The sequence below is a fragment of the Chachezhania antarctica genome, from assembly GCF_003646465.1.
GTDB classification, from domain to species: Bacteria; Pseudomonadota; Alphaproteobacteria; order Rhodobacterales; family Rhodobacteraceae; genus Chachezhania; species Chachezhania antarctica.
In genome coordinates, this window is sequence record NZ_QZEX01000007.1 from 171300 (window position 1) to 228970 (window position 57671).

At 65.3% G+C, this 57671-nt stretch carries 40 protein-coding genes, 2 tRNA genes and 2 pseudogenes (2 of these 44 cut by a window edge); 20 read left to right on the forward strand and 24 right to left on the reverse strand.

Annotated features, from left to right (window positions below):
- Positions 1-1378: the 3' portion of a calcium-binding protein gene (locus tag D4754_RS15245; protein ID WP_121065090.1), read on the forward strand. It extends 2912 nt beyond the left edge of the window; 1378 of the gene's 4290 nt are visible here — the last part of the coding sequence; its start codon lies off the left edge, out of view; its stop codon occupies positions 1376-1378.
- 434 nt (positions 1379-1812) lie between these two features.
- Here the strand turns inward: D4754_RS15245 and D4754_RS15250 are convergent, their stop codons facing one another.
- The 7 genes and pseudogenes from D4754_RS15250 to D4754_RS15275 all read right to left on the reverse strand — a co-directional run bounded on the left by D4754_RS15250 (position 1813) and on the right by D4754_RS15275 (position 13583).
- Positions 1813-5013 (reverse strand): helicase-related protein, encoded by a 3201-nt coding sequence (locus D4754_RS15250; RefSeq protein WP_121065092.1) that lies wholly within the window; start codon positions 5011-5013, stop codon positions 1813-1815.
- A complete protein-coding gene (locus tag D4754_RS15255) occupies positions 5010-6857 on the reverse strand; it encodes a phospholipase D family protein (protein WP_121065094.1) in 1848 nt (615 codons plus the stop codon). Before D4754_RS15255 ends, D4754_RS15250 begins: the two co-directional genes overlap by 4 nt.
- Positions 6847-8016, reverse strand: coding sequence for a DUF6361 family protein (locus D4754_RS15260; protein ID WP_121065096.1), 1170 nt, complete (start codon positions 8014-8016; stop codon positions 6847-6849). Before D4754_RS15260 ends, D4754_RS15255 begins: the two co-directional genes overlap by 11 nt.
- Positions 8016-12209, reverse strand: coding sequence for a PD-(D/E)XK nuclease family protein (locus tag D4754_RS24400; protein WP_240453898.1), 4194 nt, complete (start codon positions 12207-12209; stop codon positions 8016-8018). The genes D4754_RS15260 and D4754_RS24400 overlap by 1 nt, the downstream gene beginning before the upstream one ends.
- Before the next feature lie 440 nt (positions 12210-12649).
- Positions 12650-12990, reverse strand: a pseudogene (locus tag D4754_RS24405) (integrase core domain-containing protein); the annotation flags it as partial.
- A 49-nt stretch (positions 12991-13039) separates the two neighbouring features.
- Positions 13040-13126, reverse strand: a pseudogene (locus tag D4754_RS24710) (protein NO VEIN domain-containing protein); the annotation flags it as partial.
- A 367-nt stretch (positions 13127-13493) separates the two neighbouring features.
- Positions 13494-13583: transfer RNA gene (locus tag D4754_RS15275), tRNA-Ser, on the reverse strand.
- Between the two features lie 200 nt (positions 13584-13783).
- Between D4754_RS15275 and tviB the strand changes: the two genes are divergently transcribed.
- On the forward strand, positions 13784-15055 hold the full coding sequence (gene tviB, locus D4754_RS15280; protein ID WP_205589646.1) for a Vi polysaccharide biosynthesis UDP-N-acetylglucosamine C-6 dehydrogenase TviB: 1272 nt from the start codon (positions 13784-13786) through the stop codon (positions 15053-15055).
- 185 nt (positions 15056-15240) lie between these two features.
- A tRNA-Asp gene (locus D4754_RS15285) sits at positions 15241-15317 on the forward strand.
- Between the two features lie 272 nt (positions 15318-15589).
- On the opposite strand, the gene D4754_RS15290 is transcribed toward D4754_RS15285, so the two are convergent.
- The gene (locus D4754_RS15290; protein ID WP_121065099.1) at positions 15590-16969 is read right to left on the reverse strand and encodes a M20/M25/M40 family metallo-hydrolase; all 1380 of its coding nucleotides are present in this window, start codon (positions 16967-16969) and stop codon (positions 15590-15592) included.
- Positions 16970-17358: 389 nt separating this feature from the next.
- Here D4754_RS15290 and hemA point away from each other — a divergent pair, with 389 nt between their 5' ends.
- From hemA to ispG, 3 genes are all read left to right on the forward strand, one after another.
- Positions 17359-18582 carry a 5-aminolevulinate synthase gene (gene hemA, locus D4754_RS15295; protein ID WP_121065101.1) on the forward strand — a complete coding sequence of 408 codons (1224 nt, stop codon included), beginning with the start codon at positions 17359-17361 and terminating at the stop codon, positions 18580-18582.
- 204 nt (positions 18583-18786) lie between these two features.
- Positions 18787-20043, forward strand: a complete 1257-nt coding sequence (locus D4754_RS15300; protein ID WP_121065103.1) for a helix-turn-helix domain-containing protein — start codon at positions 18787-18789, stop codon at positions 20041-20043.
- A gap of 92 nt (positions 20044-20135) precedes the next feature.
- The gene (gene ispG / locus D4754_RS15305; RefSeq protein ID WP_121065105.1) at positions 20136-21257 is read left to right on the forward strand and encodes a flavodoxin-dependent (E)-4-hydroxy-3-methylbut-2-enyl-diphosphate synthase; all 1122 of its coding nucleotides are present in this window, start codon (positions 20136-20138) and stop codon (positions 21255-21257) included.
- A 1-nt stretch (position 21258) separates the two neighbouring features.
- On the opposite strand, the gene D4754_RS15310 is transcribed toward ispG, so the two are convergent.
- The 3 genes from D4754_RS15310 to D4754_RS15320 all read right to left on the reverse strand — a co-directional run bounded on the left by D4754_RS15310 (position 21259) and on the right by D4754_RS15320 (position 25198).
- The gene (locus D4754_RS15310) at positions 21259-22956 is read right to left on the reverse strand and encodes an adenylate/guanylate cyclase domain-containing protein (protein ID WP_121065107.1); all 1698 of its coding nucleotides are present in this window, start codon (positions 22954-22956) and stop codon (positions 21259-21261) included.
- Between the two features lie 89 nt (positions 22957-23045).
- Complete coding sequence (locus tag D4754_RS15315; protein ID WP_121065109.1) at positions 23046-23801, reverse strand: DsbA family protein; 756 nt, start codon at positions 23799-23801, stop codon at positions 23046-23048.
- Complete coding sequence (locus tag D4754_RS15320; protein ID WP_240453899.1) at positions 23798-25198, reverse strand: M48 family metalloprotease; 1401 nt, start codon at positions 25196-25198, stop codon at positions 23798-23800. The genes D4754_RS15315 and D4754_RS15320 overlap by 4 nt, the downstream gene beginning before the upstream one ends.
- Here D4754_RS15320 and D4754_RS15325 point away from each other — a divergent pair.
- The 3 genes from D4754_RS15325 to D4754_RS15335 all read left to right on the forward strand — a co-directional run bounded on the left by D4754_RS15325 (position 25197) and on the right by D4754_RS15335 (position 30456).
- Positions 25197-26474 (forward strand): N-acetylmuramoyl-L-alanine amidase, encoded by a 1278-nt coding sequence (locus D4754_RS15325; protein WP_240453900.1) that lies wholly within the window; start codon positions 25197-25199, stop codon positions 26472-26474. The genes D4754_RS15320 and D4754_RS15325 overlap by 2 nt on opposite strands.
- A gap of 238 nt (positions 26475-26712) precedes the next feature.
- Positions 26713-29271 (forward strand): penicillin-binding protein 1A, encoded by a 2559-nt coding sequence (locus D4754_RS15330; protein ID WP_121065115.1) that lies wholly within the window; start codon positions 26713-26715, stop codon positions 29269-29271.
- A 300-nt stretch (positions 29272-29571) separates the two neighbouring features.
- Entirely contained in the window at positions 29572-30456 is an 885-nt protein-coding gene (locus D4754_RS15335) for an NAD-dependent epimerase/dehydratase family protein (RefSeq protein WP_121065117.1), read from the forward strand.
- On the opposite strand, the gene D4754_RS15340 is transcribed toward D4754_RS15335, so the two are convergent.
- The 6 genes from D4754_RS15340 to D4754_RS15365 form a co-directional block, all read right to left on the reverse strand.
- A complete protein-coding gene (locus tag D4754_RS15340; protein ID WP_121065119.1) occupies positions 30453-32126 on the reverse strand; it encodes a tetratricopeptide repeat protein in 1674 nt (557 codons plus the stop codon). The two genes, D4754_RS15335 and D4754_RS15340, sit on opposite strands and share 4 nt — an antisense overlap.
- Before the next feature lie 57 nt (positions 32127-32183).
- Positions 32184-33416: a multidrug effflux MFS transporter gene (locus D4754_RS15345; protein WP_121065121.1), complete on the reverse strand. Its 1233-nt coding sequence runs from the start codon at positions 33414-33416 to the stop codon at positions 32184-32186.
- Between the two features lie 167 nt (positions 33417-33583).
- The gene (locus D4754_RS15350) at positions 33584-34270 is read right to left on the reverse strand and encodes a DsbA family oxidoreductase (protein WP_420837215.1); all 687 of its coding nucleotides are present in this window, start codon (positions 34268-34270) and stop codon (positions 33584-33586) included.
- Between the two features lie 96 nt (positions 34271-34366).
- The gene (locus D4754_RS15355) at positions 34367-35908 is read right to left on the reverse strand and encodes a class I adenylate-forming enzyme family protein (protein ID WP_121065123.1); all 1542 of its coding nucleotides are present in this window, start codon (positions 35906-35908) and stop codon (positions 34367-34369) included.
- Positions 35909-36206: 298 nt separating this feature from the next.
- Positions 36207-37037, reverse strand: a complete 831-nt coding sequence (locus D4754_RS15360; RefSeq protein WP_121065125.1) for an arsenate reductase/protein-tyrosine-phosphatase family protein — start codon at positions 37035-37037, stop codon at positions 36207-36209.
- A gap of 135 nt (positions 37038-37172) precedes the next feature.
- Complete coding sequence (locus tag D4754_RS15365; protein WP_420837213.1) at positions 37173-38978, reverse strand: extracellular solute-binding protein; 1806 nt, start codon at positions 38976-38978, stop codon at positions 37173-37175.
- A gap of 426 nt (positions 38979-39404) precedes the next feature.
- Here D4754_RS15365 and D4754_RS15370 point away from each other — a divergent pair, with 426 nt between their 5' ends.
- Entirely contained in the window at positions 39405-40178 is a 774-nt protein-coding gene (locus D4754_RS15370; RefSeq protein WP_121065127.1) for a 3-hydroxybutyrate dehydrogenase, read from the forward strand.
- Positions 40179-40285: 107 nt separating this feature from the next.
- Positions 40286-41320, forward strand: a complete 1035-nt coding sequence (locus D4754_RS15375; protein WP_121065129.1) for a patatin-like phospholipase family protein — start codon at positions 40286-40288, stop codon at positions 41318-41320.
- A gap of 108 nt (positions 41321-41428) precedes the next feature.
- On the opposite strand, the gene D4754_RS15380 is transcribed toward D4754_RS15375, so the two are convergent.
- The 3 genes from D4754_RS15380 to D4754_RS15390 all read right to left on the reverse strand — a co-directional run bounded on the left by D4754_RS15380 (position 41429) and on the right by D4754_RS15390 (position 44080).
- Positions 41429-42193 (reverse strand): DUF502 domain-containing protein, encoded by a 765-nt coding sequence (locus D4754_RS15380; protein ID WP_121065131.1) that lies wholly within the window; start codon positions 42191-42193, stop codon positions 41429-41431.
- A gap of 85 nt (positions 42194-42278) precedes the next feature.
- Positions 42279-43199: a pseudouridine-5'-phosphate glycosidase gene (locus D4754_RS15385; RefSeq protein WP_121065133.1), complete on the reverse strand. Its 921-nt coding sequence runs from the start codon at positions 43197-43199 to the stop codon at positions 42279-42281.
- On the reverse strand, positions 43196-44080 hold the full coding sequence (locus D4754_RS15390; RefSeq protein WP_121065135.1) for a PfkB family carbohydrate kinase: 885 nt from the start codon (positions 44078-44080) through the stop codon (positions 43196-43198). The genes D4754_RS15385 and D4754_RS15390 overlap by 4 nt, the downstream gene beginning before the upstream one ends.
- A gap of 135 nt (positions 44081-44215) precedes the next feature.
- On the opposite strand from D4754_RS15390, the gene D4754_RS15395 reads away from it, so the two are divergent.
- Positions 44216-45367 (forward strand): HupE/UreJ family protein, encoded by a 1152-nt coding sequence (locus D4754_RS15395; RefSeq protein WP_121065137.1) that lies wholly within the window; start codon positions 44216-44218, stop codon positions 45365-45367.
- A 210-nt stretch (positions 45368-45577) separates the two neighbouring features.
- Here D4754_RS15395 and D4754_RS15400 read toward each other — a convergent pair whose 3' ends face one another.
- A complete protein-coding gene (locus tag D4754_RS15400) occupies positions 45578-46198 on the reverse strand; it encodes a thiamine phosphate synthase (RefSeq protein WP_121065139.1) in 621 nt (206 codons plus the stop codon).
- Positions 46199-46320: 122 nt separating this feature from the next.
- On the opposite strand from D4754_RS15400, the gene D4754_RS15405 reads away from it, so the two are divergent.
- Entirely contained in the window at positions 46321-47067 is a 747-nt protein-coding gene (locus D4754_RS15405; RefSeq protein ID WP_121065141.1) for an RNA methyltransferase, read from the forward strand.
- 278 nt (positions 47068-47345) lie between these two features.
- Here D4754_RS15405 and D4754_RS15410 read toward each other — a convergent pair whose 3' ends face one another.
- The 3 genes from D4754_RS15410 to D4754_RS15420 form a co-directional block, all read right to left on the reverse strand.
- Entirely contained in the window at positions 47346-48320 is a 975-nt protein-coding gene (locus D4754_RS15410; protein ID WP_121065143.1) for an HAD family hydrolase, read from the reverse strand.
- Positions 48321-48423: 103 nt separating this feature from the next.
- A complete protein-coding gene (locus D4754_RS15415) occupies positions 48424-49527 on the reverse strand; it encodes a lipocalin-like domain-containing protein (protein WP_121065145.1) in 1104 nt (367 codons plus the stop codon).
- A 58-nt stretch (positions 49528-49585) separates the two neighbouring features.
- Positions 49586-50443, reverse strand: coding sequence for a PAS domain-containing protein (locus D4754_RS15420; RefSeq protein ID WP_121065147.1), 858 nt, complete (start codon positions 50441-50443; stop codon positions 49586-49588).
- A 417-nt stretch (positions 50444-50860) separates the two neighbouring features.
- Between D4754_RS15420 and D4754_RS15425 the strand changes: the two genes are divergently transcribed.
- From D4754_RS15425 to pstC, 7 genes are all read left to right on the forward strand, one after another.
- A complete protein-coding gene (locus tag D4754_RS15425; RefSeq protein ID WP_121065149.1) occupies positions 50861-51751 on the forward strand; it encodes a YicC/YloC family endoribonuclease in 891 nt (296 codons plus the stop codon).
- Between the two features lie 20 nt (positions 51752-51771).
- Positions 51772-52413, forward strand: a complete 642-nt coding sequence (gene gmk, locus D4754_RS15430) for a guanylate kinase (RefSeq protein WP_121065151.1) — start codon at positions 51772-51774, stop codon at positions 52411-52413.
- On the forward strand, positions 52410-52937 hold the full coding sequence (locus D4754_RS15435; RefSeq protein WP_121065154.1) for a gamma carbonic anhydrase family protein: 528 nt from the start codon (positions 52410-52412) through the stop codon (positions 52935-52937). Before gmk ends, D4754_RS15435 begins: the two co-directional genes overlap by 4 nt.
- Positions 52934-54118: a trans-sulfuration enzyme family protein gene (locus D4754_RS15440; protein WP_121065156.1), complete on the forward strand. Its 1185-nt coding sequence runs from the start codon at positions 52934-52936 to the stop codon at positions 54116-54118. The genes D4754_RS15435 and D4754_RS15440 overlap by 4 nt, the downstream gene beginning before the upstream one ends.
- A 16-nt stretch (positions 54119-54134) precedes the next feature.
- Positions 54135-55181: a sensor histidine kinase gene (locus tag D4754_RS15445; protein ID WP_121065158.1), complete on the forward strand. Its 1047-nt coding sequence runs from the start codon at positions 54135-54137 to the stop codon at positions 55179-55181.
- A 336-nt stretch (positions 55182-55517) separates the two neighbouring features.
- Complete coding sequence (locus D4754_RS15450; protein WP_121065356.1) at positions 55518-56558, forward strand: PstS family phosphate ABC transporter substrate-binding protein; 1041 nt, start codon at positions 55518-55520, stop codon at positions 56556-56558.
- 146 nt (positions 56559-56704) lie between these two features.
- Positions 56705-57671: the 5' portion of a phosphate ABC transporter permease subunit PstC gene (gene pstC, locus D4754_RS15455; protein ID WP_121065160.1), read on the forward strand. Its footprint extends 494 nt past the window's final position; 967 of the gene's 1461 nt are visible here — the first part of the coding sequence; it begins with the start codon at positions 56705-56707; its stop codon lies beyond the right edge, outside the window.

A 57671-nucleotide genomic window follows, 5' to 3' on the forward strand; every position in this document is an offset into this window, starting at 1 on the left:
CGGCGATGCCGAGGGCGGCAATCGCATGGGCTTTGTCCGGGTCGACATCGACGCGACCGACGGCAGCTGGTCGGTGGGCGGCGTCGAGCACGGCAAACGCGGCTTCAATGCGGCCGTCCGCGACAGCATGGACGGGGAATTCCTGGTCCGCGGCCGCGGCACGTTCGAAACCTCCGACTTCTGGACCGTCACCGGCGAGACCGGCTATTACACCCCAGTCCTGCTGACCCGTTACGGCGACGTCATCTTCTCCCCGGCCGAAAACGGCGACGCAGGCGACGGCGACGCCCTGCGCCTGATGGGCCAGAACTTCTTCGCCTTCGAGGACGGCGCCGGCACCCGCGATCACGACGACCTGACGGCGCGGCTGACCCCCCTGTCGCCGATCGTCGACGACACGCTTGAGGGGAAGTCCCTCGTGCCCCTGTTGATGGACGACCGGGCGGTGGTTCGGGCGGGCGACACCTTCGTCTCGCGCCTGCCGGATGACGGTGCCACGGATCACGGACTGACCCTGCTGGCCCAACCCGGCGATCCGGCGCACCTGAAGATCGCGGGCAAGGCCGTTTTCCACGGCACCGACGGCGTGAAGATCGATGGCGGCCCGGCAAGCGTTGTCGTGAAAGACGGTGGCAAGCTGGTTCTGCGCGGCGATGGCGATGCCCTGCACCTGAGCGATGGCGCGGGCCCCGTGACGATCCGGAACGACGGCGTGATCCGGGGCGATATCTCGCTGGGCACGGGCGACGATACCGTCCGGGGCTCGGGCGTCTTCGACGGCGAAGTCTACCTCCGCCGCGGCGGGGATACCTTCATCGGCACCGACAACGACGATGTCGTCCGCGGCAAGATCGGCGCCGACCTGATGCGTGGCCGCAAGGGCGACGACACGCTGCTCGCCGGTCGCGGCCGGGACGAAGCCCATGGCGGCGCCGGAGACGATCTGCTTCACGGACGCCGCAAGAACGACATGCTGTTCGGCGGCAAGGGCGACGACGAAGTCCGCGGCGGCCGCGGCAACGACGACCTGCGCGGCGGACCGGGCAACGATGCGGTTTACGGCGGACCGGGCAACGACATCCTGAACGGCGGTGCAGGGAACGATGTCCTGAAAGGCGGCGCCGGCGCGGACGTGTTCGTGCTGCAATTGAAGAACGGCTCCGACCGGATCAAGGATTTCAAACTGTCGCGCGACAGCATCGATCTGAGCGCCCTTGACCTGGCTTCCGCCGAGGCGGCCGATCTCGTCGCCGCCGCCATGGGCAAGGCGGGGGGCGACGCGATCCTCCTCGACCTTGCCGACCTTGGCGGTCAGGGCTCCGTCCGCTTCAACGAGCTGGACCTGGACCAGGCATCTGAGATCGAGTTCCTGTTCTAGGCAAGCCGATCGGCCCGTCCGGCAGCGGCCGGGGCAAGCCCATGCCTTTACGGTGGCCGCCCCAGGCCATACGGGATCCGCATCGGCGGGTCCTGTCGGGTTTCACAGTTATCCTGACCTGCTACTGGGCTTTCATTCAGCCGCCACCGGGGCCCGGATGTTGTTGATCCGCCCCAACGGTGGACCGCCCGAAGGCAGAGTTTTCGGGGGCAGAGCAGGCAGAGCAGAACCTGCAAGGTAAATGCCTCCAGTGTTTTTGACAGCTCACCTGACGAGCCGCATCCAATGGCCATCGACGCAGAATCCGCCGTACAAGGTTTTGACGTCTTGTCGAATGGCGACCATTTCCGAAGATTGTTTCGAAGACAATTTTCCCGCGCAATCGGTTCGGTTCGGCCTTCTCGGGAAAACCGATGGACGCCCTTTCGCCCGGATCAGACAGGCCTGAGACTGATCTGAAGTGCCGTCAGATCGATGTTTTCTTTCGACGTGTCGATGTTTTCGAGAAACGCCATCAGGTCGTCCTGTCGGGGTTGACCAAACGCCAGACGGTACACGGCCACCGAGCGTTTGAGCCAGCCGAGAAGGGCGGATTCGCGACTGTATGGCAGCGACAGCGCGTAGCGTTCGATGTTGGTTTCGCCGTCCAGAAGCCAGAACGGTTCCATGTCCCCGGGGCGTTCTGCATGCAATAGGGCCATATCGAACATGCTGCGCCACGGATCGGCTGTCGCGTCGGGCGCGCCAAGCGCGTGGACAAACCGTGATGCCAGGTTCAGCCTTACGGCATGGTTCTTGTACCGGTGAACCCGGCCCTCGCGTTGTTCAAGATCGACAGGGTTCGACGGTAGATTCCAGTGAACCAGCCTGTGGCAGTAGGGATGGAAATCGAGCCCCTCCTGCCCGACGGACGTTGACGCAAGCACAAATGGCTTGAAAGGGGAATTGAAGGCCATCCGGACCGTATCGGTCCTTTGTGCGCCGTCTTCCTGTCCTTTCTGTAGCAGGCGGGTTGCAAACCGGCCTCGCATCTTGATTTCCGAGGTGATCTGAAGTCGGTCGCCTTTGGTTCGGTATCGCTTGATGTCGATTTGCGCGGGCTTGAGCGAAAGTGCCTCGTCGATCTTTTCTGCAAGGGCCGCGACCGCAATGCTGGGCGCCTCGTCCATCAAACCTTCGGATTCGAGCAGAACATGAAGATATTCATCGAGAACGGATTGAAGATCGTGATCGACACAATGCGTTAGCACGGATTGCCAATAGACATCATCGGTGTCCCCACGCAGCAGCGCCTGGCTTTCAGGTTGGTTGAACAGGCCGCGGAAGGCCATTCCGATCCGTGTAGCCGCACTCAGCATCTCCGGATCGTCCAGCGCCAGCCCGGGAGCGACGCGGCTCAGGGCGCGCAGGGCACAGGTGGCGGGGCTGCCCAGGGCAAGCTCCGTGACGTGGCTCAGCAGGCTTTCTGCATCGGGTTGTCCGTGCAGCACATCGTTTCTGGCGGCTTCGCTGAGCGCACCGAGGTGGTCATGCCAGCCGTCCTGACCATCCGTGCGGACGATGTCGGCCAGGATCTCGCCCTTTGCAAGCCAGGCGTCGAACGATCCATGCCCGATGTCCAGCGCGGCCGCGCAGGCCCAATCCCAGGTCATTGCACGTTCGGCGTCATCATCAGTCGTCCCCGTCAGACGGTTTCGCAGGCCGCTCAGCATGCCGCCGCGCTGGACAGGTTGCAGGCGTTTGCCCAGATCCCTTGCCAGATCGCGCAGGCGGGCGGACGCCTCGGTGCGCATTTCCCCCGCGTCCGCAATGGAGCCGACCGTTCGGAAGACATCCAGCGGATCGACCGCCGCCGCCAGCGTGGGTGACGGTATCACGAGGGGCAGGGCGCGTAGCCCCGTCAGGCGATTGTTCGATTTGACGCGATAGAACCGCAGGGGCTGCGAGCTTTTCTCGAAAGCCTGCGAGAAGGGATGCTTCTGCCGATTGCCCATACCGACCGCGCGTTCGCAATCATAGGACAGGAGGGCGGCAATGGCGTCGGGGACCATCGCCCACTGCGAGAAGATCAGGACCTTGCTCGCCGTTACACGTGGCCCGAAATAGGGCATGCTGGGCGGCATCCAGAGCCGTCGGGCCATGTCATCCCGGAAGGCGATCTCCTTCAGCGCGCGCATGCGGCCGTTAGTGTCCGGGATGGGCCGGTAGGCTTCGATCGCGTCGGTGTCGATCTGCGCCGAGCCGGCGTTCCTGATGGCGCTCAGCAGAGCCTCGCCGGGCTTGTCCTTGAGATGGTCGAGACGCTGGCCCAGCTTGTAGTCGCGCAGAAAGCTCAGCAGGTAGGGGGCCGACTTCCAGTATTCGACCGTTCCGGGGGCGTCCGCTGCATCCGCGACCCGTGCTATTGCCCGCGCTTCCAGCAGATCTTCCGGCTCGATGGTGACCGGCACATCAACGTCCCGCATCATTGCATCCCGTTCCGTGGTTTCGGCGACGCGTTCCGTGCGCGCGATGACGCTGCGCAATGTTTTCTCGACCCCGGTCTTGATCGCGCATGCCTCGTCGAAACTGCCGGGCAGGCCCTGCATGGCCAGCCGGTAGCGGCGCATTTCCGTTTCCAGTCTCGCGCGGATCTGGGGCCCGTTCTCACCGAACAGAAAGCTCAGGACGTCCAGGAACTCGCGGTAGTGATCGCCGGCATCGGCATCGTCATCGCGCAGGGACAACATGCGATAGGGCGTGGCAGAAAGCAGCAGCACCTTGGACTGGTTGCCGTCTGGATCCACCGCGTCGAACAGTTTCCGTGCAAGTTCGGCGGCTTCGCCTTCACCGTGCAGAAGTTCGGTGAACCTCTGGAATTCATCCAGAACGATCAGGTCCGGCTCCAGCGCCTCCGCGCTTTCGCGGGCCAGGATCGTCCGAAGGTGGCCGACGATGGTTTCGCGTCTGCGGTTGAGATCGGTATCGTTTCCCTTCAAGCCCTTGTAGCACTGCGCACATTCGTCAAGTTCCCGCAACAGGTCGGCGCGGCCAGATATGGCGCGCTGAAAGCGGGCAACGATCTGCGGCTCGAGCGGTTTTCTGTCGATCTCGGCTCTGGTTTCGCGCCACCCTTTCGCACCCGCGTAGCCTTGCAGCATCTTCGCCACGGCTTTGCGGTCCTCCAGCAGGTCCCACAGGAGCCGCAGGATCAGGGCGCGCTCCTGCTTCATGCCGCCTCCCTGCTTGAGATCCAGCGACGTGCCGGGCGTCAGGCTGAAGAAGTTCACGCCCTCCTCCTTGATCCCGCCGGTACGTCCCAATTCTACGGCGAGCATGGTGAGACGTGTGGGCAATACCCGCGAGCGTTCGCCGCCCAGCACATTGAGCCTGGCCACGTTCTGTTTCGCGATGGCGCCGTTGGAACAGATGTAGACGATGTCGATACGCGGGACGGTGTCCTGCAGCGCCTCGATTGTTCGGGCGATCACGCCGCGTGCGACCATCGTCTTGCCCAAGCCGACTTCGTCCGCGACAAGGAAATGCCGGACTGCGTCGGGGTCGGACAGGAGGCGCCGCGAGACATAATCAACCGTCTTGCGCTGGAAGGCCTTGAGCGGACGGAGTGCCTCTTCCGCCGAAAAACGGTCCGTCATCGTGTCTCCTCCGGCATGACGGACTTAAAGGTCTGCCACAGGTCCAGAAATTCATCTGGAATGACTTCGCTTCGCCCGGTTTCGGGATCGCTGAGCCGGGTGACAAGCCTTTCGATGTCGCGCAACTGGCGGCCGTCTCCGGCCAGAGCCCGGACCATGTCTTCGAGTATCGGGGAATCGTGGCCGGTGCCGAATACGCCCGCAAGGGTCCCGCCCTGGCCTGCGGCGAACAGGGTCTTGGCGGCCTCGGAGACATCGCCCAGCAAAAGGCGAACATAGCGCAGGAAGGCGTCGCGGTTTTCGATCAAGGCGCGCAGGATCTCGGCCGTGCGGGCTTCGGGCAGATCGACCAGCTCTGTTCCAAGCGTAAAATCCTGTTCCATGTGGCTGTCTTCATCCGTCAGCCGGATACCGATCCAGCGTGTCACGTCCTTCAGTGCCAACCGTGCCAGCAGGCGTTCGCTTCCATCGATGGCGTCCACGACGATCCCGTTTTCGATACCCGTGACGATGGGCCAAAGACGCACCGACATGCCTTCGGGAATGCGCACCGCCGTCCGGGCCGATAGATGCAGCCTGATGCGCCCCTCGTCCTCTTCCTCGCAACGCAGGACCGGATCACCGGCCGCCAATGTGCGTCGGAGCTCATCCAGACGCTTCTCCGCCGCGATCTCCGGTTCGGACGCGGGGGGATCGAAGGGAACGAATTCGCGAAGGAAGCGGCCCAGCCGGTCCGGTGACATCTGGTCTTCCACCGACCCCAGATCGCGCGTGTAGCCGGACAGGGTCGCGAAGACCTCCACGTTCTGGCCACCGAGCAAGGCAGGGGTGGTCGCGTTGCCCGAGCCCATGGTGATCTCGGTGCTGGAATAACGCTCGGTCATGAAGGCCTTGGCGTGAAGGCCACGGGCCGGAACGGATGCCATGCCGGTGTCTTTGGTGTCTTCGGTTTCTTCGCCGTCCTCGGTCTCGGCCATTTCATCCAGCACGTGCACCTTGCCGAACTGCGCCAGCGTCTCGGGCTTGAGACAGGCCAGCTCCTCTCCCCGGCTCAGAAGGCAGGCCCGGGACGGGTCGACACCGCCGCACAGGGCGATCAGCGCGCCATCGGTCACGAAGGGCGAAATGATACCAACGGTTCCACCGATCCGGGGCCGCCAGACATCATCCGTCAGACCGTTCACCGCGAAGCTGATCTTGCGGATGTGCTCGGGATGGTCCCACTCGGCACGCTCAAGGTCATCCGCAAGGGATGTGACCATGGCGGTCACATGATCCGGCGCGGGTCGACCGGAGGAAAGGCCGGGCAGGGCGCGGACAAGCGCGACCAGCGGGGCGTTCTGCGCCTTGGCGGTCGAAGACGCCTCGCCGTCCAGCGACAGAGACAGATCCCACGACGCATCCGTCGTCAGGTTGCGCGACAGAAGCGCCAGCCGCAGATGTGGACGGCCACGACCGCCCATCGGCGTGAAGCGCAGAAGCCAGAGCTTGGGATGAAACGCGCCGCCGCGCGGGGCTGTCACCTCGGTCACGGTATCTTCCAGAAGGGCGGTCAGCCGATTGGCGCCTTTGGGCACCGCCTTGATCCGTCCGGCTTCGCAGAAGATCGCGATGCGGGCGGACAGGCGCTCCAGCCCTTCAAGAAGGGCAAGCGGCGTGTCCAGGGTCTCCTGCCGGTTTTCGGCCGCATGGAAGGCCAGCGTGGCGGGCACCACAAGCGCGGTTTCGAAATCCAGCGTGTAGGTCGTCGCCACCGCGGCATCCAGATCATAGCCCGCGGGGGCGCGCAGGATTTCCGCGTACAAGGCGCGATTTTCGGGGTCCAGCGCCGTGTTATCCTGCATGAACAAGGTCCTTCAGGTGGTTCGAGACGACGGGTGTCCAGCGATAGTTGAGAGGCGCCGTGCCCGAAGCGCCGCTCCACCGCATCAGGGCGCCGTCATTTCGGAACCGCGATTTCGGTCCTTTCAGCCTGACCTCTCGATCGCGGACGAGCGCATGGGCCTGGGCATTGTCGAGGACCCGCCCATCCACCTGCAGGACGATATCGCGCCAGTTTTCTATGAACCGGCGGCTGTGCGGTTTGACGTCGTGGGTCGTGGCCTTTGACAGGAACCACAGATCTGAAAGGTCCCAGTCGGCAAACAGTCCGACAGGTGTCTCCTCGGCCCAGCTCTCGATGCTTTCGGCATAGAACGCGCTTCGGTCATGCCAGGCCGAGCCCTCCATTCCCTGCATGTCCGCAGCCTTGCGCGACAGCATCAGGTTGTAGAGCAGAGAAGCGCCGTGCATCAGATGCGAAAACCGTTCGGCATGATCCACGATGGTCCGGATCTCGTCCGGCCAGCTGGCGCGCGCCGGGTGTTGCCAGATCATGTCGCACTCCGGGGCAGAGGTCTGGCGGGACAACAGCGCATAAAGGCTGGCGGGCGCGGCTTGCGCCAGCCGGTCACGCAGAAAACCGGCCTCATCGGCGGACAGCGCAAAACCCGCCGCACTTCTGGACGAGGCCAGGAAGTCTTCGGGCGCGGGTGGCAAGCCTGGAGCCCACAGCGCGCCCATCTCGGCCGGGGTCGCTTCAAGGCACGCAGTGCGACTGCCCTGGAACCTGCGGATACCCAGGGTCAGAAGTCCGGCCCAATACACATCGCTGGGCATTCGTTTCAGGTTCTCCCGTGCGGCGCTGCCGATGACGTTCTGCGTCTCGCCGCCGCGAACCAATGCCTCGATAAGACGGATCTCGAGCGCGCGGGCATGATCGCGGCGGGCGGCCGCCGTTCCTTTCTGCGATCCGGCCATGCGGTAGATCCAGGGCACGAAGAACATGTAACGCAGCCGCGTCTGGATGGTCGAGGTGCCGGGGAACATCAGGTCCGCCAGCGAATCCCGCACCGAACCAAGGCCTAGTTCGTCACGGCTGTCTTCCTGCCCGAACAGATCCATGATCCGGCGGGTCCGATCCCGGTCAGCCTGGTCGAAATCGATCCATGCGAGAAATGACATCAGGCAAGTTCCCTGGTTGTCGAATGCGCGATGGACAGTGTGCCTTCGCTCATCCAGTGGATTGCGACGCCATCGACCGGTTTGTCGGGCCATTCCGCCCGGACCATGGCCGCATAGGTGTCAAGCTGCGGTTGGTAGGTCGCAAAGCGCGCATCGGGGTCGGGGCAGGGCCCGGATTTGTGGTCGACGATCAGCAGACCGTCGGGACCTTCGGCCAGACAGTCGAGGATGGCGTTGGTCTGTGACCCGTCGGCGTCGATCTTCTGAAGCGGCAATTCGAAGTGCAGCCGGTCATAGCCCCGGTCGGCCAGCCAGCGGGTCAAAACCTGAGCCTGCATGGCGATCTGCGTGATGGCACTTTCCGGAAGGCCGGTGGCGGCGCGAATGCGATCTGACAGATCCGGCCGTTCGCCCAGGACCCGGAAGGCAAGGTGCCATGCGGAGCCCCGCTCGGCCGCGCTGCCTGTGCGGGTCTCGGCCACTGCCTCGGCCAGCTTGACGGTTTCCGGCGGCGCGGCGCCCGACGGCACAGGTTCGGCCTGAGACGACGGCCTGCGCCGCCACGGCGAGCGGGGCGCATCGGATAAGGCCTGCGCTCGTCCGAAGCGGGGATGTGTTTCGCCCGTTCCTGCGGCGGGTCCCGACGGCGCGTCGGAGAGGCCTTCCGCCACGCGGGCGTCGAACCGGTGGCCATCGACGGTCAGCGTATCGCCATCGGTTTCAAAGCCTGCCCGGTCACGCAGCAGATCGACCATGCGTTCGGCGTTGTCCCTTGGTCTGGACCGTTCCCGGGGGAGGACCATGATCAGCCGATCCCGCGCACGGGTCAGCGCGACGTACAGCTTGCGGGCGGCGTCGCGTTCATCTTCGGGGCGGCGCGCTTCGGTGAAGGGCTCCTGCGATTCCGGGGCGGCGAAATCGGGCAGGAACCCCAGCCCGGCGTGTTCCAGAGCATTGTCTATGTCGTCGAACCCGTCGAAGTCGGCACGCAGGGTGCCTGGATGTTCGTTTATGGTCTTTTCAAGCCCGGCGACCACGGTGATCGGCCATTCGCGCCCCTTGGCCGCGTGCCAGATGCAGATCTCGATCCCCGAGGACGACCAGCCATCCGGATCGGGATGGCGATCCCACTCCTTCGCGAATTGATGCAGGATCCAGCCCAGAAAGACCTGCGGGCCTGCACCGTGAAATCCGGCGGCGGCCCGCAGATCCAGCGCCATGGCATCGAATTCCTGCGCCTCGGCCTCAAATCGGGCAAGATCGGCCAGCGCCTGCGCGGGTTGCGCCAGCCCCCCGGCCCAATCCCGAAGACCACCGGCGTTCAGGACGGCTGCAAGGGTTTCCGCCACGGGGCGGCTTTCAAGCCCGTCGTTCAGGGCGCGCAGGGGGGCCAGGGCGACATGTGTGGACAGCACTCCGTCGATGGTGTTGCGCAGGGCGTCCTCCAGCCCCATGCGCGGGGGCCCGAGCGTCAGCCAGGTGAGCGAGGCGTTGAGATCATCGGGATCGGAGGCAATTGCCAGTGCGGCGCGGGCGGCCCGCATCGCAGGAGAGGTCAGCCAGCCGTCCTGCTGGATGCGCACCGGCAAGCCATGGTCTCCCAACGCGGCAGCGGCGGCGCTGGCCTTGTCATGGGTGTAGGTCAGCACGGCAATATCGCCGGGGCGCGCGGGGCGCATTTCCCCGCTCGCCGTGTCATGGACCAACGTCCCGGCATCGAGAATGTCGGCAACGCGGTTGGCGATACATTCCGCCGATGTATCCTTCCTGCCACCCGGCAAGTGCATGATTTCGAGAGTGGTCTCCCCCGTCGCCCCGCGCTGCGGCGCCAGCGGATCGTAGCTGTCGAACAGCGAGGGCCCGAGCGTGTTGACCATCTCCATGATCCGCGCCTCGGACCGCCAGTTGCGATCCAGCGGCTTGACGGCTTCAGGATGTGCCACCTGGAGAGCTTCGGACAGGCGCGGGTCGGCGCCCTGAAAGCCGATGATGGACTGCTTGGTGACGCCGACGATCAACGCCCGCCTGGCGCCACGCGCAAGCTGCCACAGCAAGGCGAACTGCACCGGGTTGCCGTGCAGAGGCAGGTCGCCATGATCGCCCGCAAGGTCGAACTCGTTGTGCAGGATCTCGGCCCCCGTCTCCCGCAGGAACCCGACCCAGGAGGTGCAGATCTCGCGTGCCTCTTGCAACAGGCTGCGACGTTTTTTGGTCCAGGCCGCATCCGTCAGCCAGGGGGCATAGAGCTGGATCACTGAGTCCAGCACAGCGGGGACCGTGGCGTCCAGGGAGGCGTCGTCCGGTATGGGGGCGCCTTCAAGAAACACGTTTTCGAGAACCTTGTGCATCAATGTGCCCAGGGTCATGACGTCCAGCGTCTCGGGCGCCCAGCTCAGATCTGTCGCGCCCAGCTCGTCCAGCAACCAGCCCAGCGGGCTGACCAGAAGTGTCTCCAGACGTGACGGAGAATGCGGCAGCGGCTGACACTCGGGCGTTTCGCGCAGGCGCAGCAGGTCGACGCCCGGCCGGTCCGGCGTTCCAAGTCCGCGCTGGATGTGGATCTGCCCGTCCCGGGGCAGGTCCGGCGCGCCACCCGAGGGGACGGGCGCAGGGCGATGGGCGGCGACCGGCCAGTCTTCGGGCGAGGTCGAACGAAGGTCCCGGACCAGATCTGCGGGCTCCTTCGCGCCGAGCATATGCGCGATCAGGGCCAGCCCGGTCGAGGGCATCAGGCGATCCCCTCGCAGATCGAGGGCGGGCACCAGCAGCGTGAGGCCTTCGGTGGCAGCACCCAGCTGGCGGCGGAACAGCTCCAGCCCGCGGGCAAGTTTCTGACGCCGTCCGTGCAGCAGCAGGCCGGTGTCGCGGATGGCGGCGATCTCGGCTTCGGTAAAGAACGGGTCCGATCCCGGCAGGCGCGGCCAATGCCGCCCGGCCATGCCGAGCACGATCAACTGGCGCGCCGGTCGCCACGGCAATGCGGTTTCCGTGAACAGCGACACGCCTTCGACGAAGCGATCGTGGCCCTCTGACGCGATAGGACGCGGGGCGGCGAGGCGGCGCAGAAGCGGCCAGTCGATGCTGTCTGCGGTGACGGCTTTCAGCGCGGCAATGCGGGGGTGCAGCCCGGCTTCGGGGACAGCGCGCGCCACGACGCCCAATCTGGCAAACAGTTGTTCCGGCGTGCTGCACGGGCGCAAATTATCCAGCACCTCGCGCGCGGGTCCCTCCCGGTCAGAAGCAGTGCGCGACCATCCGCGGTCGATGACGTCGCGCGCCATCTGTAGTCCTGTTTCCAGTGGCCACGGCATCGAGGGCGAGACAAGGAGCGACGCGAAAGCGGTCCGCGGGGCAGGGCCGCCCAAAAGGACAAGCAGAAGCGAAAGCAGTTCCCCTGCGCCATCCCGGTGCGCCGGCTTCACGGGCAGTCCTGATAGCGGCAGTCCGACCCGGTCGAACGCCTCGGGCAGTGCCAGCGCATAGGCGGTGGTGTCACGCACCAGCAGGCCGATCTCGCCGGGATGATCGGCGGTGCCGTCATCCAGCATCGCGCGGGCGCGGGCCGCGGCGAATTCGGCCTCCTCGTGTGGATCGCGCAGCCCGTAGCAGGTGACAGAGCCATCCGGCGTCTTCGTCCCGAACTGGCGCCCCAAGTGATCCTGCAGGTGCAGAAATGCCTTTTCGTTTGCGGCCAGCGGGCCATGGGGATCGGTATCCACGTCACCGTGATGCGCCCGCAGAGTCTTTGCCAACGCCGTTTCGGCCACGTCTGCGAAGGGGCAGTCGGCACCGATCAGCGGCAGCGGTTCCAGCGCGACCGCGGCCGGGCTGCGCAGAACATGGCGCCATGTGTCCAGCGGTCCGGGCAGGGCGCCAAGTCGGTCCCAAGGATCGCGAAGCGCTGTCAGATGTGTCCGGGCGCGGCCCAGGGGCAGGCGCTCGGGCGCAAGATCCGCCGGATCAAGCCCCGACGTGGCGCGCGCGACCGAGATCAGCCCGGCCTCCACCGCTTGCGCCGTTTCCTCTGGCGCGGCGGCGAAACCGTCGGACCAGGGGGCGCCCGGGCCAAGATGATCCGCCAGTGTCAGACCGGCGTTGCGCGGCGCCAGATAGACCTCTGACAGAAGATCATCCGTGACATGACGCACCGCGCCGGTGACCGGAGAGCGTGTCAGCAGGGGATCAATGCGCATCGGCTGGCCTTTCGAATCGTTAACAAGGTATTGTCACAGCAGGCGTGTAGTGGGTGACGAAAACTGTCATGCCCACAAGGGCAGGGCCGGAACGTTTCTGCGCCGCTATGAACTCTCGTCTGAGCACAAGATCCACTCAGAGAATCCGCGGAGACGCCCCATCATCTTCAACTCCATGGCGCGCAGGTTGATACGGCTCGCCGCCGTGGTCGACTGTTTCAACCGGCGCGGCCTGTCGAAGGAGCGCTCTAAAGCCGCGCCGGAAAACTTCAACAGCACTCAAGGGGCAAGTTCACATCCAGAGACTAAAACGTTTGGATCGTTTTATGGTCAACCGAACCTCCAGTCTTTATTGGTTTCAAGAACCAAGCTGGCTGACAGGTTCCTCACCATGTGCTTTTCATGCAACACGGCAACTGGCGAAATTTGTTGCTCAGCCCCTAGCTGTTCAGTCCCCGCATTTGGTGGAACGGATTGAGGACGTATCTATCCGGCTCTGATTTCCAGATTTTCAGATGTATTCGTGGGGGTGAGGCCGCCGAGGGTCTTGAGCGGCGAGCGAAGTTGTAGGCGGCCATGAAGTCGCTGAGCTGCGTTCGCAGCTGATCGTGTCTTTCGTAGTGGTAGCGCTTGACGGTCGCGTCTTTGATCGTGCGGTTCAACCGCTCGACCGCTGCCCGGCAGGCGATTTGGCATAGCCAAATCTGCCGAGAGGGTGGCCGTTGGTCCAGGGATGGTTCGGTTTGATCAGCCGGTGCTCGATCCCGTTGGCTTCGCAGATCATCACACCATCAAACCGTGGGATCAAACACCTAATATCGAGGGTCACGCTTCCCAGCGATATCATCGGCCAGCATCGCGAAGTAATCCGCGACGATCAGGCCGTTTTCGTCATCGGTCCAAGGGCCACTCGTCATGCCCCCAGGCTAGAGGCGCGATGTGCGTTTGTCATCAATGGCTTCGCCAAGCCGGCCGCCGACTGAAACGCTCCACTACGCTCTGGCCTGCTTTCGTCCGCCGGCCTACGCCGCCTGCATGTTCGGTCTCTGTTTCGTTCGACAGCGAAGGAAACAGGGCACGCAGTTTTGGCGGCGTTGCGCGTCAGGTCATTGTAAAGGTGAGGAAATTTCTGACCGAACTGGAATGGGCGCGGGTCGTCCGACCAGAGACGGAAATCGCAGCGCACGCGCGTCTCAGCGGTTCGCACCCAACCGGCAAACCCCTTTGAAAACAGAAGAAATTCCGCCTTTGGCGGGCCGTCTGATAGGTTCGAAAGGGTGATAATGGCGGAGAGACAGGGATTCGAACCCTGGAGACGGTCTCCCGCCTACACACTTTCCAGGCGTGCGCCTTCGACCACTCGGCCACCTCTCCGTGGGCGAAGTGTTTGCCGGAAGGCGCGATCCGATGCAAGGCGGATTTCCATGGAAATTCATCTGAGTTTCATTGCCGGCACGTCGCGGGTCCCTCGCAGCGCCCAACCTGTGCGCCAGGTCTTCGCTTTCGGCCCTCGGCGCCCTATGGTCCGCCGCGGCGGGCCGGAGCGGCGGCCGCGGGCAGCAGGGGGCTGAATGATGTCGGAACGCGATCTGATTGCGGTGATCGGGCTGGGCTATGTCGGGCTTCCGCTGGCGGTGGCGTTCGGCAATGTCCGCGACGTGCTGGGCTTCGACATCAAGGCCGATCGCATTGCCGAGCTTCGGCAGGGCCTCGATTCCACCCGCGAAGTCGAGCCCGGGGAGCTGGCCGAAGCGGACGGTTTGCGCGTGACGTCGGATCCGGCCGACCTGGAGGCGGCCAATATCTTCATCGTTACGGTGCCCACACCGATTCACGCCGACAAACGCCCGGATCTGGATCCGCTCCGCCGGGCATCCGAAACCGTGGGTCGGGCGCTGAAACCCGGCGACCTCGTGATCTACGAAAGCACGGTCTATCCCGGCGCCACGGAAGAGGTCTGCGTGCCGGTGCTGGAAGCGGTGTCGGGCCTGGCCTTCAACCGGGATTTCTTCTGCGGCTACAGCCCCGAGCGGATCAATCCCGGCGACAAGACCCACAGGATCGGCGATATTCGCAAGGTCACGTCCGGGTCGACTCCCGAGATCGCGCGGCGGGTCGATGCGCTCTATGCGCAGATCATCGGCGCGGGGACCTACATGGCCGAAAGCATCCGCGTGGCCGAGGCATCGAAGGTGATCGAGAACACGCAGCGGGATCTGAACATCGCGCTGATCAACGAACTGGCGATCATCTTCAACCGCATGGGAATCGATACCGAAGCGGTGCTGAAGGCCGCCGGGACCAAGTGGAACTTCCTGCCGTTCCGGCCCGGCCTGGTGGGTGGGCACTGCATCGGGGTGGATCCGTATTACCTGACCCACAAGGCGATGGCGCTTGGTTACGATCCGCAGGTGATCCTTGCGGGGCGGCGGATCAACGACACGATGGGCGCCTATGTCGCCGGGCAGATGATCAAGGCGATGCTGAAGCGCAAGATCCAGGTCAACGGCGCGCGGGTACTGGTGCTGGGACTGACCTTCAAGGAAAACTGCCCCGATCTGCGCAACACCAAGGTCATCGACATGATCCGCGAGCTTGAGGACTATGGCGTCACGGTCGACGTGCACGACCCGCTGGCCGCCCCGAACGAAGCGCGGGCGGTGTACGGGCTGGAGATGGCGGAGGCCCCGGAACACGGCGCCTATGACGGCATCGTTCTTGCCGTGGCCCACGCGGAATTCCGCGCGATGGACGAAGCCGCGCTGCGGCGCTTCGGCCGCGATCCGCATGTGCTCTACGATCTCAAATCCATGCTGCCGGCGGGGGATTCGGACCTGCGGCTCTGAGGCCGTTTCGGTCGCGCCCGCCGGTCTCGGGCAATGGCCAGGGTGCATGACGTCGGGGCGCCTGACAGGAAATTTGGCCAAAGGGAAAGAATGCGGCAAAACCCGCTTGACGGGGCAGGGGGCACCCAATAATACACCGCAACGCTTCGAACGGAGACGCAGGTTTCCACCGAAGCACGCAGCGGGCGGTTGTAGCTCAGATGGTTAGAGTACCGGCCTGTCACGCCGGGGGTCGCGGGTTCGAGCCCCGTCAACCGCGCCACTGCTGCGAATTTCTCAGGAAAATCAGACGATTGACGTGAGGCGTAGGGGGCTCTGCCCCCGCCGCGCCTTGCGGCGCGACTCCCCCGAGGTATCTGAAGACCAAAGAAGTTTCCTTGGCGCTGGTCCCGTTTGGCGGGCGCGGTCTTTTTCAGGGTGCACAGTCGGACGAGCGCGCCCGTCCTTTCTTCTCTTCTCAAGTACTCCGGGGGAGTCCGCTCTGCAGGAGCGGGCGGGGGCAGAGCCCCCTTGCGCCCGCAGTCGCCTGTCGATTCAGCCGATCTCCTGCAGCGCCGCCAGCACGCGGGCCCAGCTGCGGGTGCCCTTGTGATAGCTTTCAAGATCGTACTTCTCGTTCGGCGAGTGGATCTGATCGTCGTCCTTGCCGAAGCCGATCAGCACCGGCGGCGTGCCCAGCAGGTTCTGGAAATGGCCCGCGATGGGGATCGAGCCGCCGCAGCCGATATAGGCCGCCGTGTCCGGCCATTCGTCCGACAGTGCGCCGCGGGCGGCCTCGTAGAACGGGTATTCGGTATCGAACTGCCCGGCTTTCGAGGCGCCGTGCGCGTGCCATTCGACGTCGCAATCCTCGGGCAGCTGTTCTTCCACCATCTTGCGGAAGCTTTCGCGGATCACGTGCGGATCCTGGTCGCCGACTAGGCGGAAGCTGATCTTGGCGTGCGCCTCGGCCGGGATCACCGTCTTGAAGCCGTCGCCGGTGTAGCCGCCCCAGATGCCGTTCACCTCGCAGGTGGGGCGTGACCAGATCATTTCCAGCGGGCTGCGGCCCTCTTCACCGGTGGGCACTGACAGGTCCACGCCGCTCAGGAAGCGTTCGGCGTCGAAGCCAAGCCCGTCCCATTGCGCGCGCAGTGAATTCGAAAGCTCCGGCACGCCATCGTAGAACCCCGGCACCGTGATGCGGCCGGTGTCGTCGTGGAGCGAGGCGATGACGTTCGACAAGACCCGGATCGGGTTGGCGGCGACACCGCCGAAGAAGCCCGAATGCAGGTCCTTGCTGGCGGCCTTGATCGTCAGCTCTTCGCCCAGCATCCCGCGCAGCATGGTCGTGATGGCGGGGACGCGGCTGTCGAACAGGGCCGTGTCGCAGATCAGCGCCATGTCGCTTTTAAGCTCGTCCGCGTTTTCCTTCATGAACGGCACCAGCGACGGAGAGCCCGATTCCTCCTCGCCTTCGAAGAAGAAGGTGATCTTGCAGGGCAGGGCGCCGTGCACCGTCTTCCAGGCGCGGCAGGCCTCGACGAAGGTCATAAGCTGGCCCTTGTCGTCGGACGATCCGCGGCCGCGGATGACCTTGCCGGCGGGGGTGTCCTCGATCTGCGGGTCGAACGGATCGCGGTCCCACAGGGTCAGCGGATCGACCGGCTGCACGTCGTAATGGCCGTAGAACAGGACATGCGGGCCCGGGCCGTCGATATGACCCACCACCATCGGGTGGCCCGGGGTCGGGCGCTTGGCGGCATCGACGCCTATGGATTTCAGGTCTTCGACCAGCCAGTCCGCTGCGCGGTCGCAATCGGCCTTGAACGCCGGATCGGTCGAGATAGACGGGATCCGCAGAAGATCCATCAGACGGTCCAGGGCGTCGGGAAGATCGGCGTCGATCTGCGCCAGAACGGGGTCGAGTGTCATGAAGTCAGCTCCTGAAATCGCGGGAAGGGAGGCCGCATCAGCCTGCGGCATCGGCGCGGAGCCTATCAGGCGCGCCTGCCGTGTCCAGCAGGGGACCGGCCGCCGGCACCGGCCGGATCGATATGACGTCGCGGTCCCATTGTCGCATTATTGTCGTTTATATTCGTTCCAATCTTGATTTTTCTGCCCCGGCGCGACAGGTGTCGTGACGCGGGACCGGTCCGACTTGACCGAAATCAAGGATGCAACGGCGTATCCGCGACATAGATCTCATAGGGTTAACGGGCGGCCGACACTCACTATTCATAAACTTGAGTAAGGCAAGCTCGCTGCGATACGATGAGGACAGCCGCGCCAGGACAAGGCGCAGCCACGAATGGAGACGACCGGTGGACTACACAGCCGAGCTCGATAGCGCGCTTCAGCAACTGCACTCCGAAGGTCGTTACCGTACCTTCATCGACATTGAACGCCAGCGGGGCCACTACCCGCACGCGGTCTGGACGCGCCCCGATGGCACCCAGCAGCCGATCACGGTGTGGTGCGGCAACGATTACCTGGGCATGGGCCAGAACCCTGTTGTGCTGGACGCGATGCACGAAGCGATCGACGCCACCGGCGCCGGGTCGGGCGGGACGCGCAACATTTCCGGCACCACCGTCTATCACAAGCGGCTTGAGGCCGAGCTTGCGGATCTGCATGGCAAGGAAGCGGCGCTGCTGTTCACCTCGGCCTACATTGCCAACGATGCCACGCTGTCGACGCTGCCCAAGCTCTTTCCGGGGCTAATCATCTATTCCGACGCGCTGAACCATGCCTCGATGATCGAAGGCGTGCGCCGTAACGGCGGGGCCAAGCGCATCTTCCGCCACAACGATCTGGACCACCTGCGTGAACTGCTGGAAACCGATGATCCGGCGGCGCCCAAGCTGATCGCGTTTGAATCGCTCTATTCCATGGACGGCGATTTCGGCCCGATCGAGGCGATCTGCGACCTGGCCGACGAATTCAACGCGCTGACCTATATCGACGAAGTGCACGCCGTGGGCATGTACGGCCCCCGCGGTGGCGGCGTGGCCGAGCGTGACCGCCTGATGCACCGGATCGACATCATCAATGCGACGCTTGCCAAGGCCTATGGCGTCATGGGCGGCTATATCGCGGCGTCGGAAAAGATGTGCGACGCGATCCGGTCCTATGCGCCGGGCTTCATCTTCACCACCTCCCTGCCGCCCGCTGTGGCCGCGGGGGCTGCTGCATCTGTCGCACATCTCAAACGCGCGCCGGAAATCCGTGAAACCCACCAGACCCAGGCCAAGATCCTGAAGACCCGTCTGAAGGGCCTGGGCCTGCCGATCATCGACCATGGCAGCCACATCGTTCCCGTCATCGTGGGCGACCCCGTGCATACCAAGATGATCTCGGACATGCTGCTGGAAGATTTCAGCATCTACGTTCAGCCCATCAACTTTCCCACGGTTCCGCGGGGCACGGAACGTCTGCGGTTTACGCCGTCGCCGGTTCACGGGCCCAAGGAAATCGACGCGCTGGTCCACGCGATGGACAGCCTGTGGTCGCATTGTGCGCTCAACCGCGCGGAACTTGCTGGATAATTTGCCGACCGGCGGCAATCGGCGAACCCGCAGATAGGCTGGTGTGCAAATGCAAAACCCTATGCTAAGAATGTCGTGAAAGCAGGGGTTTGGGAATCATTCAGGCGATTCCCGGTAACTGCGGACAACGTGCGGTGGATCTGTGCAACAAGCAGGCCATCAACGTGGACGGGTGGTTTTGGGGCAGAGCGCAGGGCCGATTGGATGATCAGGCGTAATCCTGTACGCGGGGCAAAAGAAGAAGACGTTATCGACGGCCCGAAAGGGTTCGACGATTACGACTTCCGGATCGGCGACGTGATGCGCGGTGAACGCGCAACCCGGGGCAAATCCCTTCTGGACGTCCAACGCGAACTTCGGATCAAGGCGACGTATATCGCCGCGGTCGAGAATGCCGATCCGTCGGCATTCGATACCCCGGGATTCATAGCCGGCTATGTCCGGTCCTATGCCCGGTATCTGGAACTCGACCCGGACGAGACATTCGCACAATTCTGCAAGGAAAGCGGGTTCAGCGCCTCCCATGGCATGTCCGATCTCGCGTCGACGGCCTCCCGGAACCGGGCCGAGGCCGGACCGAAGCAGATTTCCAAGAAAGACCCGTTCGCTGACAAGAATTCGCCCTTTGCGGGCATCCAGACCAGCGTCTGGGACCAGATCGACTACCGCGCCGTGGGCTCCAGCCTTGTCCTTGTCGCGTTGATCGGCGGGCTGGTCTTCGGCGGCTGGACGTTCCTGCGGCAGGTGCAGCAGGTGCAACTCGACCCGCTGGAAGATGCCGCCGACGCGCTGACCGGGCTCGATCCGCTGGACACGGCCACGACCGCGTCCGATGACGGCAGCGTCGAGACGGCACAGGCCACGACCGATGAAAAACTGGGTCGGCTCTATCGGCCCCAGGCGCTGGAAGTGCCGGTGCTGGTGTCGCGCGACGCGCCGATTGCGTCTCTCGATCCCGGTTCCGTGGGCGCTTTCGGGGCGCCCGGCGGTCCGTGGCAATCGCCGCAAACCGCCGCGGAATCGCTGTTCGATCCGGCACGGCTGGCCTCGATCACGACCGGCCCGGCCGCTGGCCCTGCCGAGGCAGATCCAGCCGCGCCACAGCCGCAAGTGGTTGAAGCCAAGCCCGAAGAAGTGCGTATCGTCGCTGTGCGCGAAGCATGGATGCGGGTCACGGCACCCGACGGGTCCGTGATCTTCTCGGCGCTGATGGCCCCGGGCGATCATTTCGACCTGCCGGCTTTCGAAGGCACGCCCACGCTTCTGTCAGGCGCCAGCGACGGCGCCTATTTCGAAGTCGGGGGCACGCTTTATGGCCCGGTGGGCGACGGCACCGTGGTGCGCGACGTCAAGCTGACCGTCGCCGACATTCAGGACCGTTACACCCCTGCCGATCCGGATCTGGACGCGGATCTCAGCCGTTACGCAGCGGCGCAGCAGCTCAGGACCGCCGAAGACTGACCCGGTCGTGACCTGCGCTGCATTGCGGCGCGCCGCTTCGCACTCTATCTAGACGCCAAGGCAGTACTTCCGCCGCTGAAGGAGTCTCGCGCATGTCGCATAATCCCATCCGGCCCTGGCGCAACATCGACCGTCGCAAATCCCGGCAGATCATGGTCGGTAACGTCCCTGTCGGGGGCGACGCGCCGATTTCCGTCCAGACGATGACCAACACGCCCACAACGGACGTTGCGGCGACCGTGGCGCAGATCCAGGCCGCGGCCGAGGCGGGGGCGGACATTGTCCGCGTGTCCGTCCCGGACGAGGCATCGGCCAAGGCGCTGAAGCTGATCGTGCCGGAAAGCCCGGTCCCGATCGTGGCCGACATCCATTTCCATTACCGCCGCGGGATCGAAGCGGCCGAGGCGGGCGCCGCCTGCCTGCGGATCAACCCGGGCAATATCGGCAGCCCCGCGCGCGTGCGCGAGGTTCTGGATGCCGCCCGCGATCATGGCTGTTCGATCCGTATCGGCGTGAATGCTGGCAGCCTTGAGAAGCATCTCCTTGATAAATATGGGGAACCTTGCCCCGACGCGATGGTCGAAAGCGGGCTGGATCACATCCGTATCCTCGAAGACCACAACTTCCGCGACTACAAGATCAGCGTGAAGGCCTCTGACGTGTTCATGGCCGCCGCCGCCTACCAGGGTATTGCGGAGGCCACGGACGCCCCGATCCATCTGGGCATTACCGAGGCAGGCGGCCTGACGTCAGGCACGATCAAGTCGGCCATCGGGCTGGGGAACCTGTTGTGGATGGGCATCGGCGACACGATCCGCGTTAGCCTCTCCGCCGATCCGGTGGAAGAGGTGAAGGTCGGCTACGAGATCCTGAAAAGCCTTGGCCTGCGCCATCGCGGGGTGAACATCATCTCGTGCCCGTCCTGCGCGCGGCAGGGGTTCGACGTTATCAAGACCGTGGAAGCCCTTGAAAAGAGGCTGGAACACATCAAGACGCCGATGTCCCTGTCGATTATCGGCTGCGTGGTGAACGGCCCGGGCGAGGCGCTGATGACCGATGTCGGCTTCACCGGCGGCGGGGCCGGCAGCGGCATGGTCTACCTGGCGGGCAAGGCCAGCCACAAGATGTCGAACGACCAGATGATCGAACACATCGTCGAGGAAGTCGAGAAGAAGGCCGCCGAACTCGACGCCGCACCGCAGGCCGCGGAGTAGCCTAGGACGCTTCGCGCGGGGAGAGGTCCACGACCGTACCGCGCGGCACATGGGTGCCGTTCTGCCTTTCGGGGCAGATCTTGCCGTGCAGATCTTCGAACTGACCGGGCAGGGGCGGGAGCACGCAATGTTCCAGCTGATCCGCCCGCACCGTGCGCGCCATCTCCAGCGCGCGGGCGGCGCCGGCTTCGTCGCCCAGGGCTTCGAAGCAGAGCGCGCGGAGACGGTGATAGGGCGGATTGCGGGGCTTGATGGCCACGATCCGCTCCATCGTGTCCAGCGCGTCGGCATGTTCGCCATTGCAGTACTGCGCGGCGGCAAGCTGGAACAGAAGCTTGGTCACGAACGGATCATCCTCCACCTGTTTCGTGACCCGTTTCAGGATCTTGATACCGTTGTCGAAATCGCCGCCCAGCAGGTAGGCCCACGACAGGCTCATCTGGCCCAGCATGTAGTTCGGGCTGATCTCCAGCGCCATTTCCGAAAAGCGCCGGCCGGCTGAGGCATCGCGGTCGTGGATGATCTTCACGATCGCCATGGTGTGCAGCACGAAATCGCTTCGCGGCTCGGCCTCCATCGCCACGGCCACGTCTTCGGCGTAGCTGTCCCAGTCGTCTGGGGTCACGTCGACATAGCCGGCCGCACTCAGCCAGTGGAAGATGCCCACGCGCATCGCCAGCGAGATCGGATCCCGCGGGCTCAACTCAAGCGCGCGCTCGATCACGTTGCGCGCGTCCATGAAGCCTTCGACAGTGGCTTCATAGATATGGCCCACCGCGCGGGCGCGAAGTTCCGAAACGCTCATCTGTTCCAGCGGCATCAGCTTCGCCCTGTCGGCGTCCAGACGGCTGGTCTGCATCCGCAGGTCGGACACCGCGAGCCCCGCGATATCGTCGCAGAAGGCGAACGGATCGGTTGTGTCGCCTTCGTAATTCCGGGAAAACGCGGTGCGGCCTTCGCGGCCCACCAGCAGCGACACCGTCAGCCGGCCGCGCGTGCCGGACAGGCGCAGACGGCCGCGGATGACGTATTCCGCATCGGCGTTGTTATCGACGACCTGTATTCCGGTCCGGCGCGATGTCAGAAGCACGATCTGATCGTAGAGATCCTGCGCCGCGGCCTGGGTGTCGGGCGTTTCCGGCGCGGATTCGATCCGCTCCACGGCGATCTTGGGCACCATATCGGGCGCCTGCACGGCATTGGCCGGGGCCGGACGCCACTGGTAGGCCTGCACGGGGAAGGGGATGTTCTTGAGCTCGAACGAACCTGCATCCTCGAACCCTTCGGCCAGATCGCCGGACAACTGCCGCACAAGATCCTGGCTGACCATGATCCCGCCCGGAGGCGCCTCGCTTTGCAGCCTTTGGGCCAGGTTGACGCCGGTGCCGTAGAAATCGGAATCGTCCTCGACGATCTCGCCCAGGTGGCCACCGATGCGGATGGCAAGCTGGGGGTCTTCGGCCAGCGCTTCCTGCACGTCGCGCGCGCATTTCATAGCGGCGGTGACCGACCCGAAGGCCAGGATCCAGCCGTCGCCCAGCCGTTTCAGCACTTCGCCGCCGCATTCGATCACGCGGGGCTCAAGCCGGCTGTCGCGCAGCGACATGACGGCGGCAATCGCGCGGGCTTCGTCTTCGGCCATGAGCCGCGTGTAGCCCACGACGTCCGCCACAAGGATCACTGCCAACCGGCTTCGCATTGTCTTGCTGCCCTTTCCCGCCGGTCACGTCTCCCCGGTCATGGCCATCATATAGGTACTGCGGCCATGACCGGCCAGTCACGGTGCGGTCAACCGCGCTTGTCGTCGACCAGCGTCTGCATGTGGGCCGCGGGAACATAGCCGCGGATCATCTCGTCCTGCAGCACGAATGTAGGGGTTCCGGTGATCTGCAGGCGGCGGGCCAGTTCGCGGGTTTCCTGAATCTCTTTCGTCACGTCTTCGCTGTCCATGTGATCGAGGATCGCCTGCGCATCCAGCCCAAGGCCTTTGGCCAGACGGGACAGCGTGACCTCGTCGGGGTTGCCGGTGAACTCCATCAGCGCGTCGTGGACCTGGCCATAGGCCTCGTCCCCCGCGACCTGCTTGGTGGCGATGGCAAAGCGGGACGAGATCAGCGACGCCTCGCCAAGGATCGGGAATTCCTTCACCACGAAGCGGATGTTGCCGTCTTGGGCCAGCAGTTCGGCGACTTCCGGCACGGCCTTGCGGCAATAGCCGCAGCGATAGTCCATGAACTCGACCAGCGTGATGTCGCCGTCCGGGTTGCCGCCGACCCATGAATAGCCATCGTCGAAGATGTCATCGGCGTTGTCAGCCACCAGCGACATGTCGGCTTCGGCCTTGGCCATCTCCTGCCGGGCTTCCAGCAGGTTCAGCGCCTCGACGATCACCTCCGGGTTTTCCAGCAGGTAGGACCGGACCTCGCCCTGGAAGGCGCTGCGGTCTTCGGCGCTCATGCTCTCCAGGTCGAAGGCCGGGGCGGCGGTGGCGAGAAGACCGGTCGTGGCCAGGGCCGTCAGGCCGGTGCGTGCAAGACGCTTCATCTGGATTTCCTTTTCTTGTCCTGTTTGGCGGCATCGACGATATCTTCGGCCCGGCGCGCGCCGGCCGAACCGCGGGGAAGAAGGGCAATGGCCCGGCTGGCATGCAATTCCGCATCTTCCAGCCGGCCTGCAAGGGCAAAACGTTCGGCGGTGACAAGGGCGGCCATGCCGGTCTGGCCGGTTTCGGCATAGGCGAGGCTGAGAGCGCGCAGCACCCGCGCGTTGCGGGCATCGCGTTGCAGCGATTTTTCCATCGCCTGCTGGGCGTCCTTGTAGCGATCGACGGCCAGCAATGCGCGGCCGTAATTGCCAAGGATCAATGCGTCGTCGGGTGCCAGGTTCACCGCCTCGCCATAGGCGGCAAGGGCCGGTTGCCATTGGCGGCTTTCGATCAGGAACTGGCCTTTCAGATCGCGGTAGAAAGGATCGTCCGGCCGCAGCGCGATGGCCCGGTCGATGGCGGCGACCGAGTTCGAAAGATCCCGGTTGCGGTGATAGGCGATCGCCTCGCGCATCGCGCGGATATCGGGCCAGGGTTCCTCGGCCGCGCGGCGGAGCGTCCAGTCGGGAGATCGGCTGAAGGCCGTCAGCACGCCATCGACACGCGCGAACCAGTAGCGGTCCGCGTCAGATGGCCCGGCGCCGGCACCGTTGGCCGCGACATAGGCCTGCGCCGCGCGCATCCGGTCGCGCGTCAGCGGGTGCGAACGGGTATAGGGATCCTGTCGTCCCGCGCTCAGCACTTCCTGGCCGCGGAAGGTTTCGTGGAGCGCGACCAGCCCCTGTGCGCCAAGGCCCGCGCTTTGCAGGTAGTTGGCGGCGGAGCTGTCTGCAGCCGATTCCTCGGCCCGAGTATGGCTCAGGAACGACCGCAGGGCGGAATTCTGGACGCCGATGGCCAGCCCGCCCGCGGCTTCGCCCGCGCCGGCCACGCCGGCGATGATCCCCAGCGCGATCCCCAGCCCGGCCACCGTCTGCGCGCTGCGCATGTTCACGCCGCGCCGGGTGATGTGGCCATTGGTGATATGCGCGGCCTCGTGCGCGATGACGGCCTGCAGGACGCTGCCATCGCCTGCTTTTTCGATCAGCCCGGAATGCACGAAGATGGTCGACCGGTCGACCACGAAGGCGTTGAAGCTGGAATCGTCGATGACGAGAACCTTGACCCGGTTCGGGTTCAGCCCCGCCGCGCGCAGGATCGGCGCCGAAAGCTGGGTCAGACCGTATTCGATGCCCGCGTCGCGCAGGATCGTCAGCGCGCGGGCCGGGGTTGCGGCCATCAGGGCCACGATCACCAGCGCCACGGCCACGCCGCGTGTCGCCAGCGCCGACAAAACGTTGACCTTGCCGTGCAGAGGCGGGATGGTCGGCAGCCGAAAGGGGCGGATGTTCAACATGGCCGCACATTGGGAGATGGGCATCGGAAACTCAACCGGATCACTCGGCCTTCGCCGCATTGTGATGGCGCTTGCAGGGGTGGCCTGCGTCTTGCTGTCCGGGATCCCGGACGCCGCGTGTGCACAGTCCGTCCCGCCCGCGCTGGCCACCGTGGAACAGGACTCCAGCCGGATCGGTGACGCCTCGCGGGGGCGGGCGCTGATCGAACTGTCGCTCAGCCAGCCGGTGCCGTACCGGATCTTCACGCTCGACGGCCCGCCGCGCGTGATCATCGACTTCCGCGAGGTCGACTGGGACGGCGTCGATCTGGACACGCTGCTGGACGCGGGCCGGATCACGGCCGTGGCCGCGGGCAGCTACGTGCCCGGCTGGTCGCGGCTGGTGGCCGAACTTGAAGACCCGATGGAGGTGGTCACCGCCGGGATGGACGTATCGGACCGGGCGGTGCTGAACGTCATGCTGCAACCCGTTGACGCAGATACGTTTTCGCGAAACACCGGCCCCCCAGTCGATGCCGGCTGGGACCTGCCGCCCGTCGCCGCCGCGGCCCCGGCTCCGCGGGATCCGGACGCGCCGCTTGTCGTGGTGCTGGACCCGGGCCATGGCGGGCTGGATCCCGGCGCGCAACGTGGCAACGTGCAGGAGAAGGACGTGATGCTGTCCTTCGCCCGCGAATTGCAGGCGGAACTTCGGCGCGCAGGCGGGTACGAGGTTTCGCTGACCCGCCATGACGACCGGTTCGTTTCGCTGGAGGCGCGGATTTCGCTGGCGCGGGCGGCGGGGGCGGACGTGTTCCTGTCGCTGCATGCCGATGCGCTGGCCGACGGCCTGGCGCACGGCGCGACGGTACATGTGCTGTCGGACGAGGCATCGGACATCGCGAGCGAGAAACTGGCCGAACGGCACGACCGGTCCGACATCCTGTCGGGCGCGGACCTCTCCGGTGCCGATGACGAAGTCACGGGCATCCTTCTGGACCTTGCCCGGCAGGAGACCCAGCCCCGGACCGAAGCCCTGGCCAGTGCGCTGGTGCGCGCCATGGGCCAGTCGGGCGGGCCGATGAACCGGCGCCCCCTCCGCGCGGCGTCGTTTTCGGTGCTGAAGGCGGCCGATTTCCCGTCGGTCCTGATCGAGATCGGTTTCATGTCGAGCCCGCGGGATTTTACCAACCTTATCAACCCCGACTGGCGCATCGGCATGGCCCGCGGCATCCGCAACGGGCTGGATATCTGGCGGCGCGAGGACCGGGAGCGCAAGGCGCAGGTCCGCAAGTGACCGGCCGCCCGCCGGTCCCGCACGGGCCGTTTACCGAATATCAGGGGGGATGCCCTTAGCCTGCCGTCATGTGCGTTACACAGGAATATGATGGCGCGGGCCCGGCAATCTGTTGCATATGGTCCGGAAATCTGGCCCCAAGCCCCAAGGATCGGTTTTGACCCCGGTCCGGGGCCCATATATATAGTGAGACCCAGGCCCGGGGTTTCCGGAACCACAAGAGGCGCAGCGTAGTTTCGTGACACGGTTTATCTTGTCATTCTTCGGGGGGATCTTTTCCTTCGTTGCCCTGGGCGTCCTCATGGTCGCCCTGACCATCGGTGGCGTCTTCTGGATGTACGGCCGCGATCTGCCCAGCCACGAATCGCTGGCGCAGTATCAGCCTCCCACGATCAGCCGGATCTATTCGGGCGAGGGCCATCTGATCGACGAATTCGCCAAGGAACGGCGGCTTTTCGCGTCTGTCGATGAAATTCCCGACCTTGTGAAGCAGGCCTTCATCTCGGCGGAAGACAAGAACTTCTACACCCATCCCGGCTACGATCCGCGCGGCATCGCCTCCGCCGCGTTCGATGCGGTCAAGTCGCGGGGGGAAAACGTCCGCGGTGCGTCGACCATCCCGCAGCAGGTGGTGAAGAACTTCCTGCTGTCGGGCGACCGTCAGGCCGAACGCAAGATCAAGGAAATCATCCTCGCCGCCCGGCTCGAGGATACGCTGTCCAAGGACCAGATCCTTGAACTGTACCTGAACGAGATCTTCCTGGGTCAGAACTCCTATGGCGTCGCGGCGGCCTCGCAGACCTATTTCAACAAGACACTGTCGGAACTGGCCCCGCACGAGGCCGCGTTCCTTGCCTCGATGCCCAAGGCACCTTCGGATTACCACCCGGTGCGGCGCAAGCAGCGGCTGCTGTCCCGGCGGAATTACGTTCTGCGCGAAATGTACCAGAACGGCTATCTCAGCCGCGAGGAATACGAGGTCGAGCGCGCGATGCCGCTGCGGTCGGTCCAGAACGGCGACTTCGACAGCTTCCGCCAGGAACTACCGCCGCGCGACTACTTCACGGACGAGATCCGCCGCCAGCTGACCGACAACTTCGGCGAGGCGGAGTTCTTCACCGGCGGCCTGAGCGTCCGCGCCACGATTGACGAGGAAATGCAGGTCCACGCCGCGCGCGCGCTGCGCGACGGGCTGGAAAAGTACGACCGGGGCCGCGGCCTGTGGCGGGGCACGGGGGAGAGCATCCCGACCGAACGCCTTGGCTCTGAAGAGGAATGGCGTGCGGCGCTGGCCGAAGTCGATCTGCCCCGCGATATCGTCACCGAAACCGAATGGTACCCGGCCGTGGTGCTGGAAGTGACTGCCGAAGACGCGCGCATCGGCATCGAAGGCGTGGACGAGGTTCAGGGCGGCCACTGGGTGCCCGCGAAAGACGCGCAATGGGCGCGGAAGGTGAACAAGGACGGCTCGCGCGGGAGAACGGCCCGGGTGGCCGGCGATCTCGTCGATGTGGGCGATGTCGTCTATGTTCGCCGCATGGTGGATGACGATGACGGATCGTTCATCCGCTGGACGCTGCGGCAGATCCCGCGCGTGCAGGGCGGGTTCATGGCGATGGACGTGAACACCGGCCGGGTACTGGCGATGCAGGGCGGGTTCTCGTACCAGGCGTCGGTCTACAACCGCGCGACCCAGGCGCAGCGGCAGCCGGGTTCCAGCTTCAAGCCGTTCGTCTACGCGGCGGCGCTCGATTCGGGCTACAGCCCGGCCACGATCGTTGTCGACGCCCCGATCGAGATCAACACGCCGCAAGGCATGTGGCGGCCCAGGAACGCGTCGAACAAGTTCTACGGGCCCGCGCCGCTTCGGACCGGTATCGAACGGTCGCGGAACCTGATGACCGTGCGCCTGGCGCAGGAGGTGGGCATGCCCGTCGTCGCGGGCTATGCCGAACGGTTCGGCGTCTATGACGACATGGGCGGCTACCTTGCCTCGGCCCTCGGGTCCGAGGAAACGACGCTCTTCAAGATGGTCGCGGCCTACGCGATGTTCGCCAATGGCGGCGAACGGGTGCAGCCCACGCTTGTCGACCGGATCCAGGACCGTTGGGGCCGCACGATCTATCGTCACGACCAGCGCCAGTGCCTCGACTGCAACGTGATCGATCTCGACAGCGGCCGCGCGCCGCGCATCGTGTCGAACCGCGAACAGGTGATGGACCCGATCACCGCCTACCAGCTCACCTCGATGCTGCAGGGCGTGGTTGAACGCGGCACGGCCTCCCGCACGGTGAATCTGGACGTGCCGACCGCCGGCAAGACCGGCACCACCAACGACGCGCGCGACGTGTGGTTCATCGGCTTCACGTCGAACATCGTCGCGGGCTGCTATATCGGCTACGATCACCCCTCGCCGATGGGCCGTGGTGCCTCGGGCGGAGGCATGTGTGGTCCTGTTTTTCAGCAGTTCATGGAAGAAGCGGTGAAAAAGTACGGCGGCGGCGAATTCGAGGTTCCCCCCGGTGGGCATTTCATTAAGATCCATCGCATCACGGGGGAACAATTGTCTCAGGACGCGACGGGCGATTACGTCGTTGCCGAATACTTCCGCGACGGGTTCGAGCCGCTGGGCGGTGGCGTTGTCGACGGTGGTTTCGCTATGACGGCCAATACGCGTCTGTTCGATGAGGTGCTGGCCGGGCGAACCGGCGGGCAGGTTCAGTCGAGCAGCGGACAGAAGGCATATGTCGGCCCCAAGGCCAGTGTCGGAACGATCAGTTCCGGTGGGCTGTACTAGGATAAACCGGTTCTCTGCGGCCCGATCGCGGGCTGCATTGGCCGAAACAACAAGTCCCCCGGCAGCCAGGAGTTGAGTTCTGGCGTGCCGACAGAAGGGACGTTACGGCATCGCTTGACGGTGCCGGGTCGCTCGGGCAGTCGCTGTTTCCCGGTGATCTTTTGACCGAACTGCGCAAGGGCAACCGCGCGCAGGAGGAAGAATGCGGGGAGACGCCAACGGATTTCCAGCGGCGCCAAACCTTCGTGTGCCCGGCCTTGTCGCCGGACCGCGGTTTGCTGACTACATTGGGAACCAGGGATGACCCATCCGACTGCCGAAACCATTGCCATTCTGGGTGCGAACGGAGTATTCGCGCGCCACCTGATTCCGGTGCTTTGCGACGCGGGCATTCCCGTGCGCGCCGTCGTCCGCCGCCCCGATTCCGCCGGGGTCGCCCGCGCCGCCGGGTGCGAGATCCGGACCGCCGACATCTTCGACACCGACGCGCTGGCCTATGCGATCGACGGGTGCGAGACGGTGGTGAACCTGACCTCTGCTTTGCCCGGGCCATCGGGCCGCGGAAATCACGAAGCCAACGACATCCTTCGCGACAAGGGCTCGCTCTCCTTGATCGAGGCCTGCCGCCGTTCCGGCTCCACCCGCTTGCTGCAACAGAGCATGTCGATGGTGAACGCCACCGGCGATGACAGCTGGGGCGGGGAGGATCGCTACTACCAGGGCAACGAGAACACCGTGTCCACCCGCGCCTTCGCCGCCGCGCTGACGATGGAAGAACGCATTCGCACGTCCGGGCTGGAATGGGTCATCCTGCGGGGCGGCATGTTCTATGGCCCCGGCACCGGCTCTGACGACAACTGGTTCAAGCTGGCCGAAACCGGGCGGCTGAAGCTGCCCGGCGACGGATCGGGTTTCGTGTCGCTGTGCCATATCTCGGACATGGCGCGCGCGACCGCTTCGGCGCTGCAGCAATGGACGCCCGGCGGCACGATGATCGTCTGCGACGATGAACCCGTCACCTGGCGCGACCTGTTCCATTACGTGCTGGAATCTGTCGGCCGTGTCGGCCTGAAAGAAGGGGGGGAGGAAACCTATCCGTCCTTCCGCCTTGCCAACACCCGCGCCAAGCAGACGCTGGGCTGGAAGCCCTTCTTCCGCAGTTTCCGCGAAGGGTTGGCGCGCTAACCCGCTTCCCGCATCGCCGCCTGCGCACAGAAGCACGAGGCCGCGACCGCCCGGTCCGCGCGGGCCAGTGCCAGATCCAGCCGCTGACCGACCTGCACGATTTCCATCGTCTCGCCCCGCGCCTTCAGGCAATCGTGAAGGCCACGCAGCGACCACACGTTGTCGGGATGCACCGTCGCGCGGGACAGTTGCCCGCCCAGCCCAAGATCCTCGCGGTAGACGGCCTCGGCCTCGGCCGTGTGGCCCTGTTCGAACAAGAGCGCCCCCAGCGCATGGCGGGCGGGCTGCATCCAGCCCCATGGTTCGTCATAGGGCAGCGCGTCGTCCAGCGCGACCGACCGGCGGAGCGCGGCGAAGGCGGCATCGTGATTGCCCTTCCGGTACTCGATTTCCCCCCGGGCCATTTCCTTGGCGATCTCCAGCAGGTCGACGACGCGATTGTTGTGCATCAGCCGGCTGTCCGGCACGCGGGCGCAGGCGGCCAGGAAGGTCTGCTCCTCGGCCTCCGCCTTTGCCACCTGTCCAAGCGCAGCGTAAGCCACGGTCCGGGCGTAGTGGATATAGGAGGTGCGGGTGCAGTAAAGCTCCTGATCGGTGGGCAGCTCCATCGCGATCGCCTCGTGCCAGCGGCCGAAGCGGACAAGCACGTGGGGCTCCATCGCAAGGTAGCTTTCGAAGTAGTCGGCCATGGGGGGCGAAACGGTGCGGATCATCTCTTCCGGCACGGTCGCGGCCATTTCGCGGATCGCTTCGATGGCGGGATCGTACTGGCCCAGGAACAGCGCGCCGTAGACGATGAAGTGATAGTCGTGCATCCGGTAGCCGGAGTAGATGTTGAACGCGCCTTCACGCTTGAAGTATTTCAGATCCGCCTCGGCCGCCTTCCGGTTCCAGTGCACGACGTTGTGGTAATGCCCGCACAGCACGTCGACATGCGTGCCCATATGGACAAGGTGCCCGGCATCCGGGACGGCCGTGCGCAGCGCGTCGGATGCCTTCAGCGCCTTTTCCGGGAAGGGCGACATCTCCATCAGGTGAACGTAGAGGTGAAGCAGACCGGGATGCGCCATCGCGTCGGGATCGGTGTCGAAGGCCTCTTCCAGCACGTTTTGGGCCTCCAGCGTCGCGGCCCCTTCGGCGGGGACGGCATTGGGCAGGTCCCACATCTGCCACGGCGTGAGGTTCAGGAGCGATTCCACGTAGATCATGCGCAAATCCCTGTTGGACGGATCCACCTTGAACGCCGCGCGCATGGCATTGGCGAAATCCAGGTCCCAGGCGTGCATGTCCTTGATGACCTCGCCCTGCGGGTAGCGGGCGGGCAGGGCGCGGATGAGCGCCTCCTCCACCGGGGAGACGGGGCGCTTTTCCAGCGCGGCAATGGCGGCTTCGGTCGCCGCGCGGGCCTCGGCCAGCGCATTTGCGCGGCCGCGCGCATCGAAGCGGTTCCACGGCATGTTGTAGTTGGGGCCGGCGGCGTAGGCCCAGCCCCAGTGCGCCATCGCGCAATCCGGATCGGCCGCCAGCGCGCGCTGGAAACAGGCCACCGCCTCGCCATGGTTATAGCCATAGGTCCACAGCAGGCCGCGGTTGAACCAGGTTTGCGCCTCGGGCGAGGATGTGGTGACGGGGCACGAATATGTCCCCAGATCGTAATCGTAATCCGACATGCATAGGCTCCCTGATATCGCAGGGAGCCTATGACAGAGCGCAGGGTTTCGGAAAGTCTATTCGCCGGGGGCCGCGGGCGGTGTGACGGGGACGCGGCCTTCCAGCCGTTCCATGTGGCGCATCAGCAGCACGCAGATGGTGCACATCACCGCGATGCCCAGGGCCGCCGGTGTCAGCCAGCCATTGAAGGTCAGCCCGAAGGGCACGGCCAGAAGCGAACCGCAGAAGGTGGCGATCGCGGCCACGACTGAGGCCGCCATCCCGGCGATATGGCCCACGGGTTCCAGCGCGATGGCGTTCAGGTTGCCCACGGTCAGGCCGATCATTGCAAACACGGTGCACATCCAGATGATGTAGATCGGGAAGGCGCCCGTCATCTCGGGGTTCCACGCGGCATAAACGGCCACGAAGGACGCAACCGCGATCTGCACCGACAGCGAGGTGACGACCAGCCGCCGCATGCCCAGCCGCATCACCAGCGACGCGTTCAGGATGCTCGCCCCGCCCGACACGATGGCGACCATGAAGAACCAGTAGGGGAACGTCTCGCCCATGCCGAAGACATTGAAGAAGACGGGCTGCACCAGCAGAAGCATGGTGAACATGCTGGTCATGACCAGCGTCTGCGTGATGGTCGACAGACGCACGGTGGCATTGCCGACGATCTCCCGGAACGCGGCTGCCAGCTCGCGCCGGCGCAGGGGGCGACGGCGTTCGGGGGGCAAGGTTTCGGGCAGGCGGATGGACACCCAGACAAGCTGGATCAGCGCGAAGACGACAAAGCCCGCGAAGATCCCGCGCCAGCCCGCGAAGGACATGATCAGCGTGCCGATCAGCGGCGCCACGGCGGGGAAGAGCACGAACAGCATCATCACCAGCGAAATCAGCTTGGCCATGGCGCGGCCTTCGTAAAGGTCGCGCAGAACGGCCGTGCCCACGACGCGCGGGGCCGCGGCGCCCGCGCCTTGCAGGAAGCGCGCGATCAGCAGGGTTTCCAGCGATTGCGCCTGCCATGACAGGACGGCGCCCAGAACGTAGACGCCCACACCGCACAGGATCACCGACCGGCGGCCGAACGCATCGGAAATCGGGCCCACGATAAAGGTGCCCAGCCCCAGCCCAAGGATGAAGACCGTCAGGATCAGCTGCGAAAGATTGGCCCGGTCGGGGCTGAGTTCGGCACTGATCTGCGGCAGGGCGGGGAGCATCGCGTCCATCGAAAACGCGATCGAGGCGAACATCAGCGCCAGAAGGGCGACGAGTTCGGGACGGGAAATCCGATCGTTCATTTGTGAAGCCTTTCGATACCACCCGGCGCTAGCATGCCATCCCGCGTCAGACCAGACGCAGAAATGCCAACAAGCTTGCGCATTTCTGCACAGCGGCAAAACTATTGGTTGAACTGTCCGGCGGTTTGCGCGGGGTCGCGCCCGCGCAAGACGGGGCCGTCCGGCCCTCAGGCCACGGGGATCTGGGCCTTGATCTCACCGATCACCTGCAACCACAGATCGGGCGGCTGGGCGCCGGGAACGGCGTGCTTGCCTGCCACGATGAAGGTGGGCACCGAGGTCACCCCCATCTTGCGGCTGTGGGCATCGCGGTGGCGAATTTCGTCCCGGTCGGCGTCGGAGGCAAGCAGCCGAGAGACCATGCTGGCATCCATACCGATCCCGTCGGCGATGTCGGCCAGCACCTCGGCCTCGCCGATGTCGCGGCCCTGCTGGAAATACGCCTTGAACAGCGCGTCGACCGCTTCGGTCTGGACATGTTCGATCCCGGCCCAGTGGATCAGCCGGTGCGCGTCCAGCGTGTTGGGCGTGCGCTCCATCGCTTCGAAATCGATCTCGATGCCCGCAGCGCTCGCCTGTTCGACGATGGGCATGTAGGCATCTACCGCCGCCTTCTGGCCGCCGAACTTGGTTTCCAGGTACTCGCGCCGGTCCATGCCGCCTGCGGGCATGTCGGGGTTCAGCTGGAACGGATGCCATTCGATGGCGAAGGGATGGTCCTGAAGCTGCGCCAGCGCGCGGTCAAGATAGGTCTTGCCGATGAAGCACCACGGGCAGATCGGATCCGACAGGATATCCAGGCGCACGGGCAGTTCGATGGCCGCGCTGTCGGCCTGTTCATTCGAGTCTTCCATTGTGTCGGTTGTGTCGCTCATGATCCCTCCGTTCCCCGATGCTGGTGACTGCAGCGCCGAGGCTGCGAGATCCGTATCAAATATGTTCAGCCGGTTTCAGTCCCTGGCGGTTCCCGGTCCCGGGAACAGGCCACGCAGCGCGCGGCGCGAGAGTTTGCCATTGGCCCCCGATGGCAGCTCCGACAGATGTACAAACGCCCGGGGCATCTTGTACCGCGCGAGCCTTCCCGAAGCGTAATCGCTCAACGCGTTTTCGTCCAGAGGGTCGGGGCCGGTGTAGAAGGCGACGATGATCCGTGTGTCAGCCTTGATCTCGACATCCGTGACGCCCACGGCCTCGATCCCGGGATGGGCGGCCAGCGCGGCCTCGACCTCCAGCGGTGACACGCGAAAGCCGCCGGCATTCATCATGTCATCGTCCCGGCCGAGATAGGAGATTTCGCCGTCCTCGCCCATCGCCCCCAGATCGCCGGTCAGGAACCAGTCGCCACGGAACCGGGCGGCGGTATTTTCGGGATCGTTCAGGTAGCCCAGCATCAGGCCGGGATCGGACCGGTGCACGGCGATGAGACCGGCGCTGCCATGGGGGAGCGGGTCGGTCACGGTGCTGTCGCCGCCGGGGAGGATCGCGACCTTGCGGCCCGCCTGCGGCCGTCCCAGCGTGTCCGGGTTCACCGGGTGCGCGGGGCTGGACGAGATGAAGGTCGAACATTCCGACATGCCGTAAGCTTCGTAAAGCTCGGTGCCGGTGGCTGCTTTCCATGCCTCCAGCAGCGGACGGGAGAGTTTCTCGCCCGCGGTCAGCCCGTGGCGAAGGCTGGGCAGAGCAAGCCGGTCCTGTCCCTGCAGGATCTTGCGATAGACACCGGGGGCGGCGGCCACCAGCGTGGCGTCGTGGTCCGAGAGCAAACCCGGCAGGGCCGAGAGGTCGGTACCGGGCGCCGGGATCAGCGCGGTGGCGCCGGCGGTCCAGGGATCCATCAGCCCGGTGCCCAGCGTGAAGGTCCAGTTGAAGGCGCCCGCATGCAGAAGACGGTCCCGCGCCGTCAGCCCGTACCAGCCATCGAACATCATCTGCCGCGCCCAGATCGCGCGGTGCGCATGGGCCACGGCGCGGGGTTTGCCCGAGGTCCCGGAGGTATAGACGATATAGCCCAGACGATCGGGATCGCCCATGTGCCAGTCGCAGCGTGCGGCGTGCCGCATGGCCTGCAGGCGGTCGAGCGGGATCGTGTGATGGTACGGCGCGGTCGCGACGTCGGGATCGTGCAGGACGGCGCCGGGGGAAAGCTCGGCCAGGATCTTGGCGACTTCGGGTTCGGTGAGTTGCGGGGACGTTGGCACCGGGACCAGCCCGGCGGCCAGCGCGCCAAGGTAGGCGACCGGGAAGTCGACGGTATTGCCAAGGCGCATCACGACGATATCGCCGGGGTTCAGACCCGCGTTCAACAGGCCGGTGCCGGTGCCGCGCACCATCGCCTGAAGCGTGGCAAAGCTGCAATCGCCAGGGCCGTCGGGGCCCAGGATCGACAGGGCGGTCTTGTCGGGTGCGGCGTCGGCCCGGCCAAGGACATGGGCGGCCATGTTGAACGGGGTCGGGCATGGCGCGGGCGCGCCGGCGTTGAAAAGCGATACCATGCGGGATGGGCTAGCCTCTGGCTGCACATGGTGCAAGCCGGAGGTGCTCTCAAGGGGGCTCGGGCTCACCACAAAGATGACACCGCCATCTTCACGGAGCCGCCATCGCGTGTGCTGCCTCATCCATCGCGCCCCACCCGTCAAGGGCAAGCCGCGCATCCGCGCGGGGCTGCGCCCCCTTGACGGGCAGGGCGCGATGGCTCCGGGACGGCAGCGCGACAGCGGCTCCGCGAAGATGGCTGGGGCAGATGAAGCGGACGGATCCCTGGGGGAACACGGTCCTACCGTCCAACGGTTTTCAGACCGCGTCTTCCGTTGCCGGGCGCACGAAGCTGATCTTGTCGAGATGGTGCTGGAGCTGGACGCGATCGAGCTGATCGAGGGGCAGGGCCGCGAGTTCACGGACACGGTCGCGCAGCAGCATGTAGGCGTCTTCGAACGCTATGCTGTCGGCTTCCTTGGGGTCCTTCGTGCTCCAATGCGTGCAGAGCGGCCGGCCCGACCATGCCACGCCGCCATTGTTGGCGGCCTGGTCGCAGACGGTGATGATGATGTCCATGCTGGTTCCGTCGGGCCCGGCAAAGTGCTGTGCGTCGGTGCAGGACAGGCCGTCCGTGTCATGGCCCCGGCCGGCGAGAAGCTTCAGCGCCTCGGCATGGGGGCTGGGGGCGGGCCGGGTGCCGGCGGAGAACACGTTGAACCGGTCGCCGGCTTCGGCACGCAGCAGCGCTTCGGCCATGATCGAGCGGGCGGCGTTCGCGGTGCAGACAAAGAGCACGTTCAAACGTCCGTCGGCGCGCCCTTGCAACGGGATAGCGGGATCTTCGGCGACGCCGCAGATATCGGGGCGGTTCTGGCAGCATCCCGTCACCAGATCATCGAAGAGACCGCGCAACGCGGGCAGGGCCGCCCGGTACTGGAGCGAGGTGCCATGCCGGTACTGTTCGATCAGGCCCGCCTGCCGGAGTGCGGACAGGTAGGTCGAGGTGGTGCTCGCCGGAAAGTTCAGGATGCTGGCCACCTGACCGGCGGGCAGCGCGTCGGGGAAGCGTCGCATCAGCAGGCAGAAGATATCCAGCCGGTTGGGATGCGACAGGGCCGCGAACTTGGTGTGCAGAGTCGTTGCCATGGATCCGAGATACCGAAATTGTTAAACAGATCAACTTTTACGGAACCGAAAGGTTCCCGAATATCGGGACAAAGCCTGGCAACCGGAACACCCTGCTTGGCTCTTCGGGACGCGTACAAAAACAAACTAACAGGTTCAGTTATTGTTCCACCACCAGAAATCGGGCATGAAATAGGGTCCGTCGCCATATATTGGAATATTATTGCTATATTCCATCTGCTTGACATGTGCGATGCGGCCGACTTCGTAGTTCCAGATCGGGATGATGTAACGCCCGGTTGTCAGGACGCGGTCCAGCGCACGCACAGAGGTCTCAAACGACTCGGGCGTCTTCACCGACAGGATCCGGTCGATCATCGCATCGACGGCGGGCGATTCGATCCCGGGCAGGTTGCGCGTGCCGGGGCTGTCGGCCACGTCGCTGCCCCAATAGAAGCGCTGTTCGTTCCCCGGAGACAGCGACAGCGCCCGGCGGAATGGGATCATGTCGAAGTCGAGCGAGGCTTCGCGTTCGGTGTATTGCGCGTCGTCCACCTGGTCGATCCGCACGGTGATGCCCAGCTTTTCCAGCGCCTGGGTATAGATGTCGAGCACGCGCGCCATCGTCTGGTCGGCCTGCCGCAAGAGCACCGTGAAGGTGAAGGGCTGTCCATTGGCATCGACAAGGCGGCCGTTTTCGACTGTCCAGCCGGCCTGGGCCAGAAGGCGGGTGGCGCGGCGCAGGTTGCCGCGGTTGCGCGCGGTGCCGTCGCCCACGGGCAGGTCGTAGGCGTCGAGCGCATCGGGCAGGAGCGTGTCGGCGAAGGGTTCGAGCAGCGCGCGGACCTCGTCATCCGCCGGCCCGTGCCGCATCGCCAGCTCGGAGCCCGAGAAATAGGACGTGATCCGCCACTGCGCGCCGCCGGTCATCGTGTCGTTGATGAATTCGAAATTGAACGCCAGCAGCATCGCTTCGCGCACGCGCCAGTCGTCGAAGGGCGGGCGGCGGGTGTTCATGGCGAAACCCGTCATGCCCGATGGCTTGCGGTGCGGGATTTCGGATTTGACGATGTCGCCGTTCTGGATCGCGGGGAAGGTGTACTGCGTCTCCCATTTCTCGGCGTTGAACTCGCGCACGGCGGAAATCTCGCCGGCCTTGAACGCCTCGAACAACACGGCGTCGTCGCCGAAGAACTCGATCCGCAATTCGTCGAAATTGGCCGCGCCGCGCACCAGCGGCAGATCCGCGGCCCAGTAATCGGGGTTGCGGCGGAAGGTGACCGACCGGCCGATGTCGTAATCGCTGACGACATAGGGGCCTGTGCCGATGGGAATGTTCTCGATCAGGCCTTCGGAGAAGCTTTTCCCCTCCCACTGCGCCTTTTGCAGGATCGGGCGCAGGCCCGCGATCATGGCCAGTTCGCGGTTGTCCTCGTTGAAGGTGATGCGCAGCGACCGGGGGCCGGTAGGCTCGATACTCTCGATCTTGGAGGCGAAGGCAAGGTAACGGGGGTGGCCTTCGGAGCCCAGTGTCTCGAACGACCAGATCACATCTTCGACAGTGACGGGGCTGCCGTCGGAAAACCGGGCCTCGGGGCGCAGGGTGAATTCGACCCAAGCGCGGTCTTCCGGGGTTTCGATGCTTTCCGCGATCAGGCCGTAGAGCGAGAACGGTTCATCCCACGACCGGCCCATCAGGCTTTCGTAGCCCCAGAACGACATCTGCCACGGCACGCGGCCCTTGGCGATGAACGGGTTCAGGCTGTCGAAGCTGCCGGCATTGCCGAATACGACGCTGCCGCCCTTGGGCGCATCCGGGTTGGCATAGGGCAGGTGGCTAAACCCTTCCGGCAGCGCCGGTTCTCCGTACAGGGCGATGCCGTGGACCGATTCTCCATGGGCGGGAATCGCGGCGAAAAACACCGCGACAGGACAGATCGCGAGCGCCAGAAGGCCCCGCACTTTTTGTAAAATTTCTGGGGGCACTTGCGCAATGATTCCGTATCGGCCTTGTTTTGTTGACCGCAACGCTATCCGTGATCCGTAGCGATTTCAAACTTTTGGCGAAGTTTTGGGTTGGATGAAGGCCGCAGAACGCTTATAAAGATGTCACTGCTCGATAGGTTTCTTGCCTGTATGAAACCTGCCTCAATAACTTAACGCCCGCTTCGTGCGGGCGTTTTTTTTGTGCCATGCGCAGCCGGGATGTACGAGCGGCATTTGCGCGGCTCGGCGGGTCTCCGCCGTGCCGCCTTGGGGCCGGTCCACGTGGCTGATCCAAAAGAAAGCTTGCTGCATCGCGGCAAATAATCCGATACCTTTGACACCAGCGGTGCGGCCATCGTGGCGTACCGCGTGGACCATCACGTCAAGTGCGGAGGGAGCACCATGTCGCTTTCAGGAAAGACTGCCATCATTACGGGTTCGAATTCGGGTATCGGGTTGGGCATCGCACGCGAGATGGCCAAGGTCGGCGCGGATGTCGTGCTGAACTCGTTCTCCGACCGGGACGAAGATCATGCGCTGGCCGAGGAGATCGGCAAGGAATTCGGCGTCACGGCCCGCTACATCAAGGCCGACATGTCGAAGGGCGACGAGTGCCGCGCGCTGGTCGAACAGGCGGGCAAGTGCGATATCCTGATCAACAACGCAGGCATCCAGCATGTGGCGCCCATCGACCAGTTCCCGGTGGCAAGCTGGGACGCGATCATCGCGATCAACCTGTCGTCGGCGTTTCACACCACCGCCGCGGCGCTGCCGATGATGCGGGCCGCCGGCTGGGGCCGGGTGATCAACATCGCGTCGGCCCACGGGCTGACGGCATCGCCGTTCAAATCGGCCTATGTCTCCGCCAAGCACGGCATCGTGGGCATGACCAAGGTCGTGGCACTGGAAACCGCGCAGGAGCCGATCACGGCCAACGCGATCTGCCCGGGCTACGTGCTGACCCCGCTGGTCGAGGCGCAGATCCCAGACACGATGAAGGAATACGACATGAGCCGCGAGGACGTGATCAAGAACGTCCTTCTGGAACGCCAGCCGTCGAAGGAATTCGCCACCGTCGAACAGCTGGGCGGCGTGGCCGAGTTCCTGTGTTCGGCCGCGGCCGACCAGATCACCGGCACGACGATCAGCGTCGATGGCGGCTGGACCGCGCTCTGACGCGATGACCGGACCGGCACGCCCGGTCCGGGACGCACGGCGCCTATTTCCCGGCCGCAGGCGATGCGGGCGGGACCAGATGTTTGTAACGAGAAAGCAGGACGCCCATGGCTGACACGATCAAGATCAACCTCGCTCTGCAGGGGGGCGGCGCTCACGGGGCCTTCACCTGGGGCGTTCTGGACCGTATCCTCGAGGACGAGGATATCGAGATATCGGCCCTGTCCGGCACCTCGGCCGGGGCGCTGAACGCGTCGGCCTTCAAGGCCGGGATGGTGCAGGGCGGGCGCGAGGGTGCGAAGGAAAAGCTCAACTGGGTCTGGGACCAGGTCGGCGCCGTGAAGGACGGCCGGATGCAGGCGTGGATGGAAGGGGTGGACCTGTCGAAGATGGCGCAGGCCATCGAGTATTCGCCTATGTTCGCGGCCGCGGATTTCTGGAGCCGGGCGGTTTCGCCCTACAGCTATGGGCCGTTCTACAGCAATCCGCTGGAACCGATCCTGGCGACCTTCGATTTCGATGCCATCTGCGCGGACAAGGGCCCGGCACTCTTCATCTGTGCGACACGGGTGCGCAACGGCAAGATCCGGGTGTTTTCCGGCGACGAGATCCACCCCGAGGCGATCATGGCCTCGGCCTGCCTGCCGACGGTGTTCCAGGCGGTGAAGATCCACGACAGCCAGACCGGCCGCGAAGAGGCGTTCTGGGACGGCGGCTATACCGGCAATCCGGCGCTCTACCCGATGTTCGAGGACCGGTATCCGCCCGACATCGTGATCGTGAACATCAACCCGCTGGAACGCGAGGATCTGCCCGTGACCGCGCACCAGATCCAGAACCGCATCAACGAGATCAGCTTCAATTCGTCCCTCCTGCGCGAGATGCGCGCGATCAACTTCGTGCAGCGCCTGATCGAGGACGGGACGATCCATACCGGCCGCATGTCGCAGGTGTACGTGCACATGGTGGCCGATGACGAGCTGATGAACACGCTGTCGGTCGCCACGAAGATGATGCCGAACCCGATCGTGCTGAGCCGGCTGAAGGACGCGGGCCGGACGGCGGCCGAGAAGTTCCTGACCATGCACAAGAAGGACCTTGGGAAGCGCAGCACGGTGGATCTGCGGGCGATGTTCTCGTGACCGTCGGCGGGGCCGGATCCTGTCCAGCGCCCCGCTCGCCCACCCGCGCCGGACAGGATCCGGCGTCGTGACTGGCGGGCGTCCGGCGGGACCGCGGGGGCCTGCGTGTCAGTCGCCGGCGGCCATGGTCGCCACGCCTTCGGACGGCTTGGACTCCGGATCCTCCTGCGCCTTCCAGCGCATGAGGCGTTTGCGGGCCTGCGGGAGTTCGGCATCGTCATCGGTTTCGGGCGGGTAGACGAGACCCGCGGAAATCACCAGCTTGGCCGCGTCCTCGATCGACATGTCGAGTTCGATCACGTCTTCGGCCGGAAAGTATAGCAGGAAGCCGGATGTCGGGTTCGGCGTGGTGGGCACGAAGACGCTGAGCAGCTTGCCCCCGGTATGCGCACGGGCATGGATTTCGCCCTTGGCTTCGGTCGAGATGAAGCCGATGGCCCAGATCCCCCGGCGAGGGTATTCGACCATCACCGCCTTTTCGAAACTGCGTTCGGTCTGCGCGAAAACGGTTTCCGAGATCTGCTTGATCCCCGAATAGACCGACCGGATGACGGGCATGCGGTTGACGATGCTTTCGGCAAACCGGATCAGCGAGCGGCCGATCAGCCCCTTGGCGATCCAGCCCACGATGATCGTGAAGATCAGGAAGATGATCACGCCCACGCCGCGCAGGTTGATGCCGATGTATTCCTCGGGACTGAACCGTGACGGGACCAGCGGCAGCACGACGCCATCGACCCAGCCCGCCAGCGTCCACAACAGCCAGATCGTGGCCCCCACGGGCGCGATCACGACGATGCCCGTCAGGAACGACGACCGGAGCGCGGCCAGAAGGCCGGGGCGTGGTTTGTCTTTGTCGAAAGGCGTGGTCATGGGACGGTCCGGTGATTTCACGTTAAACTATGTCGTCCCGGGGCGCGCCACAATGCGGCGTTCACGGCAATTGTGACGATATGGGTCAGGTCTCGGGCAGGGCGCTCAATTCCCGGGCGATCCGTGCCGCAAGACGGGCATTGTTCCGGACGAGTGCGATATTTGCGGTCAGGGACCTGCCCTCTGTCGTGTCGAAGATCCGCGACAGCAGGAACGGTGTCAGGGCTTTGCCGCGAATACCTTGCGTGTCCGCCGCGGACTGGGCAGCGGCGATGATCGGTTCAAGCTCGGGCAGGGGGATCTCATCTTCCTCGGGGATCGGGTTGGCCACCAGCTGCCCGCCGGGCAGGCCCAGTGCGCCGCGCATGGCGTGGGCGCGGGCGATGTCGGCCGCCGTATCGAGCCGCAGGGGCGCGGCAAGGCTGGACGCGCGCGACCAGAAGGCGGGGAAATCGTCCTGCCCGTAGGCGATGACCGGCACGCCCAGCGTTTCCAGCACTTCGAGCGTCTTGGGCAGGTCGAGGATCGCCTTCGCGCCGGCGGCGACCACCGTGACAGGTGTCTGGGCCAGTTCGTGCAGGTCGGCCGAGATGTCGAAGCTCGTCTCGGCTCCCTTGTGCACGCCGCCGATCCCGCCCGTGGCAAAGACGCCGATGCCGGCCAGGTGCGCCGCGATCATCGTGGCGGCCACTGTGGTGGCGCCCGTGCCGCCCATGGCAAGGCATACTGCCAGATCGGCGCGCGACAGCTTCGCCACGCCCTTGGCCGCGCCCAGTTTGTCGAGCGTCTCGGGCTCCAGCCCCACGCACAGCTGGCCGTCGAGCACGGCGATGGTCGCGGGGCAGGCGCCGGCCTTGCGGATGTCATCCTCGACCAGCCGCGCGGTGTCGACATTCTGGGGATAGGGCATGCCATGCGTGATGATCGTGCTTTCAAGGGCGACGATGGCGGTCCCGGCTTCGCGGGCGGCGGCGACTTCGGCAGAATAATGGTGCGTAAAGGTCAAGAATTGTCTCCGGCGACATGGGCGGCGGCGTGGCCAAGGGCGGTGTTCAGGGCGTCGGTCTGGTCTGCGCCATCCAGCCGGGCGGCGATATGGGCGGCAAGGAACGTGTCCCCGGCCCCCGTGACGGCACGCGCGCGGACCTTGGGCGGAGACTGGGTCCGGAGGCCCTCCGGTCCCGCCACCGCCACTGGCCCGGCACCATCGGTGACGACCACGAGAGCGCTGCCCTTGTTCCACAATCGGCGGGCGGCGTCGACCGTCGAAACCGCCGGATCGCGCAGCAGGGCCGCCGCTTCGGCGCGGTTGAGGTAGAAAACGGTGTTGGACCGGCCAAGCCAGGGCCGGAACCGTTCGGCCTTGGCGGGCGAGGCGGGGGCGAAACAGATCTCGGCCTCCGCCAGCGCTGGGGACGAGAGGAGATCGGCCAGCACCGGTTCGGACAGGTTCGCGTCGATGACGACGGGGCCGGTCCAGGGCGTTTCGAAGGCGCCCAGCGCGTCGCGCAGGGCGCTTCCGCCCGCATCCAGTGTCGCGGTGTCGGCGATGGCGGCGACCAGCCCCTCGGGCCCTTCGATGGCAAGGTAGCTGTCGGTCGGTTGGTCGGGCAGGTGGATCAGGCCATCCGTGCCCAGCCCGCCCGCCGCGCAGGCCGCGTGAAGCTCCCGCCCAGGGGCATCGTCCCCCAGAACGGCCAGCAGGTGTGCCTTCACGCCGCGGTCCGTCAGGGCGCGGGCGACGTTGTAGGCGACGCCGCCCGGTCGGCGCACGATCCGGCCGGGCAGGTCTGCGCCGGGGCCGGGCGTTTCCCGTGCAGTGGCAATGCAATCCCAGTGAACGGCGCCGATACAGAGCACGGCAGCCCGGGGTCCGGTTCCCGTCATGACCGTCGCTGCGCGCGGTCGCAGGCGAGCGTGTCGCGCTTGACACGCTGACCGTGTGGGCGGATCGGTAGGAACGGCCGCGCATCCGTCCGGGATCTGCTGCGGGCAGGGGATATCGCAAGGGGAATACGGGCCATGTCGGACGCTCCGGAAAAATCGCGCCTCAGACTGGGCGTCGTGCGGCTCGTGTCAAGCCTGTGGCTTGTGCTGGCGGCCGGGATCGCCGCGGCCCATGACATCACACCGATGCTGGGGGATTTCTCGGACAGCGGCGGCCAACTGGTGCTGGACCTCCAGCTGAATGCCGAGGTCTACCTGGCCGGTATCGACCCGGACCAGTACGACACCACGACCGACTCCGACTATTCCGATCCCTACGACGGCTACCGTCGCATGTCCCCGGCCGCGCTGGAGCCGATGCTGGCGGCCTTCGCCGAAGGCTGGGTACCGAAGATCGGGATCACGGCTGACGGCACGCCCGTGACATTGACGGTGACGGGGGTCGAGGTTCCGCCCACTGGCAACATTGCCATGCCGCGGACGTCGACTCTTTATCTGACGGGGGCCTTGCCGCCCGGGGCAGAGGCGATGGTGATGACTTGGCCCGAAGGCGCCGGGGCCGTTGTATTGCGCCAGCAGAACGCGCCCGATCCGTGGACGGGCTACCTGGAATCCGGGCAGACGAGCGAGGAGATCCCGCTGACGGGCAACGCTGCGCCGGGACCGTTCAAGGTGCTCCTGACCTATATCCGCGTGGGCTTCGATCACATCGTACCCTTCGGGCCGGATCATATCCTGTTCGTGCTGGGGCTCTTCTTTTTCGGGACGACCTTCCGGCCGCTTCTATGGCAGGTGACGGCCTTCACGCTGGCGCATTCGGTGACGCTGGCCATGGGGGTTCTGGGCCGGGTCGAGATCCCGGGCGCCTTCGTCGAGCCGCTGATCGCGCTGTCGATCTGCTATGTCGCGGTGGAAAACCTGTGGCCCAATGACCGGCTGAGCCGGTTCCGCCCGGTGGTGATCTTCGGCTTTGGTCTGCTGCACGGGCTGGGCTTTGCCAGCGTGCTGGAGAGTTTCGGGTTGCCGCAGAACGCCTATGTCCCGGCGCTGGCGGGATTCAACCTGGGCGTGGAGTTCGGCCAGCTTGCGGTGATTTCCGCGGCCTACCTGGCTGTCGGCTACTGGTTCTGGGACAAACCCTGGTACCGCGCGCGGATCGCGATCCCGGCCTCTGTCGTGATCGCGGCCGTCGGGGCGTACTGGTTCATTGAACGGACGCTGCTCTAGCGGATATTCGGTGGGTCCGTGGACCCCGGATCACGCCCGACCCGCCCCGTCGTGCCGGAGGCCGACTTCGGAATGACGCGGGCGCGAATTGATGACGCGTTCGAGCGGCTCCGAAGTCGTTCACATACTTCAAGGTAGTCCAGGTATCGCCGCCGCCCTCGGGCCGGGCGTGAACCTCTCGTTTTCTCTCGGGTTCCGCTTGTCAGAGCCTCAGCGGAAGATCGCGGCCAGTTCCGCCAGCGCCGCGGCGGGATCCTCGGTGCTCCAGATCTCCTCGCCGATGCCGAAGAAATCGACGCGGGGTGCCAGCGCTTCGGCGACGGCTGCGGTCACGCCGCCTTCGGCCACGACCGGGATCTCGATCACTTCGGACCACCACTGGAACAGCTCGTGGTCAACCTCGGACCCGTCGCCCAGCCCGTTCGCGGTAAGCGGACCGAAGCTGATGTAATCGGCCCCGGCCTCGCCCGCCGACATGCCATCATGGCGGGAGGTGCCGCAGAAGCTGCCGACGATCGTGTCCTCGGGCAGCGCCTTGCGTGCGGCGCGGACGGACTTGGCCGCGTCGCTCAGGTGCACGCCGTCCAGCCCCAGCCGTTCGGCCAGCGCCACGTGGTCCGACACGACCAGCGCGATATCGCGGGCATGCGCCACTTCGCGCAGGGCATCGGCTGCGCGCGCGATCTGGTCGGCGTCGCTTGTGGCCATGGTCAGGCGCAGGCACGCGACCTCGACCCGGTCCAGCACGCGGGCCATCAGGTCGGGAAACGCGTCCAGATCGAAGGACGGCGGCGTGATCAGGTAGATCTGCGGGTGTTCGGGCGCGTCCATGGTCCACCTCCGGGTCTTTGGTTGAAGGCGCTCTACCCGATTGCGGCGGGGTTGAAAATGGGGTGCGGCTTGCTCTTGGCCCCGGGGGGCGCTAGGTCGGCGCGACTTTACGAGAGGTTTCCATGCCCACCGACCGCCCGCAGCCCGTTTTCGTCCTTGTCCGCCCGCAGATGGGCGAGAATATCGGCGCCGCCGCGCGGGCGATGTGGAATTTCGGGATCGACAGGATGCGCATCGTGGCCCCGCGCGACGGCTGGCCCAACCCCAAGGCGGTGGCGATGGCCTCGGGCGCGGGGCGGCTGCTGGACGAGGCGCGGGTGTTCGAGACGACGGCCGAGGCGGTGGAGGATTGCACCTATGTCTATGCCACCACCGGACGGCACAGGGGCCTTACAAAGCCCGTCGCCTCGCCCGAACAGGCGATGGGGGACACGGCGGAACGGATCGGCAGCGGCGGGCGCGTCGCGGTGCTGTTCGGGCCGGAACGCGCCGGGCTGGAGAATGACGACATCGCGCGGGCCAACGCGATCCTGTCGGTGCCCGTAAACCCGGATTTCCCGTCCCTGAACCTGGCCCAGTGCGCGCTGCTTACGGCCTATGAATGGCGCCGCGCGACGGAGACCATCACGGCGCACACGGTCGAGATGGCGGGCAGCGACTGGGCGACGGGGCAGGAGATGGAGAAGCTGGCCGAGCATTACGAGGACCGGCTGGACACCGCCGGGTTCTTCTTCCCGCCGACCAAGGCCGACACCATGAAGCTGAACCTGCGGAACCTGTGGTCGCGGATGCCGCTGACGCGGGCCGATGTGCAGATGCTGCACGGCGTCATGCGCCAGATGGTGCGCTGGAAGGAACGCGGGGAATAGAGCCCCGAGACACGGCACGGCATGCCCGACCTCGGGAGGGCATGTGCGCGGATTGGCAAGAGCTGGCGGTCCGTGCATTCCCCAAGGATTGCGCACATCCTGGCGGTGCAAATGCCCTCCCGTTGGGGAGGCCGGGCATGGCGTGTCGTGCCGACACGCCGGTTGCAGGTGTCAAACGGGGTACTCGAAATGAAAAGCGCCCCGCCATGTATGTAGGGTGCGTGGTCACCACGCACCGGCCCGGGTCAAGGTGCGTGGAGACCACGCACCCTACGCCTTCACTTGCCCGACCAGATCCTCTTCCAGTCGTTCTTCATGTCGACCACGATCCAGCCCTCGTCCGGCGCCGCGTCCAGCGCCTTGTCGAGCTTGCCGACATGGCTGTCGCGATCATAGGCCCATTCGCGGTCGGCGTCGGTGTGGTGCACGATCATTCCCAGCCGCTGGCCGTCGCCCGCGGTCGTCCATTGCAGCATCTCGAAATCGCCGTCGGAATTGCCCACTGCCAGGATCGGCCGCTGACCGATCCGCGCCTGGATGCCCAGGGGCTTGCCGGTCTTGTCGTCGTTGAAGAACAGCCCCGGCGTCTTGTCGATCTGCGGCGTGCCGTCCTTCACGCTGTATTCGTAATTGCCCATGGACCCCACGACCTGCGACGCCGGGATATTGTAGGCGTCGTCCGAGAACGAGCGGATGAAATCCATCCCGCCGCCCGACACGATATAGGTCCTGAATCCTTCGTCGCGCAGATAGGTCAGCAGCTCCAGCATCGGCTGGTAGGTCATGCTGGTGATCGGCATGTGTTTCTGCGGATGCTCGGCCGTGGCCAGCCATGTCTTCGCATCCGCGTCGAAGTCGTCCACGGACATGCCCGAATGCGTGACGCCAATGATCTCCAGCAGCCCCTTTTCGCCACTGGCGGCCACCGTCTTCATGTCGCCATCGGCGGCGGCCTTCAGCACGTCGGAACTCAGGACCGACGGATCGGCCTTGGCCATTTCCTTCAGCCGGTCGATGGCGAAGAGGAACTGGAAGTAGACCGGTTTCTCGGCCCAGAGCGTGCCGTCATTGTCGAAGGTCGCGATTCGGGAGGCTTCGGGCACGAAGCTGTCCGATGTCGGATCGGTCACGTTCTCGACAAAGGTCACGATGGCGGTCTTGGAGGCGCCGTCTTCCCATGATGGCAGCGGATCGGCGAGGGCCATGCCGGCAACAACGGCGAAGGCGGTGGCAAGGGGTAAAAGGGTTCTCATCAAGGGCCTCCCATGGTGCAAAAGATGCGAGACGTCGCAACTTGCGCCCAGTCTTACCAGAAATGCGGCACGCCGTTAACGCTACAATCGCGGCGTGCGCGCGTCAGCCGGGTTCGCCGTAGCCGGTCATCTCCAGGTAACCCCGGCCGGCCAGTTCCCCCGTGGCCGTGTCCGTCAGGGTCACCGGTCCTTCCCAGTAGGGGAACGCGGTGCCCATCCACGCGCCGGGATTCAGGGCGTCGACGGTGACGTCCGTTCCGCGGGCGGGCAGGGTCACGCGCCAACGGGTTGGGACGGTCTGGCCCGCGACCTGGGTCGTGGCCAGCGGTTCGAACGTGACCGCGCCGTCCGGGTAGGGCGTGGCGCGGCCCTCGGCATCGATCCAGGTGGCGGCGGTATAGGGCGCGGTTTCGCTGCGCATGCGGGCGGCCATCATCTGCGTGCCGTCCAGGAAGTTCAGCGCGAACCAGTCCCAGCCGCGCTGGCCGTCGGCCATCGGCGCGGACGACCATTCGCGGTCAAGCCAGCCGCGGCCCGTCACGGCCACGGGATCTTCGCCGGGGAAGGTGACAGTGCCCTCTGCCGCGTAGGCGGGTTGCGAATAATAGTGGCTGGCGCGGCCGTCCGGGGCCTTCTGCGAAAAGCCCTGCTGCCCCTGCAGAACCAGGGGGCCATCGGCGGTCAGCGCGATGTCATAGGCAAATTCCGCGCCGCGGGCCGTGACCGTCAACGTGTCGAGCCCCGTGCCCGGCGCACCGGTCATCGACCAGTCGTCGATCCATGCGTCGAACGGATCGGCGGTGACGCCCGCCTGTCCGATACCGCCGCGGGCGAAGCGTTCGGCGTAGACGTGCGTGTCGGCCGAGGTCAGCGCCGCGTGCGCCATCCAGACCTGCGGGCTGTCCCAGCCTTCGGTCACGTCCGGGCGCAGGGCGGACCGGAAGAGCGTCCATTGCAGCCCGCATTCCCGGCCCTTCGCATCGGTGAGCGTGGCGGTCAGGTACCACCATTCGGTGCGAAAGGCGGGGTGGGGGCCGTGGTCTGCGGGAAAGGTCAGCCGGTAGGCCGGATCGGGCAGGGCGAAACCGTCGGCAGGGCTGGCAAGCCCGGCAAAGCCCTGCGCCCGCACCGGGCCGGCGGCACTTGCGGCGAGGCCCAGAAGCAGGGTGCGGCGGCCGATGCCAATGGGGTTGCTAAAACGGCGCATGACCGGGATGTGGCCCGGCCTGCGCCGCAAGGCAAGCCCCCGTGACGGGGGAGCCGGATCAGCTCGTCTCGAGCGTGTCGTTCGAGCAGACAAGCCGGAGATGCCCGCCAGGCCCCTTGAACGGCTCCTGCGTCTCGGCCATCCCGGCGACCGGGACGGGCCAGCGCTTTGCCGGTCGCTTGAAAAGAGGCCGCTTCGCGGCGGTCGGTTCCGGCGCGGGCACCGGTGTGGGCTCCGGCGTAAGGTCGGGCTCGGGCGCCGTGGCCACGGGCTCGTCCTGTTCAGCGATCTCGGGCTCGGCGTTCCCTTCGGCGCGGGGCTGGCCTGCAACCGAGCGTATCGACACCGTGTCGATGTCGAGGCACAGCGGCGATACCGGCTTCCTGTCGAAGACGATCACGCCCATGCAGCGCGCGATCTCGCCCGTGTCCGACCGGAGCGGCAGCAGGATCGCGTGGGCCTCGACCGTGCCGGAGAAGGAGGCCGCCAGCTTGCCGCGCAGCGTGGCGGCCGGGCGGCAGGTCAGGTGCAGTTCGACCACGGCGGGGGCGGAGAAGACCTCTTCCAGCACGGCGGACACCTGGCGGCGCGCGGCGCTGGAAAAGAGCGCCGTCAGCGGCATGCCGCGAAGCTCCGTCCCGGCATATTCGGTGGTGCGGGATCCGGCGATGCGGAACCGTGCCTCGCCCCGGGCGATGCGTTCCAGGATGAACGTGTCGGGCAGCAGGTTCGACAGCCCCCGCGGCGACACCTCCGCGCGGCGCGGCACGTCGCCGTCTTCGCGCAGGGCGGTCCAGTAGGCTTCTACCTGGCGCAGGGGGGTCAGGTTACGTCGCTTTCCCGCACGGAACAGCGGCACGACCTTTCCGGCCATCGCATCGGCATGGGTATCGCGTTCGGTCGGGTGCTTGGACATTTCAGCCTCTCAGGGTCAGTCTTGTGGCTACGAACAACTGGTAAACGGTACGACTGCGTCCTGCAGTGGTCATGCAAACCAGGCCATCGTCGTACACGTGTGGTGCCCGTGTGGTGGGTCGGATCGTGCCGGCCGGTTCGTCTGAGCCCGAATTCTTCGGTAGAAGCGCCACTCCTTTGGATCAGGTTCGGCTATACTAAATTGCCACGAATTTGATCGATTTTGGAGAGAATACATAAGGTTTGGTTAACGTTGCGTTTACCAAAACGAGATGATTTGAGGTTAAGCGCGCGGTCGCCGCGGCCCTTGCCCTTGGCCGGGCTATGCCATTAGGTGCCACCAGTCCGCAGGTTTTTCCGGGGATATGCCGCCCCCCCCGGCCTGCACCTGCCAACGCCCAGCCTCACCGGGGACGCCATGCTCAGATCGATGACCGGATTTGCCGCCTCCAAGGGCGAGCTGGGGCGATATTCCTGGGCGTGGGAGCTGCGCAGCGTCAACGGCAAGGGGCTGGACATGCGGCTGCGCGTGCCGGACTGGCTGGAGGGGCTTGAACCGGCACTGCGGGCCGAACTGGGCAAGGCCGCGGCGCGGGGCAATGTCACGCTGAACCTGCGGGTGACGCGCAGCGACGGATCGAACCGTATGGTCGTGAACCCGGACGCGCTGGACACGGCCCTTGCCGCGATTGCCGATATCGAGACGCGCGCCGAAGCGCGGGGCGTCACGCTGGGGCCGACGCGGGCATCCGACCTTCTCAGCGTCTCGGGCGTGCTGGTCCACGAGAGCGATGCCGAGGATCATGCGCCGCTGATCCGACAGCTGAAATCGGAATTCGCCAACCTCCTGCAGGGCTTCGACGCCATGCGCGATGACGAGGGCCGCGCGCTGACGGCTGTGCTGGCAAGCCAGTTGGACCAGGTTGCGACGCTGACCGAGGAGGCCGCGGAAAGGGCCGAGGCCCGCAAGCAGGCGATGGCCGACGGCCTGCAAGCCAACCTTGCCCGCGTGCTGGGCAATGCCGACGGCGCAGATCCGGACCGGGTGGCACAGGAACTGGCGATACTCGTCGTGAAGGCCGACGTGACCGAGGAAATCGACCGCCTGCGCGCCCATGTCGATGCCGCGCGCGCGCTGATCGCAGGCGGCGGCCCCGCGGGCCGGAAGCTCGATTTCCTGATGCAGGAATTCAACCGCGAGGCCAACACGCTCTGTTCCAAGGCACAATCTACCGCATTGACCGAAGTGGGTCTGGAGTTGAAAGCGCTGATTGACCAGATGCGCGAACAGGTTCAGAACGTCGAATAATTTCGGGAAAGGGTATCACCATGGCAGACCGGCGGGGCCTATTGATCATCCTGTCTTCCCCTTCGGGTGCAGGCAAGTCGACCCTGGCAAAGCGGCTGCGGGACTGGGATCCGTCGATCAGCTTTTCCGTATCCGCAACCACGCGTCCACCGCGCCCGGGCGAGGTGGATGGCGAGGATTACTATTTCCTGTCCGAGGAATCCTTCAAGAAACAGGTGTCGAACGGCGAGATGCTGGAACACGCGCATGTCTTCGGAAACTTCTACGGCTCGCCCAAGGCGCCGGTGCAGGAGGCCATCAACAGCGGCTGCGATGTGCTGTTCGACGTCGACTGGCAGGGAGAGCTGCAGATCCGCAATTCCGATCTGGCGCCCCATGCGCTGTCGATCTTCCTGCTGCCACCGTCGATCAAGGAACTGCGCAACCGCCTGATCGCCCGCGGCAAGGACAGCGAGGACACGATCAAGGGCCGGATGGAGAAGAGCTGGGCCGAGATCAGCCACTGGGGCTACTATGATTTCGTTCTGGTGAACGACGATCTGGACACGACGGAACAGCGCCTGCGCACGGTGATCGAGGCGACGCGCCTGCGCCGCGCGCAGCAGCCGCGGCTTCTGTCCCATGTCCGCGCGCTGCAGGCGGAATTCGAGGAGATGTCATGACGATCTACGCGCTGGGGGACGTGACCCCGCAATTGCACGATGACAGCTGGGTGGCGCCCGACGCCAACGTGATCGGGAACGTGGTGCTGGAAGAAGGTGCCTCGGTCTGGTTCGGCTGCACGTTGCGGGGCGACAACGAGGAAATCCGAGTGGGCGCGGGATCGAACCTGCAGGAAGATGTCGTCTGCCATACCGATGCGGGCTATCCGATGTCGATCGGGCCGGGCTGCACCGTGGGGCACAAGGTGATGCTGCACGGCTGTACGCTGGAGGAAAACGTGCTGATCGGCATGGGCGCCACGATCCTGAACGGCGCCGTGATCGGGAAGAATTCCCTGATCGGGGCAGGGGCGCTGGTCACCGAAGGAAAGGTGATCCCCGAAGGATCTCTGGTCATGGGCGCGCCGGGCAAGGTCGTGCGGCAGATGGACGAGGCCGCCATAGACCGCCTGCGCTGGACCGCGAAGCACTACCAGGAAAACTACCGCCGCTTCAAAGCGCAGCTGGTCGAGGTCGGACGATGACGAACCCCAAGGGGACGCTCCTGCGGCCGATGCCGGCCCCCCAAACCGCCAGCTGGCCGGTCGTGACGCCGATCTATCCGTCGGTCGTCTATGCCTCGGAAACGCCGGACACTCTGGATGCCCAGTACGAAGGCCGGCTGTCGGGCTATACCTATTCGCGCGAAGGCCATCCGAACGCCGATGTCGTCTCCCGGCGGGTCGGCGCGTTGGAAGGGATCGAAGGCGGCACGCTCATGGGCTCGGGCATGGGGGCGGTTTCGGCCGTTCTGCTGGGCCTGTTCCCGACGGGCAGCCATATCATCGGCGGCAACCAGCTGTATGGCCGGTCCCTGCGGATGATGAACGAGGATCTGCCGCGGCTGGGCTTTGGCGTCAGCCTTGTGGATGCCTGCGACGCGGACGCCGTGAAGGCCGCGATCCGGCCCGAGACGAAGGCCGTGCTGATCGAGGTCGTCGCAAACCCGACGCTGCGCATCGCAGACGTGGACGGCATCGCCGCGGTCTGCCGCGAGGCGGGCGTGCTGCTGGTCGTCGACAACACCTTCACCACGCCGCGGGGGTTGAAGGCCTTCGATCACGGCGCGGATATCGTGATCCATTCGCTGACGAAGCTTCTGGGCGGGCATTCCGATGTCATGCTGGGCTGGGTCGGCGCCAAGGACCCGGATATCGCCGCGCGGCTGGATGTCTTCTCCGTCACAGCTGGTTTCGTGCCCAGCCCGTTCGATTGCTGGCTGGCCGAACGCGGGCTGCTGACCTTCCCGCTGCGCTACGATGCGGCGGAGGCCAATGCCGTGGCGCTGGCCGATCACCTGGCCGGTCTGCCCGGCGTGGCGCGCGTGATCTATCCCGGCCGGCCCGACCACCCCGATGCCAATCGCGCGGCGGGGTTGCTGGAGGGCAAGGGCGGCAACATGCTCAGCCTCGAACTCCATGGCGGACGGGCCGCGGCCAATGCCTTCACCACTGCCGCCGAAGGGCTGGCCTTTGCGCCGACGCTGGGCGACGTGGGCACCACGATCTCGCACCCCGCGTCCTCTTCGCACCGCGCGATGACGGCCGAGGCGCGCGAGGCGCTGGGGATCAGCGAAGGCTTCTTCCGCCTGTCGGTTGGGCTGGAAGAGCGCGACGCACTGACCGAGGTTCTGACGCGTGCCGTCAAGGCCGCGTCGGCCCCGTGACGACACGGGTGCCGTCATGATGGACGAGGTGATCGACCAGTTCCTGAGCGCCGTGCCGCTGCCATCGCTGCTGGTGGACCGATCTGAACGGATCGTGGCCGCGAACGAGGCAGGGCTGGCCCTTCTGGGCCAGCGCATTATCGGGCGCCATTATGCCACCATCCTGCGCCAGCCCCAGGTCATCGACCTGATCGAGAAGGGGCTGGTCGACACCATCCCGCGAAAGGCCCGCCATATCGCTGGCGACGGGTCGCAGGACACGATCTACGAAGTGCATTGCCGCTTCGTGCGCGGGATCGGTGCCGCGCAGGGCGGGGCGGTCATGGTCACGTTCCAGGACGTCACCCATATGGAACAGGCCGGCCAGATGCGCCGGGATTTCGTGGCGAATGTCAGCCATGAACTGCGCACGCCCCTGACCGCGCTGATGGGCTTCATCGAAACCCTCCGCGGCCCGGCAAAAGACGACACCGCCGCGCGCGAACGGTTCCTGACCATCATGGATGGCGAGGCCACGCGGATGAACCGGCTGGTGGGCGATCTGTTGTCGCTCAGCCGCGTGGAAAGCGAAGAACGCGTCCGGCCCAAGGACAACGTGAACCTGACCGAGCAGCTGGAAAGCACGTTGCGATCGATCCGGCCGCTGGCCGAAGGGGCAGGGGTGACGCTGAACCTGAAGGCGCCCGAGGCGCCCGCGATGCTGACAGGCGATCCGGACCAGTTGCAGCAGGTCTTCACCAACCTGATCGAGAACGCGATCAAGTACGGTGGCGGGGGCGGGGTCGTGGACGTCGTCGTCACGATGTCGGATCGCGATCCGGCCGTACGCTCCGCGGCCGTGCGCGTGCAGGTGATCGACCACGGACCGGGCATCGACCCGGTTCACATCCCGCGGCTGACCGAACGTTTCTACCGTGCCGACAGCCACCGTAGCCGCGAACTGGGCGGCACGGGGCTGGGGCTGGCCATCGTGAAGCACATCATCAACCGTCATCGTGGTCGGTTGAAGGTGGAAAGCGAACCCGGACACGGCGCGACCTTCACGGTGATCCTGCCTGCGTGACCGGCATGCTGTCGTGATTCCCCGAATGTGACAGTCTCACGGGTCTGCCGGCCCGCCCGTGGCGGGTTTCGGGATGTTTGCAGGGAATCAGGCGCCCGAATCCGGCCCGAACCGGGAGATTTCTTCGGGATCCGCCCGGGCCACTCTGCCCCTTAACCTGACGGTAACCCCTGTAAATGGCGATTTCCGCCAAGGTTGGTCCGATGCGGGATCAATTCCCGGGCAAGGTTCATAAAACCGTTACATAACCGTCACAGAAGCATCGCGCGGCACCAATAGGTACCGACAGTAACCCGGGCGATCGCCCGGTGGACTGAGACTCACATGGAGAACGTTATGCGCATTCTGACTGCGACCGCTTCGGCACTGGCCCTGGCCGCCGTATCCGCCACCGCCGCTTCGGCACGCGACCAGCTGCAAGTCGCCGGTTCCTCGACGGTGCTGCCCTATGCCAACATCGTGGCTGAAGTATTCGGCGAAAACTTCGACTTCCCGACCCCGGTCGTCCAGGGCGGCGGTTCGTCGGCCGGTCTGAAGAACTTCTGCCAGGGCACCGGCGAAAACACGATCGACGTCGCCAACGCCTCGCGCCAGATCCGCGAAAAAGAGATCAAGGCCTGCGCCGACGCCGGCGTGACCGAGATCATCGAAGTCCAGTTCGGCTATGACGGCATCGTCTTCGCGTCGGACATCAACGGCCCCGACTTCGTCTTCACGCCGGAAGACTGGTACAAGGCCCTGGCCGAGAAGGTCTTTGTCGACGGTGAAGCCGTTGCCAACCCGAACACCTCGTGGTCCGACGTGAACCCGGACATGCCCGACCAGAAGATCCTGGCCCTGATCCCCGGCACCAAGCACGGCACCCGTGAAGTGTTCGAAGAGAAGGTCATCATGGAAGGCTGCGAAGCCTCGGGCGACTTCGACAAGTTCAAGGAAGCTGCCGGCGGCGACGAAGATGCGGCTGAAGATGCCTGCATGGCGATCCGCACCGACGGCCTGTCGGTCGATATCGACGGCGACTACACCGAAACGCTGGCAAAGCTGAACAACGACACCGATGCCATCGGCGTCTTCGGCCTGGCGTTCTACGAACAGAACACCGACAAGCTGCAGGTCGCGACCATGTCGGGCGTGACCCCGTCGGTCGAAACCATCTCGTCGGGCGAATACCCGGTGTCGCGTCCGCTGTACTTCTACGTGAAGAAGCAGCACATCGGCATCATCCCGGGCCTGAAGGAATATGCTGAATTCTTCGTCTCGGACGCCATGGCCGGCAATGGCGGCCCGCTCGCCAACTACGGCCTGGTTCCCGATCCGGAACTGGCAAAGACCCAGAAAGCAGTGGCTGACGAAGTGACCATGGGCTCGGGCTCCTAAGCCTCGCGTCCTGTCACCTGGATATCGGGGGCGGCGCGATCTATCGGCGCCGCCCCCTTCTGTCCCGAAAGGGCCCTGATCGGCCCCCGCACTTTCCGAATAACCGCCGTTCGTTCGCGGCAATTCCGTTCTGAGACGGAGGATTTATGTCTGTCACCTGGCTTCTGTTGGTGATCCTTGTGCTGGCCGCGATCGGCTATGTCATGGGCCGCCGCCGCGCTTTCGCGGACGCCGATGGCGATGTGCGCAAGCTGCACTCGCTGCCGTTCTACTACGGCGCCAACGTGGCGCTGACCTCGGTGATCCCGGCGCTGATGCTGATGTTCGTCTGGCTGATCGTGCAGCCGATGATCATCGAACGCTCCCTTGTCCCGCAGATCCCGGATGCGACCATCGAAAAGGCCGGCGCGCTGAACCTGGTGATGAGCGACGTGAACCGCATCGCCCACGGCCTGGACGAGGCCGTTTCGCAGGGGACCATGACCCGGGACTTCGCCCGGACGCTTCAGACCGGGGAAACGGACGTGCGGGCGCGGCTGGCCGAAGTCGGCGTGCCGCTGGCCTCCGACGTGGACCCCGAGGTCCTTGAGGTTGCCCAAAGCTTCCGCGCCATGAACCGCACCGGCAGTATCGCGATGACGCTGGCCGTGCTGGCACTGGCCGTCGGCGGCTTTGCCTACGCCTACATGAAGACGAACCGCGAATTCCGCGCCCGCAAGTATGTCGAGGCGGTTATCAAGGCGCTGCTGATCATGGCGGCCGGCATCGCGATCCTGACGACGCTTGGCATCGTCCTGTCGATGCTGTTCGAAACACGGCACTTCTTCGCGCAGTACCCCTGGTACAGGTTCTTCTTCGGCACCACCTGGGCGCCCAACTTCCGCGGCGACTCCGACCTGGGGATCATCCCGTTGTTGTGGGGCACCGCCTACGTGTCGGTCATCGCGCTGCTGGTGGCCGTGCCCATCGGCCTGTTTGCCGCGATCTACCTGTCGGAATATGCCGGCCCCCGCGTCCGGTCGGTGGCCAAGCCGCTGATCGAGATCCTGGCCGGCATCCCCACCATCGTCTACGGCCTGTTCGCCCTGATCACCGTGGGCCCGCTGCTGCGCG

What these genes read in the sequence shown, in the direction of transcription:
- D4754_RS15315 (WP_121065109.1), bottom strand. Translation starts at nt 23,801, where the DNA reads ATGAAGCGTCTTGCACGCACCGGCCTGACGGCCCTGGCCACGACCGGT.
- D4754_RS24400 (WP_240453898.1), bottom strand. Translation starts at nt 12,209, where the DNA reads ATGCGCATTGATCCCCTGCTGACACGCTCTCCGGTCACCGGCGCGGTG.
- D4754_RS15440 (WP_121065156.1), top strand. Translation starts at nt 52,934, where the DNA reads ATGACGAACCCCAAGGGGACGCTCCTGCGGCCGATGCCGGCCCCCCAA.
- D4754_RS15250 (WP_121065092.1), bottom strand. Translation starts at nt 5,013, where the DNA reads ATGACGGACCGTTTTTCGGCGGAAGAGGCACTCCGTCCGCTCAAGGCC.
- D4754_RS15445 (WP_121065158.1), top strand. Translation starts at nt 54,135, where the DNA reads ATGATGGACGAGGTGATCGACCAGTTCCTGAGCGCCGTGCCGCTGCCA.
- D4754_RS15370 (WP_121065127.1), top strand. Translation starts at nt 39,405, where the DNA reads ATGTCGCTTTCAGGAAAGACTGCCATCATTACGGGTTCGAATTCGGGT.
- D4754_RS15345 (WP_121065121.1), bottom strand. Translation starts at nt 33,416, where the DNA reads ATGAACGATCGGATTTCCCGTCCCGAACTCGTCGCCCTTCTGGCGCTG.
- D4754_RS15355 (WP_121065123.1), bottom strand. Translation starts at nt 35,908, where the DNA reads ATGGTATCGCTTTTCAACGCCGGCGCGCCCGCGCCATGCCCGACCCCG.
- D4754_RS15340 (WP_121065119.1), bottom strand. Translation starts at nt 32,126, where the DNA reads ATGTCGGATTACGATTACGATCTGGGGACATATTCGTGCCCCGTCACC.
- D4754_RS15425 (WP_121065149.1), top strand. Translation starts at nt 50,861, where the DNA reads ATGCTCAGATCGATGACCGGATTTGCCGCCTCCAAGGGCGAGCTGGGG.
- D4754_RS15310 (WP_121065107.1), bottom strand. Translation starts at nt 22,956, where the DNA reads ATGCGAAGCCGGTTGGCAGTGATCCTTGTGGCGGACGTCGTGGGCTAC.
- D4754_RS15290 (WP_121065099.1), bottom strand. Translation starts at nt 16,969, where the DNA reads ATGACACTCGACCCCGTTCTGGCGCAGATCGACGCCGATCTTCCCGAC.
- D4754_RS15395 (WP_121065137.1), top strand. Translation starts at nt 44,216, where the DNA reads ATGTCGGACGCTCCGGAAAAATCGCGCCTCAGACTGGGCGTCGTGCGG.
- D4754_RS15400 (WP_121065139.1), bottom strand. Translation starts at nt 46,198, where the DNA reads ATGGACGCGCCCGAACACCCGCAGATCTACCTGATCACGCCGCCGTCC.
- D4754_RS15410 (WP_121065143.1), bottom strand. Translation starts at nt 48,320, where the DNA reads ATGAGAACCCTTTTACCCCTTGCCACCGCCTTCGCCGTTGTTGCCGGC.
- D4754_RS15260 (WP_121065096.1), bottom strand. Translation starts at nt 8,016, where the DNA reads ATGTCATTTCTCGCATGGATCGATTTCGACCAGGCTGACCGGGATCGG.
- D4754_RS15300 (WP_121065103.1), top strand. Translation starts at nt 18,787, where the DNA reads ATGATCAGGCGTAATCCTGTACGCGGGGCAAAAGAAGAAGACGTTATC.
- D4754_RS15360 (WP_121065125.1), bottom strand. Translation starts at nt 37,037, where the DNA reads ATGGCAACGACTCTGCACACCAAGTTCGCGGCCCTGTCGCATCCCAAC.
- D4754_RS15320 (WP_240453899.1), bottom strand. Translation starts at nt 25,198, where the DNA reads ATGTTGAACATCCGCCCCTTTCGGCTGCCGACCATCCCGCCTCTGCAC.
- D4754_RS15375 (WP_121065129.1), top strand. Translation starts at nt 40,286, where the DNA reads ATGGCTGACACGATCAAGATCAACCTCGCTCTGCAGGGGGGCGGCGCT.
- D4754_RS15325 (WP_240453900.1), top strand. Translation starts at nt 25,197, where the DNA reads ATGGCCGCACATTGGGAGATGGGCATCGGAAACTCAACCGGATCACTC.
- D4754_RS15255 (WP_121065094.1), bottom strand. Translation starts at nt 6,857, where the DNA reads ATGCAGGATAACACGGCGCTGGACCCCGAAAATCGCGCCTTGTACGCG.
- D4754_RS15415 (WP_121065145.1), bottom strand. Translation starts at nt 49,527, where the DNA reads ATGCGCCGTTTTAGCAACCCCATTGGCATCGGCCGCCGCACCCTGCTT.
- D4754_RS15380 (WP_121065131.1), bottom strand. Translation starts at nt 42,193, where the DNA reads ATGACCACGCCTTTCGACAAAGACAAACCACGCCCCGGCCTTCTGGCC.
- gmk (WP_121065151.1), top strand. Translation starts at nt 51,772, where the DNA reads ATGGCAGACCGGCGGGGCCTATTGATCATCCTGTCTTCCCCTTCGGGT.
- D4754_RS15435 (WP_121065154.1), top strand. Translation starts at nt 52,410, where the DNA reads ATGACGATCTACGCGCTGGGGGACGTGACCCCGCAATTGCACGATGAC.
- D4754_RS15450 (WP_121065356.1), top strand. Translation starts at nt 55,518, where the DNA reads ATGCGCATTCTGACTGCGACCGCTTCGGCACTGGCCCTGGCCGCCGTA.
- D4754_RS15335 (WP_121065117.1), top strand. Translation starts at nt 29,572, where the DNA reads ATGACCCATCCGACTGCCGAAACCATTGCCATTCTGGGTGCGAACGGA.
- D4754_RS15405 (WP_121065141.1), top strand. Translation starts at nt 46,321, where the DNA reads ATGCCCACCGACCGCCCGCAGCCCGTTTTCGTCCTTGTCCGCCCGCAG.
- D4754_RS15390 (WP_121065135.1), bottom strand. Translation starts at nt 44,080, where the DNA reads ATGACGGGAACCGGACCCCGGGCTGCCGTGCTCTGTATCGGCGCCGTT.
- D4754_RS15350 (WP_420837215.1), bottom strand. Translation starts at nt 34,270, where the DNA reads ATGGAAGACTCGAATGAACAGGCCGACAGCGCGGCCATCGAACTGCCC.
- ispG (WP_121065105.1), top strand. Translation starts at nt 20,136, where the DNA reads ATGTCGCATAATCCCATCCGGCCCTGGCGCAACATCGACCGTCGCAAA.
- D4754_RS15420 (WP_121065147.1), bottom strand. Translation starts at nt 50,443, where the DNA reads ATGTCCAAGCACCCGACCGAACGCGATACCCATGCCGATGCGATGGCC.
- tviB (WP_205589646.1), top strand. Translation starts at nt 13,784, where the DNA reads ATGTCGGAACGCGATCTGATTGCGGTGATCGGGCTGGGCTATGTCGGG.